This is a genomic window from Kitasatospora sp. NPDC002551, assembly GCF_040296005.1.
In the GTDB taxonomy this organism is placed as follows: Bacteria; Actinomycetota; Actinomycetes; order Streptomycetales; family Streptomycetaceae; genus Kitasatospora.
The window spans coordinates 1-54,951 of the sequence record NZ_JBEOWI010000022.1 but is presented as its reverse complement, the minus strand read 5'-3'; the positions used below and the strand labels follow the sequence as shown (position 1 = coordinate 54,951).

Sequence of the window (54,951 nt, the reverse complement as noted above, 5' to 3'; positions counted from 1 at the left end):
GACGAACTGTTCGGCGTAGCCGGTCGGAGGCGCGATCGCCAAGGGGACTGCGGGCGCGGCGGCCGGTGCGGCAGAGGTGGTCTGCACGCCGATGACGGCGAGGGCGAGGGCGAGCGGCCCGGCGGCGATCGAGGCGAGGATGCCGCCGCGAAGGAGGCCGGTCCGGGCACGGGCCCGGCGCAGTTCACCCCCGTCGGCGATCGGGGCGGGGGCCGGCGCTCGGTCGCGCCGGTTGAAGAGAGGACTCACGAAGGTCTCCTGGGAGGTCGTCAGCGGATCAGCAGGCGACCGAGGAAACCCCGCGACCGTTGGTGAAACCCTTGGTGGGAGAGCGCCCTGGGGTAACACCTCCACAACGGCCATCACCAATGCTTTGACCTGGTGATTTGCTGGCCTGCGCGGATTCCTTGGTGGACCGCCCGGATACCTTGGTGGCCGGGCGGGGGCCGGCGGCGGATACCTTGGTGGCCCTCCGGCCCGGCCGCCGGGAAACCTTGGTGGCCCTCTCCCTGCACCGGCCGATTCCTTGGTGGAGGCCCCTCCGGGTGCCCGCCAACCTTGGTGACGGCCCCTCGGGCGGGCCACGAACCTTGGTACGGGGGTGACCCCCGGTTCGCCAGCCTTGGTGGCCCGCCCCGGGGCCGGCGCGTCCGGGGACGGCCGCCCGTTGCGGGGTGACAGCCGGTACCCCTCCCGCGCAGAGGTGCCCTTGCGCAGCCCGTTCCCGGCAGCCGTTCCCCAGGAGCGGGGCGGCGCCGCTGGGCAGCGTGCCGCGCCCGCGGACGTCCCGGCGCCCGGCCTCACCCCGGGCGGTGGAGCGGACTCCTGCGCAAGATCATCCGACGGGAGGCGCGGGACGCCGCGCCGCGCATGCGCACAGGCGTTCGCTCTGCGCATGCGCAATCACCCCATTGCGCATGCGCAACACCGACCCGCCCTGCGCAGCGGCGCCCGCCGCTGGCACAAGCGCAGGGCCGACCGCCAAGACATCCCGGAATCCCTGGAACGCGGAGTTGTACAGCCGTTACCGGAAGGGGCCTCAGCACCAAGCTCCGCACCAACAGTCGCGGGGTTACCTCGGGCATCGAACCCGTACGAACCGAGGAGCCGTCCGCGATGCCGCCCCTTCCGATCCTGCTGTCCGCCCTCGGCGTCCCGACCGCCGCCGCGGTGCTGACCGCGGTGGCCTTCGTTCACCGCCAGCGGACGCGGACCGCCCCGGTCGCCCTGCCTCCGGCGCTCCCGGCCTGCCCGCCGTGCCCTCCCCTTCCCCCGCGCTGGTACTGCGGCGAGTACGAGGCCGTGCTCGTCGTCCTCAGCGAAGGGCGCCTGCACATCGCCCGCTTCTGGGCGAACGGCCTCATCGAGGACTGCCTCCTGGCGTTCGGCGAGCACCACCCCTACACCCGCCAGGCCTCCGAACTCCTCGTGACCGTCGTCCAGGCCGCGATCGCGGACATTGACCGCAACGCGCTGACGGTGACGCAGACTGACGACCCCTTCAACACGGTCATCCACCAGCCGAACGGCACCGCCCCCGTCGGCACCCCCGGCACCGGCAACCGAACGGGGCAGCGGTGACCGACTTCCTCGTCCAGCTGTCCACCGGAGCGGACGGGACCCTCGACGGCAACGGACTGGACTACATCGAGTTCGACGTCCGCATCGCCCGCGACCCCTCCTGCCCCGCCACCAGCAAGACCGCCTACATGGCCCTGGCCGCGTTCGCCGACATGGAGCACCACACCACGCTCACCGCCGAATCCGTGGCCGGCTGGTCCCCCGAACGCCGCCACGCCCTGCTGCCCTACCGCAGGACCGTCGCCGCCTGCATGGGCCGCAGCGCCAACACCTTCGACCGCGCCGTCGCCGACCTGGTCGGCCGTGAGGTCCTGATCGTCCAGCCCCAGCAGAACCCCGACCACCCCGGCGCCGCCGACGCCAACCTCTACCGGCTCACCGACCGCGAACGCTGGGCCCGTCAGGTCCTCGAACGCGCCGCCAACCCGCCCCAGACCCACCCCCTGCTCGGCGCCGACGGCCGGCCCGTACCCCGCGTCCTGCGGACCCCCGGCATCGACTTCATCAAGCTCGACGCCCGCATCGCGACCTGCGGCTGCCGCACCCCGAACTACAAGGCCGTCTACGCCGCCATCGCCTCTTTCGTGAATCTGATCAGCCGGGCCATCACCGAACGCCCGCCCACCATCCGCGAGCTCATGGCCTGCACCGGCCTCGGGCGCACCGCCGTCACCGACGCGCTCGCCCAGCTGCGCGCCGACGGCGTCCTCCTGATGAAGGAGCAGTACGCCCCCAAGGACGAAGGCGGCGGGCGCCTGCCCTCCAGCTACGCCCTCCTCGACGGCCGGCTGTGGCGCGCCCGCGCCGCCGTCCGCGAGGACCGGGAGATCGCCCAGTTCACCGGGGGGTCTACCCACCAGGCGGACAGGGGGGGTCTACCCACCACGCGGACGGGGGTCTACCCATCAGGCGGACGGGGGTCTACCCACCACGCGGATACCATTAATAGAAGTAGTGAGAACCGTGACGGCGAGCCCCTTCCGGACGCCCGTAGGGCTGGTACAGGTGGTAAGGCGCGCGAGCCGCGCGCGGCCCGCGCCCCCAAGCCCGCCGCCCGTGGCGGCTCCGCCGCCGACCGGACCAAGAAGCCCCGCACCACCATCCGCACCGCACCCTCCCGCCCCGTCCCCGGGGAGGAGACCGTCTTCGCGGCCATCGACGCCCTGGGCGTCAGCAAGCACCCCGCGCTGCGGGTGCCGCCGCTGCGCCGTGCGGTGCGGGACCTGCTGTCGGCGGGCCGTACCCCCGAGCACGCGCTGGCCAGGATCAACGCGGGCTGGTGGAGGGCCGGCGCGCCGGAGCGGGTTGCCAGCGGCGAGATCCGCGGAGCCGTCGGATTCCTGGCCACGGTCCTGAGCCGGCAGGAGTGCGAGCGGCCCGACTGCGAGCGCGGAGTCCTGCTCGCCTCCGGTGAGGAGTGCCGGGCCTGCGGGCTTCGGGAGACGGAGCGTCAGGCCGAGGCGGCCCGGCGCCGCCTGGAGGAGCAGACCGGGGACCAGGACGCCGCCGGCGCCGGGGCCGCGGCCGACGTGCCGGTGGCCGTCGGGCAGGCCGGCACTGCCGGGCCGGTGACCTGGCGGTGCCAGGCACCCGGGCCCGCAGGCCTCGGGACAGGGGTGTGCGGGCGGCCAGGCCGCGGCACGCCTCCTCCGCTGGCGATGTGCCCCGACTGCCTGGACGACCTCCAGCGGGCACTCGCCCGCTGAACGGTGGCCGCCAGGCGGCCGGGCGCAAACGCCGATGCCCTCGCCCCGTGAGTACGGGGCGAGGGCATCGGCTTGTCTCGGTGCTGCTGTCGTGCGGATCGGGGAGGGGGGGAGCAGATGGCGATGGCCCGGCCGGAGCCGGGCCCGGACGGCGGAACGGGGCCGGTCGGCGGCGCGAATCGCATCCGGCCGTCCGCTTCCGGCCCTGGCCGCCCGTGGCCCCGCTCAAGCGGACTTTTTGCGCCCGGCGCCCTCCCGGGCGGCACTGGCGGCTCTCAGCACTTCGCCCCAGGGAGCCGTACGTCCGTTGGCGAGCAGCAGGTGAACGGCCTCCGTCACCGCGAGGGCCTCGCCGACGAGGTCGGGCGGGAGGTCCGACGCGCCGTCGACCGAGGTGATGACGACCCGGCCCGGCAGGAAGTACGTGGCGTCGTTGGTGATGTCCAGGCCGCGCCAGACGCACGCCAGCGCGGTGGCGATCGGGTTGTCGGGCAGCCTGTTGTGCTGCCCGTTGTCATGGAGGTGCATCGTGGCCTGCCGGTGGTAGCAGCCGGGTGCGGCCGGCCCGGACAAGCGGGAGGTGATCGAGCGGTCGCGGGTGGCCCGGTCGTCGGGCAGGGCGATGACCTCGACCGTGCCGTCGGGGTCGATCGGCAGGGCCTGGGGCACGGGATTCTCCTCGGACGGTGGTTCGGACAGCTGGGCTACAGGTCCATCCAGCCGCAGGCCGGTCGGTCGGGATCGGTGAGGGACACCCACGCGGGAGACGACGGGCTGAGGTCCGGCCGCTCCTTGGTCGGGCTGATCTCCTCCAGCAGGGCGGCGCCGGCCTTGACCTCCTGGAGCATCTCGACGACCCGCCGGTGGCCGCCCGCGGCGGCTTGGAGGTCCTCGATACGGTTGAGCATGGTCCTCCGGGAGCCTCCGGCGAGAACGAACAGCAGCCGCGGGAACTTCGGGTAGTACTCCGTCCACAGCGGCGCGGCCTGGGAGCTCTCGATGGTGGGCCGCCGTCCCGCCCCCTGGAAGGGGCGCAACTGCCAGAAGCGGGCGTAGGCGGTGAGCTTGCCGGTCAGCTTCTCGCTTCCGTACGTCGCCCGGTCGACCTCGACGAAGGCCCGCAGGTGCACCCGGCCGTCCGGGCGGTTGGCCGTGTAGCGCATCAGCGCGTCCGCCCGCACCGCGTCCGCCTTGCTGCGGTCGGACAGGCGGTGCATGGTCTCCGGCGCCCAGTCGAGCGGGCCGTAGTCGTCACCCCGCCGGCGGGCATCCGCCAGGAACGCGAGGTGAGCGGCCAGTACCGCCTGGGAGTGCGGGAGCAGGATCCGCGCCGTCACGTCGGCCAGGTTCTGCAGCGGGCTGGTGCGGTCGCTCACCTCCGGCAGCTCCGCGGCCACCGACCGGCCCCGGTCGGTCAGGTAGTGCAGCAGGGCGGTACGCGGCTGGTGCAGCGTCACTGCCTCCACCAGTTCTTCCTTGCGCAGCATCCGCAACTGCTGGCGGACGTAGCTGATGTCCTTGTTGGGGCAGAGCATCTCGTGGAGCTGGGACGTTGTGGCGGAGCGGTGCTGGTAGAGCGCCGCCAGGGCCATGTAGGCCAGGGCGCTGGGCGCGAAGGTCGGGTTCACCAGGAACCTCCTTGAGATTCGGAGCGGAACACGCCACTCAATCCCGCGACCCTTGGTGGAGACCTTGGAGGCAGGGGCGTCCCGGAGCACGAGTCCGTAACGCCTGCCTCCAAGGTGTCCGTCCTTGGTGGCCGTACGGCCTCCAAGGTTGTCGCCGCCTACGTCGGGGGAGACGGCGACGGATTCAGGGAGCAGCGGCCAGCGGATTCTCGGTCCACTCGCCGCCGGGCTCGCTCCGGTGGAGAAGCGTCGGGCCGGCTTGCCTACGGCTGCTCCGGCCCCCGGGCCTCGCGCAGGTACTTCTCGGCCGTGACCGGCTTGAGCCCGAGGATCGCGGCCAGCTCGTCTGCCTCCAGGTCCGGGTTCTTCGCGAGCAGCTTCCGCGTGCGCGCCAGCCGCTGCTCCGCCTCCTCGCGCTTCGTCGGGCCGGTCGGCTCGCTGGGGTCACGGCGGTAAGCCGCTGCGGTGTCGGCGGTCACCCCGAGGCGTGCGGCCAGGTCCTCGTCCGTCAGGTCCGGGTTCTCCTGCAGGATCTTGGTGGCCTGGGCCCGGCGCTCGGCGGCCTTGTCCTGGGGGCGGGCGCTCTCCCGGCCGAGCTCGTTGAGGTACCGGTTGGCGGTGGTGCGGCCGATGCCCAGGCGCCGGGCGATCTCGGCGCCGGTGATGCCCGGCTCGGCCTCGGCGAGCTCGCGCACCGCGGAGCGCCGACGCTCTGTTTCGTCCTTGTCGGCGAAGCTCGGGCCGGAGCCGTCCTGGAGGTAGCGGAACGCCGTGCGAGGGTGGACCCCGACAGCGTCCGCGATCTCGGCGACCGTCATTTTTGGGTTCTCGTAGTACAGCGCCTTGACCATTGCGCGCCGCTCCAGCAGGGCCGGGCCGGGAGTCCAGGTGCTGCTCTTCTTGCCGACTGGACGGTGGGCGCCTGCGTTGAATCCCACCGCATTCCGCTCCTTCTCGTTCCATCGCTCGATCGTCGCCCGAAACCAGAAGTCCACCCCGTAGAAGGTGCGGTCCGGGTCCGGCAGCGAGGTCTTGCTGCCGCGGTAGTAGGACTCCCAGGTCGACTTCGTCGGCCGGCGGTCCAGCGGAACCGCCATCCGTGCCTCTTCCAGGGAGAGCAGCTCGTGGCCACTGACCCAGTCCCTCAGGTCCTGCTCGGTCATGACGTCAAGCTCGTCGGGCTCCAGGGCGACGATGGTGCCGTCCTCGGTTTCCTCGTCGAGCCAGCTGCGGATCATGCCCCGCAGCTCGTCATCGAAGTAGCTGTCGTAGTCCGGCAGGCTGGGGATTGCCTCCTGCCTCACGAACTCGTCCTTCTTCTTGTTCTTCTGCATCTGCAGGTTGCGGGCGAGGGCTTCAGCCTGCTCCAGGTCGTAGAGCTCCTTGGAGCCGCGGCCGCCGCCGGCGACAACGTCGAGATGCTTGTAGGCGCCCTTGTTGCTCAGTGAGCGGGCGTTCCAGCCGGCCATGTCGGCCAGGCTGTCGCGGTCGATGACCTTGCGGCCGATCATGATCACGATTTCCCCCTTTGAAGGTGGAGTGAGAGACGGGTGAGTCGCCCGGAGTGACGTATATATGTCTACCATGAATTTTACATCGAAGCTACTCGGGGTGCGCCGACCGCAGCCTCCGCGATGCCGCCGAAGCCGGAAGCGGCCAGGTCGGGCGGCGCGTCAGACCAAGCCGACGCCGGAAGAATTCACCCCTGCACCCCCACGGCCGCGGCGTGTCGGCGCCGCACACCTGCGCGACGGCACCGCCGTAGCTGCCGCCCTCGGGCCGAGCGGACGCAGCCCGTGCGGTGCCTGTCCGAGCCGGGGTACGGGCGCCCAGGCCGGCCGGGAGCCGGCCGCCGGCGGCGCGCCGACCCCCGGGGTCCCGGCCGGGCCGGCCGTGAGCGCCACCTCCAGCGACAGGGGATCGACCCGAGCGGTCAGGCGGCCGCCGGGCAGGTCCAGGACCAGGCACTGCCGTCCGACGTGCCGCACGAATCGGCCCGGCACGGCCGCCGCCAGGTCCCGCAGGAGGTCGCCGGCGGCCTTCGCCTGCTGCTCCTCGGACAGGGCTCGGACCAGACCGGCGTCGAGCCGGGGCAGGTGCGAGCGGACGGCGGCCTTCGTCAGGCGCTCGGGAAGGGCGCCGGCGCCGCCCGCGATGGCGAAGCCGCCGCCCGCGGCGGGCCAGGGCGCGAGGGCCACGCCCTCCGGCAGGGCCGCCAGCAGCAGGGACCGCTGTCCGTCGCCGACTGAGGCGGCCTCGTGGCCGCGGAAGGTGACGTCGGGTTCCCGCCGGCTGCGCCAGGTCCGGCCGGGCCTGGCCGGCAGGTGGGCACCGACTGCGCGCGCCAGGTCGAGGCAGTCGACTCCGCCGGGCATGCGGTGGGGCTGCGACATGATGGGGTTCCTTGCCGAGGGGTGGGCCGCCCTGGACGGGGCCGGCGGGGTGGGGCGGCGCCGTGGCGGGCGCCGCCCCGGTTCAGGAGAGGCCGGGGTCGACCAGGTCGGGGCCCAGCGCGTGGACGTCGAAGGTGATGAGGCTGCGCGGGATCTTCTGCTGCTTGGACACGTATACCTGCTGGGCGAGGCGACCGACCACGATCACGCGGCGGCCGGGCGGGAGGGAGGCCGCCGCTTTCGCGGCCGGGCCCCGCACCGTGCACCGCAGCCTGTCCGGCACCTCGTAGCCGCCCGTTCCGGTGCGGCCCTGCTCGTGGGCGATGGTGAACAGAACGGCGGTCTCGCCCGCGTCGTTGGTGCGGGAGTCGATCGCCGCGATTGCGCCGGTGAAGGTCTCCATGCGGTCCGGTGCCGGGTCGAGCTGGGCGAAGGACGAGGTGCCGGGCTCGTGGTCGAGCGCCTGGTGCAGCGCCGCCCGGGCCTTGCGTGCCCCTTCCGAGTTGCTCTTGCCCCGCGCGTGCCCGTGGATCTCCCGCACCTCGGCGAGCAGGGCCTTGGCCTCGTCCCGGCGCCGCACGGTCTCCTCCTCCTGGTCGCGGGACGCCTGCGAGCACAGATGGGAGTGCGCGCCGTCGATCTCCGTCAGTGCGACGCCCACGACCGCCGACGCGCCCTGGCGCAGCCGCTTGCGGGAGAACCCCCACTTGCCGTCCTCGGACTCCAGGATCACCAGCGAGATGGCGGGCCAGCCGCTCTCGTCCAGCGGGCCGAGCAGGACGTCGAGCTGGCAGGTTACCCGGGTGTCGTGCAGCGGCTGCCACGGAAACCAGCTCCAGGGCGTTCGGGCGCTCAAGAACGCGTATGCGTCCTCGCCGTTCGGGTCCAGGCCGGTCTTGCGCAGTTCGCCGATGTAGGCGGCCAGATGGGCGAGCTGCCATCCGATGGCGTCGAGGTGCGGGGCCGGAACCGACATCGTCAGCGTGGACACCGCGCCGGAGCGCTCGGAGATCCGCAGGCTCAGCACCAACAGGTCGTCCGAGGTGTCCCGCTGCCGCTGGGCCGGGTGCACCTTGGCGGCCGTGGCCGGACTGGTCGAGGACATGACGGTCTCCTTGCGTATGGTTCGATCGCCTTCCGGTAGCCAACCGGCATGACAAGAAAAAGGCTACCATGAATTAGTCATTGAGTCCCGGTGTGGGAGACCCAACCCATCCGGATTCCGGCACCTGCCTGCGTCAGAGATCGACCACTGGCAGCAAACGGCGCGGCGGGGCGGAAACCGACAGCTCCGGCAGCCGGCGCGGCTCCTGCTCCAGTGCCCAGACCAGCTTCTCCATCATGCGCGCGAACTCGGGCCCCTCGTCCTCGATCACTACCCCCGGCGCCGGCGCACCGGGCCGCCTCGACAGTGCGATCAGATCGGCCATGCTGACGTCCGGTCGGAAGGTGTCGCCCCGCACCTCCTCCACCAGGGCGATCGCCTCCGCGATCCGCGGCCGCCGCCGCGCCCCCAGCAGGCTGTCACGCCGGCTCGCCAGGAAGCAGCTGGAGCACGAACACCGGCTAGACCCCAGCCAGTCCAGCGCCCCGGGCTCCGAGTCGTAGCACCAGTGCCACTCGTATGCCTGCTCCGCATGGAGCGACCGCACCCGCTCCTTCGACCACTCCTTCACCGGCAGCCACTCGTCCACATGCCGCGCTGAGTTCGACTTGACGGTGCGGTAGGACAGCCGCCGAGATCGGTCCCTCGACTCCTCACCCCGCAGCCCCAGCACCTTCAGGACCCGCACCGGCCGGCCCAGCACCGGCCGCAGCCGCTGGATCTCCGGCGTGTGCGAGGACTCCTCCAGCTGCTCCTTGAAGCCCTTCGTGCAGTAGCGCGTCCCCAGACGCATGAACCGCCCGTACAGCGCCACGTAGGTCAGCAGGTCGTAGGGCTCCAGACCGCCGGCACCGTCGTCGCGCATCTTGGTGCGCTCCATGTGCCGCTCGCGCGGAACACCGGACTCGCTGCTCTGCTGCGCCGCCAGCTCGGCGACGCTGGCGTAGCGGCGGCCGCCGAAGGTGACCGACGGCCACTCCATCGGGCCGAGCGAGGCGTGGAACGTCCAGACCCGGTCGGCGACGCCGGCCGCTTCGGCGGCCTCCATCAGCGCGTGCTGCATGGCGCGCGAGTCAGCGCCGCCCGACAGGTTGCCGCAGATGATGTCGTAGTCGGCGAGATCCGGCACCAGGCCGGGGGTGATCGTGGTGATGCTGTTCATCAGCTTCCTCAGGGAGTGTGGAAGGGCGCACGGGCGGGCGCCGGAAGAGAAGGACTTGGGGTCGGTGAGGCGAGGACCCGGGAGCTGCCGCTCGGGACCCGGCCCGGGGACCGGTTGGGTGCGGGCCCGCGGCCGGGGCGGGACGGCCGCTCGGAAGGCGGCCCGAGCGGACCGGAGGGCTGCCGCTCCCGGCACGGACGCCGGCGGGGGCCCGGCCCGCTCACGGAGGCGCCGCCGCCGGCTCTCCGGATGCGCTATGGTTTAAGTGCCTCCGCGAGGGGTTGAGCTCAGCTCCCCCTCCTCGTGAAGGTTCGATTGGAACGGCGCTGGGCTAGCCCCCTCCCGCAAGGGACCCGAAAGGGCAGCGCCGTTCTGCGTTTGCTGCTGGCGCACGACGCCGCCGGGCAGGCGAGGGGCGGAGCGTTGCCGCCCCGCCCCGTACCCCTACGCCTGCGGTGCCGGGTCCTCCTGGCCGTCCGGCACCTCGTCACCTCCGACCGGGTCCGAGCCAGCCCGCTCCTCCGCCCCCGCGCTCGGCGCGCCGTCCGCCTCGGGCTCCTCCTGGACCCCGTCGCCCCGGTCGTGCCCGGCCTGCTCCAGCCCGGTCTCCTCCTCGTCCTCCCGGCCGGGCTGCTCCGGCAGCGCGGCCTCGGTACTCGGCCGGGACTTGGACTTGGCCGCCTCGGCCTTCTCCTTCTTCTCGACGGCGGCCACCATCTCCTTCTCGATCGCCGACAGGGTGTACCCCTCGGCCTTCAGGAAGCGCAGCCACTCGGCCGTCCAGCCGTCCGCCACGGCCCAGTGCTTCTTGCGGCTCATGTGAAGCTCGAAGCCCATCGCGACCTGGGCGAAGACCGCGTTGAAGGTCCGGCGCTGGCGCCGCAGACGGGCGTTCAGGCCGTTGAAGAAGCCCCGGGGCCGCTTGTACACCTCCGCCTTGAACGGCTCGTCGAAGAACGCGGCCAGCAGCTTGGCGTTGCCCGGAGAGACGGCATCCGCGTACCAGGACGGCATCTCGGTGACCACCTGCATGGCCAGGGCGACGGCACGGTCCGACAGCTTCTCCGTGACCAGCTTCTTGACGAACTTCCCGCGCACCCCCCGGGCGGAGGCCTCCTTCGCGTTCTTCTCGGCCACCTGAGCGTTGGTCAGCTGCCCCGGCTTGGGGGCGAGGTCGGCCCGCTTGTGCTTGTTGGCGCGCCAGTCGGCGCAGGCGAACACCACGTCCCCCGACCAATCCAGGGCGAAGGCCCGACCCGGACACTGGGCACTGTGCTGCTCGGCGTCGAGCGGCTTGCCCTCCCCGTCGAGCAGGTCGGCCAGCAGCCGGTCCGTGCTCCCCGGCTCGTACCAGGACCGCTTGTGGACCTCCACCAGCCCCCTGGCCGCCCACTCGGCCCGGATCGCGGCCTTCGCCGCCCGCTGCTCCTTCTCCTGGAGGAGTTCCTGCATGGCGTGCTGCCAGTGGCCCCTGTCCTTGGAGCCGGACCGGACGTCCTCCTTGCGGGCCCTGGCCAGGTCCTCGACCGCCCCCGGCACGTCCGCGACCTCGGCGAGAGCGATCTGCTCCTCCAGGTCGAACTCGTACTGGGCGGACCGCTGCTTCACCTCCTTGGGCAGGCCGGTTGCCTTGTGGGCGTTCCTGACCTGCTCCACCGTCAGACCGGCGGTCGTCGCCGCCTTCTGTCGCGCGGCGTCGTCCAGGTCGAGGAGGTTCAGCTGCTCGGCGGCCTGGACGACGTCGGTGAGGGTCATCGCCTGACGGAGCAGGTTCTCCTGGAGGGACTTCGCGACGGCGGCCGCGACGACCTCGTCGGACTGCCCGATCAGGTCGGCGCGCACCATGCAGGGGACGGCGAGGATGTCGTCCTCACGTCCTTCGTCGACGCACTTCTGGGCGGCGGCCTGGGCGCTGAGCATGCGGCGCTGGCCCGCCACGACACCGTAGGTGCCGTCCAGGAAGGGGCGGACGATCAGGGGGATCTCGACGCCGTCCGCCTCCACGGAGGCCAGCATCGCCTCGTCGGGGGCGACGTCCTCGGTGCGGACGTTGTACTCGTCCAGCACGAGCTTGCGCGGGTCCAGGTAGTGCAGCTCGCCCACGCTGCGGTAGCGCAGGCCGTCGGGGGTGCGGGGCTCGGTGTCGACGGTCTCGGGAACGGTGATGGTCATGCGGTGTGCTGTCCTTACGTGGTTCGATTGCCTTCCGGGAGCCACCCGGCCTGACAAGAGAAAGGCTACCATGGAAAATGCATCGAACCAAGCGGGTTCGGCGCCTCCCAGGGGCGGCGTGTCAGCCCGGCGAACCACCGGGCAGCGCCTCGGGAGCCGCCGTTTCCTCGTGGCCCCAGTCCGCCGTCATCACCCAGTGCCGCTCCCCGGCGTGCCGGCGCAGCAGCGGCCTGCCGCGACGCCGCGCGGCCTGCTCGGCGCCCTCCCAGTCGTCGGCGAACAGCTCCAGGCTGCCGTACCGGCCGGGGACCGCCCAGGCGCACGCACCGGCGCGCTCGGACGGCTCGTAGAACACGGTGTCGTCCTGGACGTCGACCCGCAGCGGAACGGTGCCGCGTTCCGCCGGCCGTTCCACCAGGGCCGGGTGGACGGTGTCCAGGTCGATACTGACCCGCAGCTGGCCCAGCTCGTCGACGTAGACGAAGACCATGACGCCGGCCACGGTGACGGCCGGTAGGGTCCCCGGCTCGGCCCGCCGTGCGGGCCAGAAGCGGGCGGTGCGGTTGAACTTGGCGCGGAGCCTGGCGGAGATGGGCATGGGCGGTCCCCCCGGTCGGTCAGTAGCGGTCGATGTGGAAGGCGGGCGACGGCAGCAGGGTGACCACCAGGGCGGCGTCCTGGGGCGGCTCCTGGTGCTCGCTGGCCTCGGACAGGAAGGCTCCGAAGTCGACGGTGCGCCGGCTGTGGTCGACCCCGAGGACCTCCACGCCGTTCGGCGACCACGACATCCTGCCGTCGCACTCGTCGTAGGTGCTGAGGCTGCGCATCTCGCGGGGTGCGGGCCAGCCGCGCTCACGGCACACCTCGGCCAGGTGCTCGGCGGCCGCCAGCACGGCGCGGCGGTGCAGCTCGGAGTGAGCCGCCGCGATCAGCGACTCCAGGGCGGTGTCCCGCATGAGATGGAGCCGCGTCGGACCGGGGCTGGTGGCGCGCCGGCCGAGAAGGCGGCGCCAGATCCGCGTCCAGGAGCGGAGTCCGCGCGTGCGGACGTTCCGGGCGCAGCCGGGCGCGTCCAGTTCGATGCCGCGCAGCTTCCCGTCCGGGGTGCGGAGCGAGGCCTCGGCGTCCTGGGCGTCGATGCCGACGTAGACAGTCCCGTCGTCCTGGACCTGGAAGCCGACACGGAATCCGGCGGCGGCCAGCACGGGGAAGCTCTCCGGGCAGGCCGGGTCGGCGGGCAGGAGGTAGGCGCCGGTGTGCAGTGCGGCGATCTGGCGCTCGGTGAGGGTGGGCATGGGCCTCCCCTGTGTTCGGTGGTGACGGGAGGCGGGAGGCCTCCGGTGGCGGGGGCGCAGCGGGTGCACTCGCCCGGTGGGCGGCGGCCGGGCCCACGCGCGGTGGGCCCGGCCGCCGGTCCCTCGGGGGGTGGCTGTCAGTCGGTGGCGACGGTGAGGCAGGTCAGGGGCACGCCGCGCAGCCGGAAGTTCTTGGTGCCGGGCGGCACCTTGAACTTGGTCTGGCGGGTCCACCGCAGCTGATCGGTGGAGTCCTCGTCGAGGTCCAGATCGGCACGGTCGCGGTTGATCGACGCCACGGTGCCGCTGAGGCCGATGAGGTACTTCGGGCTGAGGTTGCGGGTCGTGACGCGGGCCTCGACCACGACGGCGGCCGCGCGGACCTTGGCCATCATGTCGCGGCGGTCCCTGACAGCCGCGCTCACGCGGGCGAGGTCCGCCTCGGTGGCGTCGGTGAGGATGAAACGGGTTGCGTCGGCAAGCGACACGGGGCCTTCGGTGGTGCTGTTGCACGGTTCGATCGCCTTCCGGGAGTCACCCGGCCCGACAAGAAAAAGACTACCATGAATAATGCATTCAATCAAGAGGTAGAGCGGCCTTCGCCCAGGCTGGAACGTGAGGCGGCCGTTCCCGATCGCCAGGTGTCCGGCAGGGGCCAGCCGGATCGCGGCACGGGCCGCCTCCTCGCCCGGGGCCCAGCAGCACGTGCCACGCGCTGGGCGTCCGTACCCCGCACGCCGGCCGAGGGGTCCCGCCCGGGTGGATTGCGCCAGGCGCACGACGGCCTCCTGCTCGCCCGGCGATGGGCCTGATGGTGTTCGGAGCGTCCGGGTTGGGGTGGCCCCGGCTTTTCGGGCCGGGGCCACCGCCGCCTCACTCCTCCCAGCTCAAGGAGGGTAGGAGGCTGCGGACCTGCTCGGCCGCCCACTGGCGGGTCGGGCTGGAGTTGCTCGTTGCGAAGCGGCTCAGTGGAGCGCAGAAGCCGTGCACGCACGGCTGCGCGTGCGTGGCGAGGATGTCCAGCAGTTCGGGCAGGGTGATCTCCGGAAGGTCGTCACTCTCCTCCCACGGCACTTCGAAGTGGCACGCCAGGGTGGCCCGGATCTCCTCCGCCGTCAGGCGAAAGTTCGTGGCCACGGTCAGGGTGGTCCTGCCGGTGGCGTCACGGTGAAATCGGGCGAGGGTCTCGGTGGGCTGCGGTGGCGCGAGCCGTAGTCGCCGGTCCTCCTCCGCGAGGCCTCGCCGGGTCTGGCAGAGCTGACGGCACAGCTGGATCGCCTTGATGGCGGCCGAGGCCTCCCGCTCGAACAGGGTCGGGTCGCGCCGAATGCCGAGGTCGGGAGACTCGTACAGGCGGATGCCCTGGTGCTCGAAGAACGGGTAGTAGTAGACGGCCAATCCGCTGTAATCGGACAGCGGTCGGCTCACGTGGCCGTTGATGTCGGTCAGGCAGATCTCGGCGCGGCCGACCGGTACTTTCAGACAGGTGTAGCCGCCGCTGGTGTGCCAGAACTCGCTCCGGATCCCGGCCACTTCCAGGGCGGCGGTCAAGGCCTCGTGCAGCCGGGTCTCGTGCTCGGGGGTGGTGTTCATGGGTCTGCTTCGCTTTCGGTGGTGCGGAGGGCCAGGCTGGCGGGCGGGTGCCGCCAGCCCGGCTGGGGGTCAGCGGGTGCGGGCGAGGAAGATGCGGGCGGCGGTGACGAGGTCTCCGCCGAAACCGGCCTGGAGCCTGGTGAGCGCGCTCGGGCCGTACCGCTCGACCATGTCGCAGCCGATGGTGATGCGGTAGGCGGCGGAGGGGGCCGGGTGGTGGTCCTCGAAGACCTGGCCGTCGGCGAACGCCCGGAGGATGTCGATCCCCGTCTCCCATCCCTCGGGGCCGAGCAGGCCGTACTCCTCGGTGAAGTCGGGGTAGACCCGGGCCAGGTCCTGCGGCGTGACGTCGGGCGAGACCAGCCCGTTGACCAGCGCCTCGGCAACCTTGTGGGCGGTGGCGGTGAAGATCCACATCCAGCCGTTGGTCTCTTCGCCGATCAGCTTCTCCAACGGCGGGAAGGGCGGTGCCGTGGCGACGGCGTGCTCCTTCCGCAGCCAGTCGCGCAGTACGGCGGTGGTTCGGGTGTGCTGGCGGACGGCCTGCCGGGCGGTGCGCACCTCCCAGGCCCCGGAGTCCACGACCTCGTGGTGCGCGTCCGTCAGCATCCACAGCACCGCGTGGTCCGGGTAGTTCGGCCGGAGGTACAGGCGGAAGTACGCCGGATAATCCGGAACCTCCTGCGGGTGCAGGAGGAACACGCGGTGCGACGGGTGGCGCGGGCTGGTGATCCTCACGCCCAGTTCGATCTCCACGCTGTAGTCGTCGGAGAGGTGCACGGCCTTCGCGGGCACGCCGCTTCGGCGCAGCGCCCTTGCGAGGGGATGGGCGGGGGAGAGTGCAGTGGGCACGGGCAGTCCTTCGCTTCGGGGTGGTTCGATTGCCTTCCGGGAGCCACCCGGCCTGACAAGAGAAAGACTACCATGAAAAATGCATCCAATGGGGATTGGTCGACACTCTCGCATCAGCCAACCCCCAGGCGGGAGGCCTCGCCGTCCGGCTTGCCGCCCCGGGTGCGGCGACCGCTACACCGCCGCCCGCAGCCCCGCCTCGACCGGCTCCGCACCGGCACCGGGAGCGGGGCCGGCCGCGGCCCGCCAGGCCGCCTCGAAGCCTGCCCTGGCCTTGGGCAGCACCGTCGCAGGGGCGGTGACGAACTGGCGCTCCCGGGTCGGATAGCTGTCCGCGCGCCGGACGGTGACCACCCGGTCGAAGCCGAGGTCGTACCCGGGGACCGTGCTGGCCACGTGCTCCAGGGCGCGCCCCGGCCGGTCGGCGAAGCGTTCCAGGTCGGCGAGGGCCTGGCGGCGACTGAGGATGCCGATCCGGCGCACCGAGCGCCAGACGTTGCCCTTGACCTGCGGGTCCGAACAGAGCGGGTCCCGCCGCGGGCACCGCGCCCCGCTGACGGCCTGGCAGACCTTGCAGCGGGGCAACTCGGAAGGGGGCGCGCCGGATTCGACGGCCAGCTTGTGGCAGCGCGCGCACCGGGGGCCGTGCCAGGTCTTGCAGTGCTCGGAGCGTCCGGGTGCCAGCACGCGGCGGACCTCGTAGATGCTCCAGGGCTCGGAGTCGAGCCGCTCGGCCAGCAGGTCGAGCGCGGTGGAATTGCCGGCGCGGTGCAGTTCCTCCCGCAGCGAGGACTTCGCGTACAGGGTGAAGCGCGGATTGAGCGCCTGCGCGGTGTACTCCAGCAGCGCAGCCTCGGCGATCTGCCGCGGGAAGCGCCTGGAGCGGGCCATGTGGTCGGGCAGGGAGCCCGCGCTGACCGGGTAGGGGCAGGCCCAGCAGAAGCTCTTCGGGTACGAAACGCCAAGGCGGGACTTGAGGTAGGCGAGCAGCGCGGGGCGGTCCCAGCCCCAGTTGATCAGCGGGTACCAGGGCCTGCGGCCGGGCTTGGGGAAGGACATGTCGACCCGGGTGCGGGAAACCTCGCCGGCCTCGAAACCGACGACGTGCCGGTAGGGGCCGTGCAGGTTCTGCTTGAACCAGAGGTCCAGGGGCTCGCCCTTGGCGCGGACACTGCACAGCCGGCTGCCCCCGTACATCGGCACGGTGCCCGACTCGCTCAGGTCCAGCAGCAGGCTCCACCGGCCGGAGGTGTGGATGCGGGTGGGGGCGCGGGTGTCGGAGAGGATCTCGACGCCCGACCGGGCGATGGAGTGCCCGCCGCGGGCGATCTGCACGTAGCGGACGCGGTGTGCGCGCAGCAACGGCAGGACGTGCTGCTCGGCGAGGGAGACGCTGTCGGGCCACTCCATGCCGGTCATGGCCGTGATCACGATCAGGTCGGACAGGTCGGGCCGCAGACCGTAGGCGGGCGGGTTCTCCAGGAACCGCAGGAGGATCGCGGTGGAGTCGGCTCCGAGGCCCCAGCTGACGACCGTCGTGCCGCACGGCTCGGGCTCGGGGAAGGAATCGGCGTTGAACAGGACAAGCTGACTGGAGGTCATGACGGGTTGCGCTCCAACCGGCGCGGGCAGCCGGCGCCGGGTTCGAAGGAGGGGAAGGAGCCTGGTCGCAGGTCCCGGGTGAACGGGGCCGGCGGCCGGGAGGTCCTCTCCGCGGGCGGGTCCTGGCCCGGGCGGGAGGATGCGCGCCGGCCGTGCGGCGCGGGGAGCGGGTGCGCGATCGGCCCCGGCGGCCGCCGCCCCTGCCTCTCGGGGACGGCGGCCGCCGGTGAAGCGTCAGGCGGTGGTCGGGACTGCGGCCAGCCGGGCCAGCGACCGGACGGCGGCGGGGATCGTGAGCTGGGCCAGGTCGACGTCGGCCACGCCGTGCGCGTAGAGCTTGACGATGGGGCCGGGGCGGCCGTCGGTCAGGTGGGAGAGGGAGACGGCCAGGTGCTCGCCCGGCCCGAGGGCGCTGGTGTCCAGCGCCCCGAGACCGGTGACGCGGCCGGTGGGCGAGGGGTAGTCGATCGTCTCCATGTCGAGCGCGGCACGGACCAGGCGGTCGGCGCTCGCGGCGGACAGGCCGAGCGCCATGACGCTGACGTGCATCGGGCAGGTGACCAGGGCGACCACCTGGCCGCCGTCGAGCGTCCCGGCCACCGCGATGGAGGCGGAGGCGGACTCCTGACCCGCCTGCCAGCCGTCCTGCAGCCGCAGCGCGGGCGCCGCCGCGATGAGGGCGTCAGCGGCGCTCACGCGCCCTTCGTTGACGTTGACCTGCCAGAGGAAGAGGGTGTCGTCGAGGTTCACGGGGTCTCCAGTGTGGTGTGCGACGGTTCGATTGAGGCCGGTAGCCAACCAGCCTGACAAGAGAAAGACTACCATGAATCTTGCATTGAAATGGCCTCTGTGTGTCGCCTCGGCGGAGGGTAGGACGTCGGCGCCACGGTGACGCTCGTCCGGCGCGCTCCGATGGACCGCGCATAGAGGTGGTTGCCCCTGTGGTCCAGCCGTCCGGCCCCGATCGCCTCCAGCGCCTCCTCCAGCCACCTGTCGCCCGGCTCTCCCTCCCTCCGCAGCCGCGCCCCCAGCGCCCGCAGCCGCCGTTCGACCCCCTGGTGCCCGCTCTCGTCCCGGCGCACCTTCATCGCCGCGCGGTCCGTGAGCACCGTGCCGTCCGGCAGGACCACCAGCCGACGCGCCCGGCTCCGGCCCAGGTACGTGAAGTCCTGCGCCGCGTAGACGTGCCCCACGTGCCCGGGCGTGACCACCTCCCTGCCCTGCGGGGTGACCCTGACCCGCGGGTGCGGGTCCGAGTAGGCGACCACCCCCCGCACACCGCGCCCGGCCGCGAGCGCGAAGGAGGCAGCGCACATCCACGACTCGCCGTTGCTCGGCACCTCGTCCAGGAGCACCAACCGGCTCAGCTCCACCGACTCCCGGTACGGCTCCAAGGTCGGGAACACCCGCGTCAACACCGCCCGCGCCATCGGCACCCCGAGCGCCAGCACGCCGACCAGGCGGCCGCCGTCCGGCTCGCCCGGCCCGGGCGCCGCAGTGAGCAACTGCATCCCGAACGCCATCCGCACCGCCGGCCACGAACCGCTGTAGTGGTGCCGTTCCACGAACCGCCGCGCCGGCCCGGCCTCCAAGGAAATGCACCGGTACAGGGCCGGGTCGAATCCGCCCTCGCTCGTTCGCCTCCACCCGGGGCGCCGGTTGCTCCACCGCTGGCACCACACCGGCTCCAACAGATCCAGCTGTTCCCCGTCACGGGGCGATGCGCCGGTCACGGCCGACCACCACGACGGGACCCGTCCTGCCTGGACGGCCCCGGGCTCCCGGGAACGCGCAGCGCGAAGGCGACCGCGTCGTACTCGCTGAACGTCCAGACGGGTTCCTCACCGCGGACCGCCTCCAGGATGCCGTCCTCGCGCACCTGCCCGAACCGGGTGGACAGGGCCTGGCGCGCCTGAGCGCGAGGCACCGTCCTCCATCCGTGCGAGGCCAGGGCGCGGTCGACGTTGTCCGTCGTACGGGCCGACCAGGGACGGTCGCCTTCGTCTGGGACGGGCGTATCCGGCTGCAGGAGCCGGTGCCCGCTGCCGGCGGTCGGAGCGCCGCCGGGGAGGGCCCAGATGTCGGAGGCGCCCGCGGCGCCCGTCGGCAGGTGCAGGTGGACGTACAGGACGGGCGGCGACGGATCGCGGGTCGTCCGGGGAAAGCCGGTACTCGTACTGCTCATGATCACTTCCGATCTCGGGAGGGAGGGCGGGGTCAGCGGACGGTCAGGGCATCCGCAGCCAGTTCATGCTGTGAGAGATGTGCCGGCGCTCGGGCGGCGGCTCGGTTGCCATCAGCTCCAGCGGGTACGTGGTGCCGCCCGTGAACGGTTCGCCGGCCCACTGGACGGCGGCGTGGTCGCGGTTGCGGATGACGATGTGGCCCTTGCGCCCGTATGCGGTCCCTTGGGTCGCCCAGAACTGGGCGCCGGTGTCGAAGGCGTCGCAGGGGGCGCGGCCGAGGTCCCGGACTTCCGCCCACAGCTCGTCGAATCCGCTCCGCTTGTCCGGACTGGCGAGGATGCGCTCGCGGATCCGGTCGGCGACGGAGCGCTCAGCGATGCCCTCGACGACCAGTTCCATGCGGCGATCGCTGCTCCAGCCGCCGTAAGCGACGTAGTACCGGGGGAACTTCACCTCCCAGGCGTCCGCCGCAGGGGTGCCGCAGGTGAGTTTGACGTAGCCGAGTTCGGCGTCCGGCTCGTACGGGTCGTTCCACCAGAACTCGGTGGGGCTCATGCGGAGGACGCGGGTCACGGTGCTGCCTCTCGTTCGGGGGTCGGCCTGTTCGGCCAGGGCGGTCGGGCCGTGGGCGCGGAGTCCGGCGGCAGGTCAGGAGGTGGCGGCCAGTACGGCGGCGCCACGCAGGAACGCGGCGGCTCCTGCGGCGGTCCGGCCCGGGGCGCTCGCCCAGTTCCAGACCGTTGCCCGGTAGTAGTCCTCGGTGGAGGCGTTCCACCACGGCGGGACCACGACGGGGCGGCCGTGGACGCGGTCGGCCAGGCGTCCCAGGGCGGCGGCGCCGACCGGGGCCCGGTGGTTGTACCCGAGCTGGCGAACGGCCAGGGTCACGGCGTGGGTGATCGTGGCCGGCCCAGTCCGCGCGTCGCGCGCCCAGTCCCACGGGCCCGGGTGCAGCCCGACATGCTGCAGGTGGGCGGCGGCGAACTCCAGGACCGACGAGGCGGTCGGGCGGACGTGCCGGCGCGGGCGCGGGCCAGGTTCGGCCGGCTCGGGCGGTGCGGGCCGGATGCCGGCCTCCGTCATGTGGACCCACAACGACGGCAGGTCCAAGGGCGGGCCGTCAGGCCCGGTGGTCGTCTCGACCGCCCGGCCTTCGTGGTCGTTGACCCGGACGCAGACGGTTCCGCGCGCCTCGTCCGCGCAGACGGTGACGCTGTGGCCGCTCGCGGTGACGCCGTAGACATTGCCGTGCGGCAACGCCTCTGTGACGAAGCGCCTGACGTTCTGGGCGAAGGCGTCCCCGGTCGAGCGAGGGACGGCGGGGTCGGGGAAGGGCATGGTCATGGGTGATCTCTCCTTGGCTGAGACGGAGGGGGCGCCGGGGCCAGCCGCCGGGCGGGAACCCGACGGCGATGGCGGTCCGGGGCGCGGTGCTGCCAGCCGGGGATGCGGCGGGCAGCACCGGTCCCTGCTACCTGTCGTCGGTCGCGTCGGGGTCGAAGAGTCGGCCGAGCGGGCCGTCGAGGTGATCCGTGAGGTCCCAGGTGAGGGTGAGGCCTCCCCAGATCTCTGCGGTCACCTGCACCGACGAGACCGTCGCCGCCCCGGGGCGGAAGCCGTCGGAAAGCGACCACTCCGCCGAGATCCGGAACTCCGTCGAAGTGTTGTTCCGCAGCTCCCCCGTCAGCATCTGCGCGATCTGCTCGTCCGTCGCATCCCGCAAGGGCACGTAGTCGCGCAGGATGCACTCGGTGCAGCCGCAGTCGTAGGGGTCGATCGCGTAGGGCGTCTGATCCAGCCTGGACATGGTGAGCCTCTCGGGGGCGCTGATACGGTTCGATTGCCACCCGAGAGCCGCCCGGGCTGACAATATAAAGCCTACCATGAATAATGCATCGAAGCTACGTGTCGCCCCACCATCGCCTACGCTCCTCCTCCGGCCTCCGATCCGCCCACCGCAGGGCCCGGAAGCGGAACGATCAGCGTGTACACGTCGCGGGGACCCTCCGGCGGCATGTTCCCCGCGAGCTCCGTCAGCGGCTCGTGGAGCAGCTCCTCCAGGTCTTCCGTCACCCGCGACCCGTCACTGAACACGACGACCGCCCCCCTCGGATCCCACCACCAGCCGTCGTCCCAGGAGGCGGCCGGAACCTCGATCGACGCGATCCGGACGCCGGCGGCGTCGGGCTCGCCGTACAGCCAGCCCAGAGCCTCCCGAAGGTTCTCGTGCATGACCGACACGCTGCGCCGGTCCTCCTCATCGAGGACGAGGTTCCTCAGGGCGCACAGGGTGGTGCCCCCGGCGTCCCGGAGGGCGGCGCGGAAGGCCGGCGTGAGCAGGAAGGCGGAAAGGTCGAGGGTCATGGCAACTCCAACGGTGAGGATCTTGACGGTTGACCGGCCCGTCCGGCCCCGGAATCCCGAGCGCCGGACGGGCCGTCGGGCCGCTACAGCAGCCCGAGGACCAGGAGGACCAGGTCGAGGTCGCCCTCGACGTCGAGCGCGGCCTCGGTGGTGTCATCAGCCGCAGCCCCCTCGGCCAGGTGGACGTTCACGACCGTGCGGCCCACGCCGAGCCCCACGAGCGTGTCCGTGCCCGGTACGTTCGGGCGCGGGGTCAGCACCGGGAACGCCGCCGAAAGGCGGGTGTACGCGTTGGCCACGGAGAACGGAGGCCACACGTCCTGCGGCGGCAGGGCGGCGGCCAGGGCGCGCACGACCGACCCCAGCTGCGCCCGGGCCTCCAGCAGGACCCTCCCCGGGGCGGTGGAGCAGGCCGTGGCCTCGACGTGCGGCCCGTGCCGCCACGCGACCACATCCGCCCCGGGGAGCATGGCGGCCGACGACTGGGCCCGGTCCGGAAGGTGGGCGATCAGCGCCGTCATCGTCAGCAGCTGGCGCAGCCTCCGCCGCTCGGGCGTGGCGCCGGGCTCCTCGGGCGGGGTGAGGTGGTCGCGGGCGATCGCGGCGGCGACCGTGGCGGGGGCGACGTGCCTCCACGGGATCAGGGTGCGCGCGACGGGGGCGCCCGGTGCGTCGGCCGTCTGCAGGCCGTAGGGCCAGGCACGGACCGCGACGCCCTCGGTGGTGCCGGTGAGCAGGATGCGGCGGGCCCGGTCGTTGAGGACGGCCTGCGGGTTCCCTTCGGCGTCGTGTCCGGCGGGGTCGGCCTCCCAGCGGCCTTGGCGCGCGGGCAGCTCGTCCCCCGTGTAGGCGGCGAGCCAGGACATGTCCCAGGTGTGGTCAAGGGTGTTGGCGGCGGTCATGGGCATCCTTCCGGTGGGGGTGTACCGGGCTGTGGCGGGGTGCTGTGCGGGGCCGACGACCGCCGAAGCGGTCGTCGGCCGGGGCGGGCCTACAGGAGTGCGGGGGCCAGGGCCGTCCGGACGGCGGCGTCGCGGGCCTGGCGGCGGCGAAGGCGAGGCGGTACCGCCAGGCCGAGCAGCCCGTACTCCTCGATCACCAGCGCGTTGAACTCGGCACCGTGGGCCCGGACCAGGCGCTGGACCGCCTCCAGTTCGGCGCGCTGGCGCAGCTCCGCCAGACTCTCGCCAGCCGCCTTCCGCGTCTCGGCCTCCGCCGCCTCCGCCCGCCGGAGACCGGAGGCCAGCGCGGTGCTCTCCCTCAGCCGCGCGAGCAGCGCCGTGCGGAACGACGCGGTCCGCCCGCGCCACTCGTCGGCCTCCGGAGAGGTGTCGGCGGCCCGCTGCTGGAACTGGCCCTCCACCATGGCCCTGAAGTGGTTCAGTGCGTCGGTCCAGCGGTCCACGTTGGCGGCGTCCCGCAGCGCACCGGCCTGGACCGGGGTCACCTTCCCCCGCACGTCCTGGATCGCCAGCGCGGCGAACTCCACGTCGCCCAGTGCGGCGACCTGCTCGGTCACCGGCAGCGAACTGGCTGGGACGATGGCCTTGCTGGTGAGGTGATACCACCCGCAGTCGCACTCGTACGGCTCCAGGTGGTGCACGTAGTTGGCGGCGGTCCGGCGGGCGGCCGTTGGCGTGGCGAAATGGGCCTTGCCCGGGGTGGGGCAGCCTTCGGGGGCCGCCGTCTCGACTCGGTTCCTGGTCACGGTTCAGCTCCGACGGTTCGCGGCGGCGCGGATGGTGCGGGCGGCCGTGTCGGCGGTCAGGCCCTCGGTCTCGCCCCACGACGAGATGACGGTCCGCCGGTAGTCGGCCTCCGACACCCCGAGCGGCGCGTACAGGTCCGACGTGATCGCCACGTCCGACAGGTGGTCGGACAGGACCCGCAGCGCCTCGGAGAACTCCGCCGGGTGGTTGGCGCGCCGACGCACGGCGACCTGGCCCCGGCGGCGCGCACCGGTGCGGATGGTCCGCCCGGCCGCCCGGCGCTGCGCGCGCTCGAAGGCGTACAGGACGGTGCACGGCGCGTCCGGCGCGTAGGTGGCGGGCGGGTAGGTCGCCCACTGGTCGTCGCTGAGCCCGGCGCCCTGGTGCAGGCCGTTGGCCTCGATGCGGCGGGCGGTCAGTTCCATGACCAGCTCGGTGCGGGTGATGCGGTGACGGCTCACAGGGTCCTCCTGGTGAACGGGTTCGATTGCCTTCCGGGAGCCACCCGAGCTGACAAGAGAAAGAATACCATGAACTTTGCATTGGGTGAAGTCGGTTGACCCCTCTCACCCGCCGCTCCCACCGGCGCCGGCAAGCGCGGCCAGGATGCCGGCGAACCGCTCGGGGGTGCGGTCAGGCCAGGGCGCCGCGCCGTCCAAGGCGGCGCGCACGCAGGCCTCCCACTCGTGGAAGAACTCCATCAGCACGTCGCTCAGCTCCAGCGTGGCTGCCTGGTCGGTGAAGTCCACGCCGGTGCCCTCCAGCCAGGCCGCCGCCGTTCGGGCCCGCGCCCTGGTGCCGCAGCCCGAGGCGAGCCTGACCCGGTTCCGCCAGGGCAGGCACACGCTCCACGGGAGGGGCGCGTAGCGGCCGGCGGGCCGGTAGAGCGCCAGGACGGCCGGTTCACCGGCCACCGGGGATGGTCCGGGGGCGGGGGCCGGGTGACGCCTGAACAGCTCGTCGACGTCTGCCAGGCGGGCGAATCGCCCGCCCGCACCGTTGTCCCGGGCCTCGGCGAGCACCGGATGCGGATCGTAGCGGCCGGGAGCGGCGAGCAGGGCGACGGTGGGGTGGGCCAGCCCGCCGACCGCAACGGTGCGCCCGTCCGGCAGGGTGAAGGCCGTGGGGGTGCCGTCGGCCCGGACGGCGGCGACGATGACGGGCAGGTAGTCGGCTCGGTCGGACCGCGGGCCGGCGTCCGGTGCCGGACGCCAGGTCTCCAGGGCGGCGAGCTGGCCGCGGACGGCCCGCAGTGGCGGGCGATCGGTGGCGGTGCGGTTGCGGGGGCTGTTCATGAGGCTCCCTGAGGTGTGTGGGTCCGGGCGTTCGCACCGGTCCACGCCGCGATCGCGTCGGCGCAGGCCTGGGCGTCGCGGTAGGCGTCCAAGCCGTGACCGTCGTAGATGTCCGTGCGGTCGCCGGGGTCGTGGTCGGGGTGGAAGGCGGTGGTCCAGCGGTCGTGGTCGGCGGCCGGGTGGTCGGCGCGGGCGTCGTCGGTGCTGAGGATCTCCCCGCCCGGGACGGTGAGCGCCACCGCCGTGCAGCCGCCTCCGGTGGGCGCGACGGCGGCGGCCAGGCCGCGCTCGGCCAGCGCCAGGACGAGGAGCTCGCCGGCGTTCGCCTCGGGGTCCCCGGCTGCGGCGGCGCCTCCGGGTGGGGGTGCCACCGGCGGGCGGTGGAGCCAGAAGTCCTCGCCGGCGCCGTCCAGGACTCGGCGGCCCACCTCCCAGTCGGTGAGGCGCGAGACCTGGTCCCAGGTCCACGGCTCGCCGTCGTGGCGCGACACCTCGGGGCCACTGGTCAGCCACAGTCGGTCCACGGACGCGGCGGTGAACAACTCGCCGACGATCCGGCGTTCGACGCGGACGAACACGCGGTCACCGGCCACCTCCACGGCCCGTCCCGGGTTGTTGCGGGCCGCGAAGACCGGGCACGCGGTGCAGTCCGGGAACGCCCGGGCGGCGACGCACGCGCCGTAGGGCCCCCACTGGCTCAGCTGGGTGTTGCGCCGGCTCTCGTGCAGGGCGGCCCAGGACCGAGGCCGAAGGGCGCATTGGTTGTCGACGCTGCCGATGTGGGCGTTCAGGGACAGGCGGTTCCACCCGCCCGGGGGGCGGGTCGGCTCGGGGGCGGGCAGGTACAGCGGCATGGCGGGGTCTCCGATCGGGAGGCGGGGTGGATGCGGGTCGGGGCGGTGGTCGAACCGGCGCGGGTCCGGGCGGTGGGACCTCTCGCTGCGCAAGCCGCAGGCGGCGTGCGCAGCGAAGGACGGTGCGACCGGATCAGTGGGCAGGGCCGGAGCGATCCGGCCCGGGGAAGTCCGTGTGGGGCGGAGGGCGTGGTGGGGGCTACGGCGGGTCGGTCCCGAACGCGGCGACCAGGCGGGCGGACCGGCAGGCGGCGTCGTCCAGGTAGTCGAAGATCACTTCCGGGACGCGGTCCAGGATCAGGCGGACGATCTCCTGCCCGGCCTCGCAGCCCCGGTTGTAGTCCTTGCTGTCGTAGTCGGGGCCGCCGGCCAGCCACGCCCGCAGGGCCGTCTCGACAATCCGGAGGTCGTCGTCCGGGCCTTTCCAGAGCCGGTGATCGGCGAAGGCGCGGTGGACGGCGGACGCCGCCCACTCGACGCCCTGTTCGTAGCGGCAGGTGACCGGCTCGGGTCGGGCGAACTCGGCCAGTGCGGCCAGAACCATCTCAGCCGTGACCGGCATGCGACCTCCATGGGAGCGTGTCGGCCCGCCGGAGGCCGGGGGCGGTGGAAGGGGGCAGCTCGCGGTCCGCGAGCCGCCCCGGAGGGTTCACAGGGAGGCGATCCAGGCCTGCCCGTAAGCCGTCAGGACGTCGCTGTGGACGGGGGTGGTCCAGCCCTGGGTCTCGGCCTTCTCGCAGGCCAGTTGCCACATGGCGGTGGCGATGCCGTTGCGGCGGAACGTCGCGCGCACGCCGACCCACCAGACCATGCCATCCTCGCGGTCCCACAGCAGCGAACCCACCCGCACCCCTCCGGCCGTCATGGCACTCACGCCGTGGCAGCCTTCCACCGCGTAGCCACGGGTGAGCCGGTCGGGCGCGTATTCGAAGCTCTCGTAGACGATCTCCTCGGCGGGCCCGGTCGCCTGGGTGCTGGGGTGACCTGCGGTCATGACAATGCTCACGTGCTCTCTCCTGTGGTCCGATTGCCTTCCGGGAGCCACCCGGACTGACAAGAGAAAGACTACCATGAATAATGCATCGAACATAGCCTTCCGGTCCCCCTGCGCCCAGGCTTCGCCCGGCTATCCCGCGCGGCGGGCCCAGCGTTCGGCCTGCCGATTCAGCTCGTGCCGGATCCCGTCGGCCCGGTGGAGGTGACCAGCGGCCTCGCCAGCATTCTCGCCGACCTGCGCCACCAGAGCCAGGCAGTGGTCGGCAGCCCAGCCCTCCCGGATCACATCGAGTTCGATCCCCTTCCGGCGGGCCTCGTCGGCGGCGTCGCAGGCCGCGAAGAACAAGGCCTCCGCGGATCCGGCCGCCTCCTGGGCGAGCCGGGCGTGGTCCCGCAGAGCCGTCATGGGCTCACCGGCCTCCGTTCCGCCGAGCACCTTCCCGGCCCGCTCCAGGGCCAGGCCGCCGCTGCGCACCGCCCGCTCGGCGGCCTCGCCCACCGGCCGGCACGTCTCGTACCCCTTGCGGGCCTCGCCGAGCGCGGCGTGGGCGCGCCCCGCGGGCCTCTTGACCGTCGGCACCGGCGCCTCGGCGGCGGTGACCGTCACTGCCCGCTCGGCGGCGTTCGCGTCGTTCCGGACGAACCGATCGATGCCCCTGGCGATCCACCAGGTGATCGGGGCGTACGGCGGCAGGCCGGTCTCGTCGCTAAACTTTGACAGCTCGTACGCCGTGAAGGTGCTGCCGCGGCCGAATCGCCGAGCACAGTGGGCCACGTTCAGCGCCCGCTTGGCGTTGGCCATGGTGATCGGGTAGTCCCTGTCGTTCACGCGGTAGCCGACGATTCGGCCATCGGCCAGGTGCAGCACGCCCATGTGATCCTCTCCTCGATGTGTGGTGCCGTGGGCCGGTGCCGGGTCCCGCCCTTCCGGCGGGCGGGACCCGGCACCGGCGGTGCGGCTAGTTCTTGTCGGGCCCGGCGAACGGGTCCAGCCCCGGGTGCACGTCCAGCGGGTACAGGCAGACCACCTTGCGCGCGTTCGTCGGCGGGAAGTGCCCCAGCTTCCGCTCCTCCTTGCTTTCCTCGGTGTCGGGCAGGCTGTAGGTCTCGCCGTTGGCGTACAGCGCGTCGGTCCAGCCCTCCATCGGGGCGAAGTGGTTGCCCTCCGGGTCGGAGGACAGGACTACCGGCGTGTCGCCGGGGAGCCTCTCCTTGATCATCAGGTTGGCCAGGGCGACCCGCAGGTCATTGATGGTGAACGGGCGGTCAGGGGTGCTCACAGGTGCCTCCAAGGCGGTTCGATTGCTGTCCGGGAGCCACCCGAACTGACAAAAGAAAGACTACCATGAAAAAGGCATCGAATTTGGCTGTGGTTCCCGCCTTCCCGTTTCGTTCGCCCCGGGGAACTTCAGTTGCTCGAACCCGCCCTCTGCTGCGCGTTGCGTGGGAAGGGGCCGGTCGGCTTTGTCGGTGACGGGCCCGTCGAGACCAGGGCGCGGCCCCTCCAGCCGGTAGAGGGCTGCCTGGTAGCGCGCCGTCGGCTCGTACCAGTCCGCGCCCTGGACGGCGGCGGAGACCGCCGCGCCCATGAACGGGCTCACCGCGTCGGCCTCCATCTGGGCGATGTTCCGAATGCCTTCGGCGCCCCTGCGGGCGGGGATGTAGGTCCACGGGTAGTCCCGGCGGAAGCCGACCAGCATGCCGAGCTCGGGCAGGCTGATCTTCACCGTGCCCTCGCCCTGGGGGACGTCGGCCGGGCGGAACCTGATTCCGTACCAGGGGGCGGTGACGCACTGCCCGACGGTGTTGAGCGGGAACGAGCCGCCACCCATCGGCCTGCCCGTCCTGGGGTTCACCCCGCGCTTGCCCCGGGTGTCGGCCCACCAGTCGGACGGGAGGTCCAGCGCGGCCGCCACGGTCACCGTCGGCAGGGCGGGACGTCCCTGGTAGGGCTCGATCCGCCGGCCGAGCTCCGGCGCCCAGTCCGGCAGCCTGCCGGTGCGCTTGAGGGTGTGGGCCCACATCTCGCGGGCCGCCTCGTCGCCGTCCACGTGGTCCGCGTACCGGGGCTCCTCGTAGCGGGTGGCGACCATCCACGCCCGCTCCCGGTGGGTGGCCGCGCCGAAGTCGGCGGCGTCCGCGACCTGCCACGAGCACCATGCCCAGCCGAACCCTTCCGTGCTGGTGATCTCGGACTGGATGGCCTCCGCCAGGGCCGGGCTCTGCCGCAGCAGGTTCGCCGACTGCTCCACGGTGATCGACACCAGCGGGGCCCCGATCTGCACCAGGCACATCGGCCAGATCAGCACCTCGGCCATGAGCGCGGTGCGCTCGTCGGAAACCGCACCCGCCGCCCACGCCCGGAACTCGGCGGGCGTCATGCACGGGGGGAGAAGGCCGCCGCCGCACAGATCGTCGTCCCACTCGTCCTCGTCGGCGCCGTCCAGGACGTCACCGTAGTAAGAGTGCGGGCCGCCGTAGAGGCTGCACAGGTCGTCCACCTCCAGGAAGCCGAACATCTCCGACGCCTGCCACATGATCGACTGGAGCTCGTAGATCTCCTCGGCGTTCCATCCGGCTCGCTTGCCCGCGCTGGAAAGGGTCTGGCACGGCGGGGAGCCGTGGAAGCGCCGCACCCACCGAAGGACGGGCTGGCGGGGGTCGAGCGTGCGGATGTCCGCCTCGACCACCCAGTGGCCGGCCGCCCGGGCGGTCGCCGCGGCGTCGCGGTTGGACTCGATCAGCACCCAGTCGCCGGTCTTGTCCACCAGTCCGCGCCCGGCGGACATCCCGCCCGGCCCGCCGAAGGCCTCGATGCCCCGCTCCGGCTCGCCCTCGACCCACGGCCGGGCCCAGTGCGGCGGATAGGGGAACGCAAAGTCGGTACAGGCTCGGCACTCGGCGCACTCGGCGCCCGCGTTGCAGACATCGCAGACGTCGCAGCACCAGCCGTCCCACTCCAGCACCGCCGGACGGAAGCCGTTCGCATACGCGCGGCCTTCCTCGTCCGTCGCCGCATCGAGTGCGGGGGTGCCCGCTCGCAACTCGTCCCGACCGGCGGTGAATGTCGACATGGTGAGGCCCTCCTGCGGGGTTCGGTTGCAACGCGGGAGCCACCCGCGATGACAAGAGAAAGGCTACCATGAATAATGCATTGAACTTGCTCTGTGCGCCCTCCCACGCCCGGTGGCCCACCGCCGCAGCCCCGGTCACCGGGCGCAGGTCGGGCCGGTCAGCCCTGCGTCCCCCGGCCGACCTGGCGGAGGTCCCCGGTGGAGTAGAACTCCCCGAGCAGCCGTGCACAATCGCCCTCCGGCGCACCGTAGGCCCCGAACTCCGCCGCGGCCGCGCGCACCTTCGCCGCCGCCCGGGCGGCCTCCGCCCGAGCCTGGTGGAGCCTCTCCCACGCCTTCATCGCCTCCAGGCGCAGCGTCCGGGCGTGCAGCTCGGCCAGCGGGGCGCCCATCTCCTCGGCGGCCAGGAGCTCGGCCAGCAGGGGCCCCAGAGCGCTCCGCGCGTGCCGGCCCGACGCGGACCCGACGGGACTCAGCGTCGCGTCCCACTCCAGCTCCCACGTGCCGACCGGACCCCTGGTGAAGAGGAACCTCAGCTTCAAGGGCACGCGGTACTGCACGCGCACCACCACCTCGGCGCTCATCCGCTCCCGCTGCTCCAGCGAGAGCGGCAGACAGATCGTCGCGGTGGCATCGCGCCACGGCAGAGACCTGGTGATCGTGTCGGTCATCGTGCTGCTCCTTTCAGGCCGCGCCGGACGCGGAGAGGGCCGGGGCGCCCCCGCGGGGCCTGCGGGGGATTACCTTGGCCGGCAGCGGGAGGCCGTAGGCCCGGAGCAGGGCGTTGAGCGCCTCCGGCCGCTCGGCACCCGACTCCGGGGTGACGGGGCGGTCCAGATGGTCCGTGACCGCGTAGAGGACTGCGGGGTAGTTGCCCAGGTACCGCAGCAGGCCGCCGAGGCCGGCGTGCTCGGGAAACTCGACCGAACTCGTGCAGGCGGCCGCAGGTCCGACGCGGCGGACCACGACCCAGGTCCCCCGCGGTTCGGTCCCGGTCCCGCCGGGCGCACCCTCCTCGTCGGCCGCGTCGAGGTCGGCCCTTCCCTCGGGCCCGGACAGCGGCTCGGCGTGCCACGGTGCGGGAGGGGCCGTGGCAGGGCCGGCCGCGAGGGCGGAGGTGCTCCGCCCCGGCGGCAGCGGGCGTACGGGGAGGTTGGTCATGATCTTCTCTCCAGGGTTCGGGTCGCGGACGTGCGGTGAGGTGGGATGCGGCCGGAGGGCCGTGCCCCGGGGCCCGCGCTCGGCGGGCCCCGAAGGCGGGGTCAGAACAGCGTCGGAGCCGCCTCGGTGACGACGGGCGCGGGCGCGACCGTCCGCGCCGGGACGGGGACAGGCTCCGGCGCGGGGGCGGAGGCCACGCGCGGCACCCGCGCGCCGAAGTCGCAGAACACCAGCTCCGTCGCCGGTGCCACCCCCCTCCACTGGTCCCGCTCCCCGGAGGTGTCGACGGACGTGCTCATCTGGAGCCGCAGCCCGGTGTCACGCTCGAACCGCTCGTACTCCGCGCTGCGCACCTCCCGGTAGGACGGCACGCCGCTGAAGCGGAAGGGGGCCGACTCCTGGGGGATGAGGAACACCCCGCACTCCGCCAGCTCGGCGGCGACGGCCAGGGCGTGGTACTCGAAGCGGCGGCTGCGCACGCCCGGCCCGTCCCCGCTGCGCTCGACGAAGCCGTACGGGGGGTTGCTGATGACCATGTCGAACCGGCCCAGGTCGCTCGGCAGGTCGAAGATGTCCGCGCAGATCCACCGGGCCTCGGGCAGGACCTTGCGGCCGACCTCGACGTACAGGGGGTTGCGTTCCACGCAGACCATCTCGCGGCCCGGCGCGGCCAGGTCGTTCATGCAGGACCAGGCGAGTCGGCCGATGCCCGCGCAGAGGTCCAGCACCCGCTGGACCTCCGGCCCGGTGGTCTCGATGGTGAAGGCTGCGGCCAGGCCGGGCGGGGTGAAGAACGCCCCGTCAAGGCTGTTGGATGCGGTGGACGACTCCTGCCAGTAGTCCAGCACGAACTCCCGCTCCCTGTGGGTGAGCGGCCGGTCGAGGTTGACCAGGGCCTGGGCCTGCCGGTGCAGCTTGGCGATGTCCTTGGGGAGCTTCGACACGGTGAGGGCCTTCCTCGCGGGGATGGGGTTCGATTGCCTTCCGGGAGCCACCCGGCCTGACAAGAGAAAGACTACCATGAAAAGTGCATTGAATGAACCGGACTTGCAGGTCCTCCGATGTCGGGGCGGCGGCCGGGCCGCCGCCCCTGCCTATCGGCTGTCATCGTCCGGGTCGTCGGCCGGCTCGGTCGCCGGCGCCGTCGGAGGACGGTGCAGGATGGCGAGGATCGCCCGGGCCCGGTTGAGCGGAACCCCGGTCAGCTTGAGATCGGCCGACTCGGCCCCGTGGTTGACGCGCACCGTCCCGTAGCCGTAGGCGCGTTCGGCGTGGTGGCGGCTCTCGGAGTAGAAGGCGCCGGCGCTCTGCTCGCGGTCCCAGTCATAGGTGTGCAGGGCGGGGAGGGCCTCCGTCAGTGTCCGCATGGCCTCGGTCCTGGCGAGACGCAGCCGTTCGGTATCGGCGACTTCGGCCAGGGCGCCGGGCAGCGCCGCCATGTAGTCCGGCAGCAGCCGCCGGTGGATGTCCCGCGCGATGTCCTGCGGCGTGCGTCCGGTGGACACCCCGATCGTGAACTGCGTGTTCCCGCTCCAGCCCAGCGGCATGACGCCGTGGACGGTCAGCCGGCCCCGGGCCTCGTCGTTGTAGCGGGCGTGCTCCAGTCGCAGCGCCAGCCCGGTCGGGTGGTACAGCGTGACGGCGCCGTAGACCCAGCGCTCCGCCTGGTGCCACCAGCCGGGTTCCATCGTCGGGATGGTGTCGAGGGCCGCGGCGACGCCGCGGCCCACCTCGTCGAAGCGGCGGGCGAGCTCCGCCTTCTCCGCATCGGTCATCAGTTCTCGCTCTCGTGGACGGCGGCCGGGACGGGTGGGCCCGGCCGCCGGAGGTCATGCCCCAGGCAGGGGCGCGGTCGGAGACGATGCCGCCCGTCGGCCGGGCTCCGGCGGCTCGGACGCCATCGGCGGCGTGGCACGGTCGGGCCGCCCGGCGGCGCGCTTTGCCGGCCGGACGTTGGGCGGTGGTTGGCGGTGCGGGCGGCAGCCTCGGGGGTCAGGAGGATGCGTACCCGAAGAACAGCCATCCACGGTGCTCTGCCGGGCCGCCCTGGAGGGTGACATCCAGCTCGGCGGACCGGATCAGGCCGGAGCGCCGGGAGCGCTCGATGACGTCGCCGGTGTAGTGCTCGACCGTCTCGCCCGGCAGCAGCTGGTCGCCCTCGGCGAGGATGGCGGCCGCGGCCTCCTTCAGCGTCTTGTAGCCGGGTGTGCTGGGTGGGACGGTCACCGTGATCTGTCGGCGGTCACTCAGGACGGGGATGGCGCCGGCGGGCCCCCACTTGTCCTGGAGCGGGTGTTCGTAGTCGCTCATGATGCGGTCGGCCAGGGCCACGGCGTCGCGCACGGACAAGGGGGTGCTGGTGACGGTCTGCCAGCTGTCCTTCTCCGCGATCGTGCCGGTGTAGCCCCGGTGGCCGTACTCGTACTGGGCGTTCTCGACGGCGTCCCGGAACGCCTGAGCGACGTCAATGCCGTCCTGGTAAGTGGTGAAGCGCTCGGCTCCCATGGTGCTCCTTGCGGGGTGCTGGTCGTGTTTAAGGGGGTTCAGGGAGCGGTCCGGGCCGCCGCCGGGTGGTCCGGCGGCGGCCCGCACCGGGATCAGGGCCGGGTGCCCGCAGGGCCCGGCTCGCTGCGGGCGTAGGTGAAGGGGCCGGACGGCCAGATGGCCGTGACGTGCTGGCTCAGCAGCAGGTCCATGAGGTCGGGATCCGGCTGGCCGGGGAGCAGCAGCGCGCGGCGCGGGGCCGGTGTGAAGAACCGGGCCTGGTCGTTGAGCCTGCCCAGGGCCTCCCAGACGCCGGGCCGGGCGCGGCTGGCCAGCGGGACGACCAGCTCCTCGCGGGTGTGGTCGAACAGCTCGACGTGGATCTCGGAGAGGCTGTGGCCGGTGGTGATCCGGTATCCGGCGGTCTCGCTGCGCTCGGACAGGCGCAGGAAGCCCTCGTAGCGCGCCAGCATGTCGGCGGCGGCCTGCTGGGCGGGGGCGAGGATCTGCCCGGGCAGGGTGAGGCGGACGCCGGGGCCGGTCTTCTCCACCCGGCGCTGCGTCACGGCCGCCGCGCGGTGCGGCAGTCCGCGCGGCGGGCCGGTGAGGGGCCGCAGCCGGAAGACGAAGGCCTGGCGCACCTCCAGCGGGCGGCGCGGGTCCCCGGGGGCCTCGACCTGCGCGAAGGGCATGTGGCTGTCGAGCCGGTAGGCGCCGATGTACTCGGCCGGACCGCTCTCCGGTTGGAGGAACAGCCGCAGGGTGCGTCCCTCGTCCTCGTGCCGCAGCAGGGCGCCGTTGCCCTGGGTGAGCTTCTGGTCGGTGCCGTCGCCTCCGCCCTCGCCTCCGAAGTGCACGTGCTCGCCGGTCCAGCCGTCGAACCGGCTCGCGGCGGTCCGGGTGCTGAACAGCATGATGTTCGGACTCGCCTTGGAAGGGCTGATGCGCGGGTGGATGCGGCCGCCGAAGCGGTCGTGGAGTTCGGCACGCTCGATGCGGTCGCCGGGGGTGAGGTGCCAGTCCATGTGGACGTCTCCTTGGGGGTGTTGGGGTGATGTCGGAACGGGGGTGCGCCTGGGCGGTCCTCGGAGCCTTCGCCCCGACTGCCCAGCAGACACCCGACGTGACAAGAGAAAGACTACCATGAACAATGCATTCAATCTAGGTCGTGGACCCCGAACGCGAGCTGCTTCGGGGCCGCGAGGGCTGCGAGGACCCGCTCTCGCCAGTGCAGCGCGTACCGTCGGCAGTTGCGGCAGTCCGCCGCCCGGTGGTCGCACTCGGCCAGCCGTACCTGGCGCTTGCGTGCTCCGGCCGACCATGCGTAGCTGTCCGCGCTGGCCAGGTGGTGCCCGTAGGCCCGGAGTCCTTGGAGCTTCAGCCCGAAGCCGTGCAGGGCGAGGCCGCGGGCGGCCAGCTCCGCCAGGATGCGTCCGGCCTCCCGGGTACCCTGGCGCCGGCACACCGACCCGACGCCGACCAGAGGCAGCGTCCCCAGGTCCACGCCTGCGGCCTCGTACATCGCGCAGTGCTCCAGGTACTCCTCCACCCGCTGGCCCTGCAGGACCGGCATCCACGGCGCGGCCGGGAAATGCTCCACCAGGTACAGGTACGAGTCGACGGTGAACTCCTGGTGCTGCGCGACGCTGAATCCCGTCCGTGCGGTGATCTGCGGCTCGCACATGAAGTCCTGGCAGCTGGCGAACTCGGGCGGGGCGCCGAAGCGGTCCATGAGCCGGTAGACCATGCCGCCCCACTCGTCGGGGCTGAGCAGATAGTCGCCGTACTTGCCCACCTGGCTGAACCCGGCGCTGTCCAGCGCGAACCGGCACCGGGCGACGGGGGAGCGCGGGCCGCCCAGCCGGTAGTCCATCAAGGCGTTCGCGGACAGCATCAGCGGCACGTGCGAGTCCTGGGCCCAGTGGGGCGGCCCGCCGAGGTAGAACACGGTCTCCCGGCGTGCGGGAACGCGGTTCGGCTGGCCGGTGACGGTCGGGCGGGGGAGAGCGGCCGGGGCGCTCGGCGCCGGGACGGTGATCATCGCGAAGACTCCTCGGGGAACTGGTGGTGACGGCCCAGGGCGGGGGCGGAGGCCCGGCGGGGGCGCTTGCTGGCATCCCCCGCCGGGCGGTCATGCGGCCGCGAGCGCGGCCCGCTTACGGGCCCGGGCGTTCTTCGCCCGCCTCCGCTCGTCGCGCTCGCGCTGGAGGTCGCCGAACGAAGCAGCGCCCACCAGCTTCGTTCCCCGGTTGGCGGGGATCCCGACTCTCGGATCCCCGAGCACCGCCAGGCGGTCGGACGCGCTCTGGTCGCTGTAGCCAGCCGCCTCCAGCGCCTCGATGGTGGGGAAGACGTCGGCGTGCCGCATGTGCTCGCGGTCCACCAAGTGGTCCTCCGTACCGCCCAGACTCGCGCACCACAGGAAGTTCGCCGGCCGGTCCGGCTCCACCAGTTGCAGGAACCGGGAGATGGCCTTGGTGTAGCAGTAGAACCGCACGTGCGGGGCGGACCTGGCGATGCGCAGCCACGCGAGCACGTAGCTGTCGCTGAAGAAGTCGCCGGCGTCGTGGATGCGGACCCAGGCGTTGGGACTGCGGTAGCGGCGCCCGCGCAGCTCCGCCTTCATCCGGCGCTCCCACTCCAGCGGCTCGTCCAGGACGAGTTCCAGGTTGCGCACGTGCGCGGCCAGGACGTTGGGGAACCGGCGGTAGGAGCTTCCGGGGGCGACCGCGTAGCAGAGGGGACCGCCGCAGATCCCGGCCTGGGGGCAGGCGTTGAAGAACTTGCCGCTGGTCAGCTTCACGACCCATGCCGGAATGGTCCACGTGAAGACCTGGAGATCGTCGGGTTCGCCGGTGGTCCGGCAGACGTCGGTGTTGTTCTTCGACAGCAGCTTGTCGGGCCAGACCAGTCGGGACGGCGGGTCCACGGCCAGGCCGGGGATGGTCAGGGGTGTGTCCACAGGGGGCTCCGGTCGGGTCCGGGTCGGGGTGTTGGACTGGGCGGCCGCACCGTCGGGGGCCTGCCCGGTGGCGTGCTCCGGGTGGAGCGGGCCGCTGGGACCGGGCCGCCGGTGTGCGGCGGCCCGGTGCGCGGGTCAGTAGACGCGGAAGCCGCCGCGCTCCTTGGCCTTGCCCAGCCAGTCGATCCACTCGGGGAACCAGTCGTGCTCCCCGACTGCCGTCCGGCGATCGGATTCGTCGGCGGCCTCCCACGAGGTCAGCGCGGCCTTGATCTCGGCCGGGGTCACCAGCCAGCCGTCGTTGCTGCACAGCTTGTACAGGGGGATGCCGGTGACGGGCTGCGGCTCAGCCTCCACGACCCCCTTCTGGGCCTGCTCGAACCGCTCGCGCGCCTCGGCGAGCGCGTCCCCGCCCTCCGCCTCGTTCTCGCCGTCACCCCACGGGTCGTCCTTCGGCAGACCGAAGTCCACGGGGTCAGGCCAAGCCGGGTGGTCCTGCTCAGTGAGCATCCCCAGCTTCGCCATGGCCTTCCGGCAGGACCCCATCCCCCAGATGTTCAGGCGGAAGTAGTGGCCCATCGCCTCGTCACGGGCCTCCCACATGGCGTCCCACACCAGCCAGGCGGCCTCACGCTCCGGCCCCTCCGGCAGGTGGGACGGGTGGACGGCCGCGCTGATCGCGGCTTCGGCGGCCTCCAGCGCGACCTCCTCGGCCTTGGTCAGCGGGTCGGTGAAGTACATGTCGTAGCCCACGGCGGTGCTCATTTCTCGCGTAGTCGGTTCGATTGCCTTCCGGGAGCCACCCGGTGTGACAGAGAAAAGACTACCATGAATAATGCATTGAGTCTACCCGTGTGGGCGCCCCCGGTACTCCTCCGTCAATGCCCCGGCCCCCTCCTCGAAGCGCTCCGCCGCCCGCGTCGCCCACCGGACGGCGTGCTCCGCGTTACCCCGGTCGTAGCGCCGCGACTCCCAGTTCGACCCCTGCGGGTCCGTCACGATACGCAGCAGCTCCTTCGCCAGGCCGGTGATCTCCCGCATGGCCGCGGCCGGGTCTCCGCTGTGCCCGGCCTCGACCTCGGCCAGCAGCTCCAGAGCGCGGCCGGAGGCCTCCGCGCACCCGGCCACCCGCGACAGCGACGACAGCTCGTCCGAGACGTTCAAGAGCCGACGCTCCGAGTACTCCTCCGGGTACAGGACCCGGAACGGCACCGCCGGCAGGGCGGCCAGCACGGCCGCCGAGGGCCGGACGAACCTCCGCAGACGCTCCGCGAACAGCACGTAGCCCTCGTGAGGCCGGTCCGCATCCGCCGGCTCCAAGCGGTACGACACGCGCCCGCCCTGGTGCTCCTCCCGGCCGCACATCCGCCACGGCCGGCTCCACGCCGGGCCGTGCCCCGTCCCGGCCAGGCGCACCACGTCCAGCCGCTGAAGCTCCTCGCCCTCGGCCGCGGCCACCCACCCTTCCGGGGGCTCCTCGCGGCGCCGCTGCGCAGCGACCGCTGCCGCCCGGGCGTCGACCGTCACCACGATGGCGTCCGCGGCCTCCCACCGGGTGTCCGACGGCCCGGACATCTTCCCGCCGTCGACCTCGTGCCACCAGTCGCGGGCCCCGCGCCAGACCTTGCCGCGTTCGCGGCCGTCGACCGCCACCGGGTAGCGACCGTCCTTGTCGCGCCGGCCGATAGAAGTGCGGTCCTGGCGGGCGCGCAGCCGCTCGCGCTCGGCGGCGGCCTTCGCCGCATCGCGCCGCGCGAGCTCGCGCCGGGTCTGTTCCCGGGTCAGCGCCCCGCGGCGCGGCCCGATCCTGCCCAGGGTCACCAGACCGATGCCGGGCCGGCCGGCATGGCCTCGCTGGTAGTCGTCCAGGGCCTGGAGCTCGGCGGCGAGCGCCGCGTCGTCCAGGTCGGCCGGCGGGGCCGTGCCGACCGGCGGCTCCGGCAGGGCCGGGGCCGCCGTGTTCTCGTCGGCTTCACTCATCGCTCGTCCTCCTTGGCGGGGTAGGCGTTCGCCGTGGCGCTGACGGACGCCTGGTAGCCACGGCCGTTCAGCGCGGCCTCGACCAGGGCGACGACGTCGTCGGCCTCGTCGGCGCTCTCCAGGTTGGATACGAACACCTCGACGTTCGCGAAGTGGCTGCTCACGCGTCCTCCTTGACGCTCGTGCAGCCGCGCCCCTGCTCGCAGGACTGCGCGGCGGCGTTCATCTGGGCCAGGTTCTTCTCGGCCCAGTCGTAGGCGCGCTCCTGGTGGCTGGTGCGGCAGTCCATGATGTGGCCTCCGCCCCACTCCCTCGGCTTGCGCCAGTCGTAGGTGTTGTCGTGCCAGGCCGTCCACAGAACCCGGTGCTTGGGGCACACCGCGACGTGCTCGGGCATGGGCGTCGATGGGCGGCCCGCGATGTGCGCGATCGGGTAGAGGCCTGCGCTCTTGAGCTGCTGGAAGTCCAGTGGTCCTCCTGTCGGGATGGCGCGGGGCAGGCCCGGGCCTGGTCGGTGCGGATCGGGCGGGGTCGGTCGACGGCGGCCCGCCCCGAGGGGGGCTACGGGCGGTCGGTGATGATCCAGCAGAGGCGGAGGATCTCCTTGAGGCGCTCGGTCGCGTCGGCCCACTTGTGCTCGCCTGCCGCGCGTACGGCAGCAACCGTGAGGCCGAGCAGGCGCGGAGGGATAGAGGCCACCAGCGAAGGTCCGACACCGATGTGCGGCAGACCTTCCCGCAGTGCCACCAGCTTCCCGGCCGGGGACGACGGGTCCGGTTCACCGTCCGCAGGCCACATCTCGGCAGTGGGCTCCAGCCCGGCCTCCCGCAGCTGTGCGCCGATCCCACCCCGGGCCACGTCAAGGATCTCCGCGACGCTTTCGAGAGCGGCCGGGAAAAGGGTCCGGTACTCGCGCTCGCCGTTGGACCAGGGCCAGGGGTCCGGGATCACGGGCCAGGAACTCGGGGACACGGGGGTTCTCCGTCCGGTAGGTTCGACTTCCTCGTCGTGCGGTGTCGGGGACGGGCCGCCGCCGGTGCGGCGGCGGCCCCGGGGCTCAGCGCGGGATGCCGGTGAACTGCCAGCTGTCCAGCAGCGCCCGCTTGGTGCGGTGCACCGCCGAGTCCCAATCGCCCTGGCTTCCGGCCCACACGGCCTGGCTTAGCGTGCTGACCAGGCGTTCGGCGGAACGAAGCTCCGGGTCCGGGGCCTGGGTGCAGGTGTCCAGGAGGGTGCGCAGGTCGCGGTACAGGGCGATCCACTGACCGGCGGGGGTCTGCGGGTCGGGCCCCACGCCGAGCGGCCACCGGGCCGGGGCGGCCTCGATCTCGGGGCCGGTCAGTCGCTCGCCCCAGCCGGGCCGGGCGGCCTCCACGAGAACCGCCACGGCCTGCACCGCTGCGGGGAGCAGCACGCGGTACTCGGCTTCGCGGTTGAGGTGCGGCCAGCGGTCGGCCGGGTTCTGGTACGCCATGATCGGGGTCCTCTCGGTGCGGTTCGATTGTCTTCCGGGAGCCACCCGGCCTGACAAGAGAAAGACTACCATGAATATTGCATCGAAGATAACCGTCCGGACCCCTGTCGAGTGGGGCGGGTGGCGGCGGCCCCTCTCGGCGGGGGGGGGGCCCCGCCCCCCCCCCCGCCGGGGGTTACGCGCGGGTGAAGACCTTCCCCTCGGCGTCGATCCCGTGGGAGTCGCCCTCGTCGTCGTGGCCCGCGTGGTCCTCCAGCAGCGCCGCGGCGGTGCCGCTCCGTCCGTAGGCGCGCAGGAAGGTGGAGAAGGTCTCCGCCTCCCCGCAGGTCAGTCCGGCGGAGCTGTTGCTCACGTCGAGGAGCAGGTAGCCGTCGCCGATCGCCTCGGCGAGCTCCTGGGCGGCGCCGATCTGCTCGGCGGTGATGACGGTGTGCTCGGCGCTCCCGCAGTGGGGGCAGTGGAAGGACTCGGTCGGGCCGTCGTCGGCGACGACGGCGCAGCACTGGCCGCAGTACGCGGCGTTGGTGGTGGCCACGGGTGCCCACCTTTCATGGTGTACGGAAATGCGTCGGCGCGGGCGCCTGCGGGCCGATGACTCCCGAAGGCATTCCGACTGACAAGACAAAGTTTACCATGAAGAATGCATCCAAGAGGGTGGGGCGCCTTACACGCGCCCCACCCCGCCCGGTCAACGGCCGGTCAGTCCCGGGCCACCGGCGCCGCCGGTTCCGGCCGCCCCGGCCCACCGACCAGCTCACCCGGCCGCGCCTCGGCCCCCTCCCGGGTCTCCTGCATGATGATGAGCAGGACGTCGCGGACCGTCGGCCTGATCCGCCCGCCGCGCGGACCGGACCGGCCGTCGGCCCACCGCGCCGCCCCAAGCTGCTTCCTGACGGAGTACTGGCCGCGTTCGGGCAGCCAGATCAGTTCGAACACCCAGAGGCCGGCGTCCGTCGTTCCCGTGATGCGCACCACCAGCATCTGACCGTCCGTGCCGGTACGGCAGGTCATCCGCCAACCGCCCTCGGCCGCCGCCGCCCAGAGCTCCCCGACCGACCGCGGGACGCTGTGAACCGGATTCCACTGGCCGTGCTCGCCGACCGGCGCGACCGTGCCGGCGGCGGCCCGCCTGCGGGCAAGCCGCCGTGCCAGCGCGGCCGCCGCCACGGCCCGCGCCTCCTCCTGGCGCCGCTGCTCCTCGGCATCCCGCGCCGCCCGCTCCTCGCGGAGCCGGGCCACCTCGGCCTCCTGCCGCGCCCGGTCCTGCCGCGCCTCGTCGGGCCCGGCCGGGGACAGCCGGTCCACCGGCACCTCCCGCGGGACGGTCCCCGCCGGGCCCGTCACCCGGAACCGGAACCGGCCGCGGTAGGCCACGATCCGCCCCGCGTACGGGACCGCACCCGGCCCGTCGTCCGCCGGCTGCACCCACACGTCGGCGCCCCGGGCGAACCGGCCGCGCCCGTCCTCCTCCCGGCCGGCCTCCTCGGCGTCCCGCCGCGCCAGGAAGTCCCATCGCGCCCAGTCCGCCGACTCCTCGTCCTCCCCGGCCGTCCGCGCCGCCTTGTAGACCTCTTCGCCGGCGTCGTGCCGTGCGATGCGCTCGGCCTCGATCCGCTCGCGTACGGCGTCGTGCCGGTCGCGCCGGCGGCGAAGCCCGTGGTCGACCAGCAGCAGCCGCCGCAGCGCCGTCGCCTCCCCGACCGCTCCGGCCCGCTCCCACATCTCCAGCGTCACGAAGTCCTGGAGCACGTCCAGCGACAGCCACACGTTCCACCCGCGGTCGACCAGTGAGGACCACACCCTCACCGCCGCCTGGTGGCCCTCGCCGATGCGACGCCGCGCGCCCGGCGCGTACAGCTCCTCACCGCGCCGCGACTCCTCCTCCAGCTTCCCCGCCCGCTCCTGCTGCGCCTGGTCGCCGCTGGCCCGCAGCAGGGCGGCGGCCGCCGCCCCGAGCGCGAACACGGCCCGGTTGGTGTCCCGGTCCAGGGTCAAGCTCGCGCCGAGCTCGGCGCGCGGGTCCGCGCCGGGGTGGAAGGCGTCGTAGCCCTGGAGGTACGTCATGCCGGGCCGGTGGTTCTCGGCCCACCACTGGCCGAACTGGCGGGCGGGCGCCTCGTAGGCCTGGATGACCGTGCGGGCGAAGTCCTCGGCGGTGCCGTCCGGGTTGGCCGCCCGCCATGCGGTCTCCTCCGCCTCGTCGGCCTGCAGCTGCGCGGCGACGTACGGCGCGCACAGCTCCTCGGCCTCCGCGTCGAGCGCGGCGTTGCGCGCCAGACGGGCGGCGTCCTCGCAGGCCTCGGCCAGCGTCCGAGCCTCCTCGGCCATCTCGAACGCGCTGCGGGCCCCGGCCTCCCCCGACTTCGCGGCGAGCACGCCGGCGGCCTCCTCGGCGTCGCGCGCGCGCTCGGCCTGCGCCGTGACGACGTCCAGGGCGGCCGCCGCCCATGCCGCGCCCGCGTCCCGCTCCTCCTGGAGCCGGCGCTGGACGCTGCGGACCTCGCTCGCGTGCCCGGCCGCGGCCCGGTGCTGCTCGGCGGCGTCGGCGCTCCACTGCCCGGCGCTGAGACCGTGGTGGGTACGGCCGGCCTTCTCCGCGGCCGCGTCGATCATCACCGGGGCGAAGCGCTCCAGAAGGCTGCCGACCTCCCGCCAGCCGAACGGGTCGGCGATCGGCCGGCCGTCCTTGCGCAGGATCGCGCTCCGCCAGCGCAGCGCGTGCGCCTGGTCCTCCTCCCAGCAGCAGACCACCTCGACGGCCACGGACGCGCGGTTGTGGCGCGCCTGGGCGGTGAGGCGGACGGTGACGCTCCCGGCCTCGCGCTCGGTGCTGACCGTCCAGCCGGCGGCGCGGGCGCGCTCGGCCAGCCGGACGGAGTTGCGGGGAAGGCCGGCCGTGCCGGCGGTGGTGCTGTTCTGGGTGTTCACGGGGGCGCCCTTCCGGCGGTGATGGTCGGTCGTTCAGCGGCCGGGCGGGCGGGGGTGCCCGCCCGGCTTCCGTACTGCGGGAGTGTGGGGGCGTCAGCCGTCGGCCGGGGCCGGGCCGCGCTCCCGGGGAGCGGTGTCCAGTTCCCCGTACAGGGCCTCTTGCAGCTCGGCGGCCGGAACGCTGTCTCGCCCCGGCGTCTCCAGCGCGATCCGCACCCGCCGCAGCCGCGCGTTCAACTCCCGGGCGGCCTCCAGCGACGGGCGGCCCAGAGCCTGCTCCCAGGCCCGAACGGCGCCGACCTCGGCCCGCTCGGCCCGCTGCTCCGCGCGCGCCAGCCGACGCAGCAGCTCGGACAGCGGCAGGTCCAGGAACGCGGCCGGGTACGGGGCCCCGGCCGCGTCCCGGACCTCGGCGGACCCGGTACGGGAGGGGTGGATGCTGTCGGGCTTGGCCTGCATGTGCCTCCTGGCAGTGGGATGCGGGTGGTGGATGGACCGGCCGGGGCGCGGAAGCGAGTCGGTGGGCGAACGCCCGGGTCGCGTGTCCGGCCCGGCCGGTCCGGAGCCCCGCAGCTGTTCCCGGGTGCCTCGACCTCCAGGGGAGGAAGGGACCGGTTGCCCGGTCCTGGCGGGATCCGGCGATGCTGCAGGGCGGTCTGGGGGAGCGCCCCGGGACGGCGGGTACGACCGCCGCCCCCGGGGGCGTCAGATGCCGATCGGGAAGATCGTCAGCCCAGGAGCACCAGGCCCTGCACGCGCCGGGTGCTCTCGGCGATCACGACCAGAGGCGCGCCCCCGTCGTGGCCGAACCTGACGGTCAACTGCACGGTGCGACGCCAGGCCGTCGTCCGGGACAGGTACTCGAAGGCGAACGGCACCGGTGCGCCGCCGTCCCGCTGCGCGGACACCACGGCCTGGTGCGCCTCCCGCAGCAGGGCGGCCAAGCGATCGGCCTCGACGGTCGCAGCGCCTCGCCAGGCCACGCAGTCCGCGACGGACAGGTCCAGCGCCACCGGCCACTGGAACCGGGCCTGACGCTGCGCCTCCTCGGACACCCGGACCAGGGTGCGGCCGGTGAAGTCCTCGGCCACGGGCGAGGACCTGACCGGGTCGCCGTGGTGCTCGGTCAGCCGGGTGTAGGTGATGGGGTTCATGGGCGGGCCTTCTTCCGATCGTGATTCGATTGCCTTCCGGGAGCCACCCGGCCTGACAAGAGAAAGACTACCATGAATAAGGCATCGAAGGTAGTCGCTGGTCCGGCGATTGAGGCGGTGGCGTCCGGCGCCCGCGCGGCTAGGCGGGGGTGCCCGCCGGCGGCGTCCGGTCGGGGTAGACGCCGTACGCGTTGCCGGCCTTGTCGTGCTCCACCCTGTGGAAGAGGTGGTTGCCGTAGGGGGCGGCCTCCGCGATGTGCTGCAGCAGCGCGGCGGGCACCGCCTGCCTCGTTTCGGGGTCCAGGTGCTCCAGGGCCTGGGGGTCGTGGACGCCGACCCACCACGCCCGGCCCGCCGCCTCGGCGTCCAGCCCCCGGGCCGCCAGCGGCGGATACCCGTCGACGAAGCCCATGACGACGGCGAGCAGATGGTTCGCGTGGTCGGGCGGCAGGCTCTCGGGTGTCAGCCCGGGTGTGCCCGCGGGGCGGCGGCCGGCGGCTCCGGGCCTTCCGAGCGGGGCCGGCGGTCGGGACGCCTGGTCAAGGGCCCCCGCGCAGAACGCCCCGACGAACGGGAGGTGCTGGGAGATCAGGACCTCCGATGTGCCGTTACATCCCACCTTGACCCACGGCTGGGCGAACCACCGCCGGGTCTCGCCGCAGTGCGCGCCGCACAGCAGATAGTGCTCGGTGCGGTCGTCGAACGTGCACGTGAGCCGCCGGGTGGGAGGGCTGCCGCAGCGGCGGCGCCCCGGGCCGGTGATCGTCTGGCATGTGTACCGTCTCGCGGACATGCGCGCTACCTGTTCCTTGTCCGAAAGGGCCGGCGTCGCCGCCGGCGGAAGTCGTGCGGCTGCGCCCGGTGGCCGCCCCGCAGGGCGCGGGGCGGCCACCGGGCGGGCGGTCAGCCCAGGGTTGCGGCCCCATAGAGATGCCGCTCCACGGCGGTGGCGGCCTCGCCGAACCCGTAGCAGTTCACCTCGTGCCCGCAGCTGGCGCAGCGCTGACCGGTGTAGCGGCACCGGCACGGGTCGACGTCCTCGACGGGGAAGATCCTGCGGCGCAGGTCGAATCCGTGCACGTCGTCGTACGCGGTGCGGGCGATGGTCTCCACGACCGTGTTCCGCCACGCATGACCGGCGTAGTACTCGCGCGGGTCGTCCCCGAAGGTGACGTACAGGTCGTGCCACGTCCCCTCGCTGATGGGGTCCCACGCGGCGGTGTCCGCACGCCACCGGGCGCCGATGGCCACCAGTCGCCCGTCCGGCGCCAGCGCGAGCAGGGCCGCGTCGGACCCGCCGGGAGTGACGGCGAAGTTGGCGCCCAGCGGGGCGGTGACGTAGTGGTCGGGGGCTTCGGCGGTCACGGTCTGCGGCATGGTCGTTCTCCTGGTAGTCGTGAGGGGCGGGGCGGCGGAATCCTGGTCCGCCCGGCATCCGGGCCGGGGCGGCCCCGTCTCGGGCCGCCCCGGCGGGCGCGTCAGTCCTCGTGGGGGAACATCACCGTCATCACCGGCTCGCCGTCGTCGCCGGGCCCCGCCGCCACGGTCAGCCACACCTCCTGGTCGTCGGCGGGGTTGTCCATCTCCATGTAGACGAAGGCGAAGGAAACCGATCGGCCCCCCTGGTTGCCGGACCTCCGGATGGCGGCGTGCGCCATCCCCAGAAGTTCGGCCAGGCGCCGGCCCTCCATCTCCGGGTCCCCGCCCCAGGCGACGCACCGGCCGTGCACGTCCGCCGTCAGCGCCACCGGCCACCGGAACCGGGCCACGCGCCACGCCACCTCGGGCACCTGGACCAGGACTCCGTCCGCGATCGCCTCGGCGCGGCTGTAGGTGGCGATGGGCCCGCCCTCGTCCATCGGGTCGGTGGCGGTCTTGTCGCTCATGGGAATGTCCCCTCTCGGTGCGGTTCGATTGCCTTCCGGGAGCCACCCGGTCTGACATGAGAAAGACTACCATGATAAATGCATTGATGGTAGTCGTTGCGGCACGCCGCCGACGGTCTCAGCTCTGCGCGCGCCAGTCCTGGTGGAGCATGACGCCCAGTTGCCGCGCGTGCTCGTCCGCCTCGGCGCCGAAAAGTCGCTCGTAGCCCTCGATGTCCAGCACCTCGACGTCGACGGGCAGGGTGTCTCCGGGCGGCAATCGGGCCACCAGCCGGGCCGCAAGGCACACTGCGGACGGCGACAAGGGGACCTGCACGCTCCCCGCCGACAGGGCGGCCAGCAGCTCGGCACTGGTGGCCGGCCTGGTGTCCTCCCGGGCGGCCACCCGCTCCAGCAGCTCCCGAACGTGCGCGCGGTACAGCAGCGGCGCCGACTCCAGCACGTCGGAGGGCTGCAGCAGCAGGAAGGCGTTCCAGAGCGGTCCCCGCTCCGTCTCGCCGTGGCGCTCGCGGGCGGCGCTGATCTCTTCTTCGGCAAGTTCCCACCCCTCGGCGGCGGGCGCCGCCTGGCGCGCCAACGCCCCCACGGCGTCTGTGAACCAAGCGCTGTCAGCGGTACGGTCGGTCAAGGTGTCTCCCAGGGGCGGTGCGGGTAGTCAGCCGGGAAGTTCCCGGCAGGGGGCGAGGCCCTCCGGGGCGCTGGTTGCGACTCCTCCCGGCCAAGGTCGACCGATGGGTCGAGGACCCGGGGCGCAGTCGCGACCGCGCCCCGGAGGGCCCGTCAGTCCTTGTGGAGGAACAGCACGGTCATCACCCGCTCGCCGTCGTCGCCGGCACCCCCGGCCGCGTCTCCCGATCGATGCCGGGGCTGTCGACCTCTGCGAAAGCGAAGGTGAAGGGCACGTAGGGAAGGGTCCTCCCCCGCCCCACGGACGACCGGACGGCCCAATTCGCCCTCCACAGCAGTGCGCGCAGGCGCGACGCCTCCATCTCCTCGTCGCCGTTCCATGCGACACACCGCGCGTGAACCATCTCCGACAGCGCCATCGGCCACCCGAACCCGGCCTGACGCTGCGCCTCCTCGGACACCGCGACCAGGACGCCGTCCGCGATCGCCTCGGCATGGCTGTAGGTGGCGATGGGCCCGCCCTCGTCCATCGGGTCGGTGGTCTTGTCGCTCATGGAATGCCCTCTCTCGGTTCGGTTCGCCTGTCGCCTGGGAGCCACCCGACCTGACAGGAGAAAGACTACCATGAACAATGCATCTAGGCTAGCCGTGTCCGCAGCCTGACGGTCGCGCACTCCAGGATCCGCCACACGGTGAACGGGTCCCCGACCTGGCCATATGGCCGGACCGCGGCCCGGCCTCCGAACTCCCGGACCACCAGCGCGGCGGCATCGATCACCTCGCGCTCGTTCGGCCCGTCCGGGTGCGCGGGCAGGCACGGCAGCAGCAGCGACCACCGGCCGTCGGGCTTGCGCGCCGGCCGGAACCCCCACCGCGCGGCGAACGCCTCCCAGTACTCCGCGGCTGCGGCCGCGGGGTGGCCGGAGAGCGGCTCCCGGCCGACGCGGATACCGGGGGCCCGGCGCAGTTCGGTGACCCGGGCCGGCTGTCCCCACAGGAACGCGGGCCGCTCCGCGTCCGCCGGGCCGGTGACGGTCCACACCTCCGGGCCGTCCGGCACGCCCGCGACGCGCAGCGGCAGCTGCGCACCGGCCACGACCATGGTGGTGGCCTCGGGGGTGCGGCGTATCCAGGACTGCCCGGCCCGGCAGACCTCGAAGCGGTCGCCCGGGCTCCATGCCGGCGCCCGCGGGAAGGCGCCTTCGGGGAAGGTGACGCGGACCGCGGCGGCGCCGGCGTTCTCACCGCGGCGGGCAGGGTCCCAGGTGGCCAGGACGGCGGCCATGACGGCTCTCTCAAGGGTGCGCTTCATCGCGGCTTCTCCTCGGAACGATCGGTGATGGGTGGCTGCCGAGCGCTGCCCGGGTGCCCGTGCGGGACGGGCACCCGGGCAGCGCTCAGGCGCCCTTGTGGATGCGGCGGCCGGGCGGCTGGGCGCAGGTCCGGCAGCGCTTCACCATGCGGGAGGTCCAGGGCGACCGCACGGTGACGGGGTCGGCGGGGTGCGGGGTCTCCTCGGCGGCGTCGCAGCCGGAACAGCTGTCCCGCATGAACGCGCGGCCGTGGGCACACAGCACGCGCCCGGCACCGGCCTCCGCCGCCGAGGCGTCCGGGAAGTCGACGACCATGCACGTGGCGTTGTCCCGGTGCTCTCCGCCCAGGGCGAGCGCCAGGCTCACCAGGTGCTTCGCGCACCCGGCGGGGTCCAGGGCGGCAAGCTCCGCGCTCAGGTCGCGCGCGGCGTCCTCGATCGGCTCGTAGCAGCCATCGGAGGCGAGCAGCAGCCGCGCGCCGGAGCGGTCGTGCACGGCCGTCCGCTCCGGCTCCATCGCGGTCCCGGGGTCGGGGTGGCCGAGACAGCGGGTGACCTGGTTGCGGGACCACCTAGGCGCCTGGCCCCCGGCGGCCTCGATCTCGGCCCGCAGGTTGTGATCCGTGGTCAGCCGCTGAAGGTGACCGTCCGGGAACAGGAGGTAGGCGCGGCAGTCGCCGATCCACGCGACGCGCAGCAGCTGATCCGGCCCCGTCACGGCGACGACGGCGCACGCTCCCGGCGCCCAGCCGGCCTGAGCGGTGAGCTCGTTCTGCACCTGGGTGACGGCCTCGTCCGGCTCCAGGGAGCGGGCGGTCAGATCGGCCAGACGCCGGGCCCGGGTGCGGGTCCACTCCCGGACCTGGTCACTGGAGCCGATCCCGTCCAGCAGGACGAAGGCGCGGCCGCCGTCGACGGTGGACCGGGTGGCGGTGGCGTCGCACTGGTGCGAACGGGTGCCGATGTGCTGAGCGGTGGCGTGGGTGGGCACGGGGGTCTCCAAACGGGGGATGTTCGGTGGGTGACTGCCGGGCCTGCCGGGCGCCCCTGCCGGGCGGCGGGGGCGCCCGGCAGGGGCGGGGCCGTCGACGGCGGCCGGAAGATGTTGGGGAGTGGGGCCGCTGGGCCCCACCCCCCACGGGCCGCTAGAGGGCGGCCAGGGCAAGCTCGGGTGCGCCCGGGACCGGCGTCTGGGCGGGTTCCAGGGCGGCGGCTGCCTCGGGGCTCTCGCGGAACTCCAGGAAGGCGCGGAAGGCCTGGCGGACAGTCTCAGCGGTCGCGGTGAGCATTTCGCGGACCTCCTTCGGTTCGCGGCCCGCCCACCCGGCGATGTAGTCGGCGGACTCCACCGTGGCATCCACCCCGTAAAACGCGGCGACCATGTGGGCCACCGATTCCGCCTCGGTCTCCATCCGGCCCCGGTGGCGGAAGTACCCGTTCATGTCCGCGACGTGACCGCACCCGATGTGCCCGGCGACTTCGTGAGCGAGCGTCAGGGACGCCTGGGCGGCCTTCTCCTTGTCGCTGACCCGTACCGTCTTCGTGGACGGCCGCGTCCAGCCCTGCGCGGTCCCGGTCTCTCCGGTCTCGACGCTGTAGCCGTGGTGCACGGCGTAGGCGGTCAGCATCCGCCACATCTCGGCGGGGGCCTCGCCGGGGGTGCCCGCACCGAACCGCTTCACGGGGGCCGGGAGGGCGGGCGTAATGAAGTAGAGCCCGTCCTTCGGCTTGTGCTGCCACATGGGCTCGGTCTGGCTGGCGTCGAAACGGGGAACGAGCATGTACCCCTTCGGCCGACCCTCGCCGCCCTCCTCCTCGCTGGGGACGTCGTCCGCCTCCTGGCCCTTCTTCTTGGCCGTGATCGGGGCGAAGATCCGGAGGGACTTCTGGTTCAGCATCACCTGTCGGCCGCGCTCCTGCCACTGCTTGTACGTGCACACGGCGGTCGCGTGCGGGCACTGCGTGAGGATCAGGAAGATGTTGTTCGCGGAGAAGCGGCCGATCTCGGTCCCAGCGGCCCGGGCCATCTGGGTCAGCATGGCCATCCATCCCTCGGAAGTGACCAGGCCCATCACGGCGTCGTCCAGGCCTTGGCGCAGCCTCTCCGTCATCTCCTTGTGCTCGGCGGCCTTGACGGCCTTCTCGGCCTCGGTGAGGGTGCGGCGGCGGGTGCGCTTGGCCATGATCGTTCTCCTTTGGTCGCGGTCCGATTGCCTTCCGGGAGCCACCCGGCCTGACAAGAGAAAGACTACCATGGATAATGCATTGAAGATAGGTGATCCACGCCACACGCGGCGAGCGGGAATACATCCGGCCCTGCACCCGCGGGCCGGCCCCGGGCGCAACCCGCGGCACTGGCCGGGCCACCAGCCGCGGCCCGGCCCGCCCTTCCTGGACCCGACCGGCCCCCGGCGGACACTCGGTCCGCCGGGGATCCCCCAGAGACCTCCTCCTACCGCTGCGCCCCCTCGGAGCGCTCCGGCAGGGTCGGGCCAACGGGGGTGGCGGCAGCGCGTTCCGGGTCCCACCCCTGCCGCAGCCGGCGGGCCATCACAGCGGGGCTGACCGCGCGAGCCGGGACCGGGACCGGAGCGGGGGCCGGGGCGGCCCTGACGGCCTCGATGATCTGCCTGGCGACGGAGTGCCCGGCAGGGGTGAGGTAGAAGCGGAAGCGCTTGCGGGGGGCGCCGTGGCGGTCGACCTCTTCGGTGGTCTCCAGCCGGGCCTCAGCGAGCTTGCGGCGCTCCAGGGCGCTCCGCGTCAGACCGCCGTCCGTGATCTCTCCCTTGGGGGCGCGGTGGGCCTTGAGAAGCATGCTGCTCATCGGGGCGGACAGGGGAAGGGTGTGCATGGGGGGCGTCTCCTGACGTGCGAAGGGGTGTGTCCCTGCGGCGGGCGCCGCCCCCGCTCCTAGCGGCGGGCGGCGCCTCCTGGCGGGTGGTCAGCTGTGCTGGGCCCCGCGCTGCGGTCCGGCGGCCCGGTAGTCGGACGCCTTGTCGGCGAGATCGAACAGCACGTCCATCTCGGCCGGGCTGACGGGCTCCCACTCGTACCCCTCAAGGGCGGCGTTCGCGCGGTCCAACTGCGCGGCGATGAACTCCGGGATGTTGACGCCCCGCACGCCGGGGTTGAACCCGTAGAACACCGCCGCCTTGTCCTGGATCGACGCGCCCGCAACGGCCTCGTACATGGCCTTGGCCTGGCGGGCGCGTCGGCGCTGCTCGGCCCGCTCGGCGGCAACCAGGGCGGCGCGCGCCGCCAGCGCGCGCTCCTGGGCCTTCTTCGCCCCGGCCATCTCGGCCCGCGTCGCGGACCCGTCCTCGACGCAGAACATGTCCAGGAACGTGTCCGCGTACTCGGTGAGGACGCTCATGGTCAGCTTGCCGCCCTCGACCACCAGGCTCCGCGACCGGCCGCGCTGGACCCACCGGCCGCCCTGGACGGCCAGACGCAGAGCCAGCGACCGGGGGTCGTGGTCGTCGTCCCCTGTCATCGCGTTGGTGCCCTCCAGCCACTCGGCGAACGCACCGGGCACGTTCACCGTGGCCACCGGGAGCGGGGCCGGGGCGGTGGCCGGAGCCGGCTGGGCCGCCGCCTGGGCCTCCGGCCGCGCCGCCTGCTCGGCAATCACCTGCTGCGCCCACAGGTTCACGTCGGTGACGTCGGCGGGCAGCTCGTAGGGCTCCCCGCAGATGCCGCCGATGAACAGGTACGCGGTGCGCCCGGCGGGGCCCTCGACGGTGACCGTGACGCGCTTGCCGTCCACGGTCAGCGGTCGGGTGTCGCGGTAGGTGCGGGCACCGGGGGCGTTCGGGGCGTAGTTCCCGGTGAGGTTGGCGGGGGTCTGGGTGCCGGTCATGGTCTCTGTCCTCTCGTCGTGGTCCGATTGCCTTCCGGGAGCCACCCGGCCTGACAAGAGAAAGACTACCATGGATAAGACATTGAATGTGTGTGATCCGCGCCTCACGACACCGGATACGCCGTGATCAACTCCCGAATCCGCTGCACCGACGGCGCGTCATGAGTCCTCGGCACCTCGGGCGTCTGCGCCGTTCCCGACCCGAACAACCGCACCCGGCCGGGCGCGGCACCCCGCGAATGCCACGTGCGGCGGAACTCCCAACCAAGCCCAATCCGCCGCCCCTCCTCGTCCTCGGCCGCCCGGCCGACCTGGACCGTGTAGAACGGCGCCCCGTCGCTCGCCTGCCCCCACTGCTCCAACGCCAGCCACCCATGGGCCCGGGCGTGCTCCACCAGCCTCCGGCCGGCCTCGGGGGCCTCGTACCCGGCGGGCGGCACGGCCAGCAACTCCACCAACCGGCCCCGCACCGCCTTCAACCGCGCTTCCTCCTCCGGGCTGCGCTCCCTGACCCGTCGCAGCGTCTGGAACTCCGCGCTCAGCGCCTCACGCTCTTCGTTGCCCATCGGGCATCCCCTTCCTGAAAGGGGCCGGGCGCAGCGCGCGCCCGCCCTCGTTCCCCGCCGCCCCGTCAGGCTGCGGGCTGCTCGCGGATGACACCCACGGCGGCCTCCAACGTGCCGACCACCCGCACGAACCCCTGAGGGCCGTTCACAGCCACGTCGTCGCCGTTCCGGCTCACAGTCCACGGGAGGAGCTCGTTCGTGCGGGCGTCGACCACGTCGAACCACTCGACAACCGAGAGATCACGCTTCGCCTGGCGGTGGTTCGGGGTGAGCATGACGTTCATCGGCACTTCCTTCGCTGTCGGGGCGCAGCACTGCTGCGCCTTCGTTTTGTGGGGGCGGGGGCTACGCCCTCGCGCTCGGCCTGGCGGCCGAGCGGGGCCGCGCCGGGGTGTGGTCCCCGGGCAGGGTGGGCGGCTGGCGCCGCCACCGTGGCCCGGCGCTGCGCGCCTCCCTGCGGCCTCTGGGGGCCCGGGGGCGGGGGGCTTTGGCCCCCGCCCCCGGTGGCTGAGATCAGCCGCTGAAGGCCAGGACAGGGGCCTCCTGGGCCGGGAACAGCGTGTCGGCGTCGCCGGTCGGCTCGGCGGGGGCCGGGGCGGCGGCCTTCTTCTTGGTCGTCTTGCGGTACACCGCGTCGGGGGCGGTGAGGGCGACGCCCGCGCCGGGCTCGAACGTCCACCCGGCGGCCTTGAACGCGTTCATCACGTGGGCGAGGGCCTGAGTCCGGCGGGGGGTGCTGAGGTTGTCGCGGGTGACGACGCTGACCCCGTTCACGGTGTAGGAGAATTCGACGTCGGCCGCGTGGGCCTTCGGGATGCCGTTCTCGATGATGTCGGCGGCGGCGGTGAAAACGGCGGTGATGGTCTTCTTCATGGGAATTCTCCGATTCTCGGATCTGGTTTTTGGTGGTTTTGGGGAATGTCGGGGGGCGGCTTCGCCCGCCCCCCGGTGGGGGTCTGTCAGGCGGCGGTCAGGGCCAGCAGCGCGGCGCGGGCGGCGCGGTACTCGGGCTTGCGCGGCTTGTACGCGGTGGCGATCTCGTGAACCTCGGCCTTGGTGTAGCGGGTGGTGGGGCGCTCACCCTCGGCCGGGCCCTCGATCGTCCGGGTCGTGATGCCGGGGATGCCGACGATCTCCAGCTTCTTGGCCACGGTGCGAAGGCCGTTCGCGCAACCCTCGGCGGTCCGGCGGTTCATGCCGCACGCGGCCAGCGTGTAGGTGGCCAGGGATCGCGGGCGGTGGCTGAAGGTCTTGGCCAGCTGGCCGACGCGGCGGCGGCTGCGGATGATCGCGGCGGCCTTGCGGGTGTTGCGCTTCATGCTGTTCCTCCGTGCTTAGTGGTCCGATTGCCTTCCGGGAGCCACCCGGCCTGACAAGAGAAAGACTACCATGAAGAATGCATCAAAGGGACCCGGTCGGCCCCGGAGTGTCGGCCGGGCTCGCTCGGGACTCCTGACGCAACTCCTGACGTGACTCCCGACCCAACTCCTGACGTGGCTCCTGACGCCAACACCCCCGCCCCGGGCACTCGGTGGCATCGGTGCAGCTCAGAGGGCCAACCAAGGTGGCCGGAAATTCTGACAACCCTCTCTCTGCGCCCCTCTTCTTCTCCTGTGTGGGTGGGTGGCGGTTGGTGGCGTCGTGCGGGTTGTGGTGGGCCTGCGGCGCTTGGTTGGTGGCGGCCTGGCGGCCGGGCCCTGCGGGCTGTGTGGGGGTGTGGCGGGGCTGTCGTGTGTGGGGGGGGGTGTTCGGTCTGCGCCGGGGCGTCCCCGGGGTTCCTGGGTGGGTTGTGGCCGGCTTGGGTGTGGTGGGGGTGTGGTGGTGGGTTCTGTGGCTGGTGCTGGGTGGCTGGTGGGTCGGGGGCGGCGGGGTGGTGGTGGGCCGGTGGCCGGTGGCCGGTCGCGGGTCGGGGTGGCCCGGCCTCCGGCGGTCCGTCGGCCGGGTGGCCGGTGCGGGCGGTCGGTCCGGGGGTGTGGGTGGGTGTTGGGGGGTGTTTCCTGGGGGGTTCGTCGGGGTGGTTCCGGGCCGTAGGCCCGGGCTGTCGGTCCGGGGTTTTCCAGGGAGTCGCCCGGCGGTTATTCGGCGGGTCGGTTACCGCTATTCCTGGGTAATGCGTGCTTGTATTCACCGTAAAGTGGTCTAGTCCACAATTTCCGTGTTTCTGTTTTCGCCTTTCCTGGGTTTGCGCGGGGTTTCCGGGGTTTCCTGAGTGTGTGTCGGGGGGTTGGTCGGGGTGTTCGTGCTGCGCCCGGTCCGCCGCTCGCGCCGCCTGTCCCCGGGCCCGCCGTCACTGCCGTCTCCGCCGCCGCCGTCGGCGGCGTGCCCGGGGGTGGGAGGGTGTTCCCGTTCCCCGGGGGTGGTGGTGACGTCCTGTCCGTTCCCCGCCCCACCGGGGCGGGCCCCCCACCCCCGGGAAGGGGTGCGGACGGCCCGTCAGCCACCCCCGCCCGGGGCCTGCGGCCCCGGTGCCCGTCCCTGCCCCCGGGGCCGCCGCAGGCGGCGCTCCTGACGCCCCGCCGTCCGGGCCCGGATCCCTTCCGGCCCTTGTCCCTTCCACCGAGGAAACGCGAGAGAACGGGTACGGGCCCGGCCACCGGCCGGTGCCCGAACCGCCGCCACCCACCCCGGCCCCAACCCCCGCGCCAACCCCCGCGCCAACCCCCGCGCTGCCCTCACTTCCCGGGCCACCGGCCCGGCACACCCCCATCCCGCCCCCGCCGTCCCGCACCCCGCTCCCGGACCGGCCACCGGCCGGGCCCCCCGGTCCCCACCGGCCCTCACCGGCCCTCACCCCTGACACCCCCACACCCGAGGCGCCGTCAGGCGCCACTCATTCCCGCGAATTGGCCACCGGCCAATTCCCGCAACAATGCACCGCCTATTCCCCGAGCCCAAACAAAGGCGCCGTAGGCGCCGAGGGGCGCGCCTGACGGCCCGCCAGGGCCGCCCTGGCCGCCAGGCCAGGGGCAAGGCCGCAGGCCTTCCGCCCCC

General features: G+C 73.0%; 65 protein-coding genes (1 of these 65 only partly in view). 2 read left to right on the top strand and 63 right to left on the bottom strand.

Features of this window, described 5'->3' with window-relative positions; translation table 11 throughout:
- Nucleotides 1-249, bottom strand: the 5' end (the start) of a protein-coding gene (locus ABT093_RS19910; RefSeq protein WP_350565972.1) for a hypothetical protein. 843 nt of this gene lie to the left of the window's left edge; only the first 249 of its 1,092 coding nucleotides appear in the window; the start codon lies at nt 247-249; its stop codon lies off the left edge, out of view.
- 867 nt (nt 250-1,116) lie between these two features.
- Here ABT093_RS19910 and ABT093_RS19905 point away from each other — a divergent pair.
- Nucleotides 1,117-1,581 (top strand): hypothetical protein, encoded by a 465-nt coding sequence (locus ABT093_RS19905; RefSeq protein ID WP_350565971.1) that lies wholly within the window; start codon nt 1,117-1,119, stop codon nt 1,579-1,581.
- A complete protein-coding gene (locus tag ABT093_RS19900) occupies nt 1,578-3,287 on the top strand; it encodes a hypothetical protein (RefSeq protein ID WP_350565969.1) in 1,710 nt (569 codons plus the stop codon). Before ABT093_RS19905 ends, ABT093_RS19900 begins: the two co-directional genes overlap by 4 nt.
- A 225-nt stretch (nt 3,288-3,512) precedes the next feature.
- On the opposite strand, the gene ABT093_RS19895 is transcribed toward ABT093_RS19900, so the two are convergent.
- The 62 genes from ABT093_RS19895 to ABT093_RS19590 form a co-directional block, all read right to left on the bottom strand.
- Nucleotides 3,513-3,956 (bottom strand): hypothetical protein, encoded by a 444-nt coding sequence (locus tag ABT093_RS19895; RefSeq protein ID WP_350565967.1) that lies wholly within the window; start codon nt 3,954-3,956, stop codon nt 3,513-3,515.
- Nucleotides 3,957-3,991: 35 nt separating this feature from the next.
- Nucleotides 3,992-4,915 carry a replication-relaxation family protein gene (locus tag ABT093_RS19890; RefSeq protein ID WP_350565965.1) on the bottom strand — a complete coding sequence of 308 codons (924 nt, stop codon included), beginning with the start codon at nt 4,913-4,915 and terminating at the stop codon, nt 3,992-3,994.
- A 263-nt stretch (nt 4,916-5,178) separates the two neighbouring features.
- On the bottom strand, nt 5,179-6,426 hold the full coding sequence (locus ABT093_RS19885; protein ID WP_350566083.1) for a winged helix-turn-helix transcriptional regulator: 1,248 nt from the start codon (nt 6,424-6,426) through the stop codon (nt 5,179-5,181).
- Nucleotides 6,427-6,588: 162 nt separating this feature from the next.
- A complete protein-coding gene (locus ABT093_RS19880; RefSeq protein WP_350565963.1) occupies nt 6,589-7,308 on the bottom strand; it encodes a hypothetical protein in 720 nt (239 codons plus the stop codon).
- 82 nt (nt 7,309-7,390) lie between these two features.
- Nucleotides 7,391-8,413, bottom strand: coding sequence for a single stranded DNA-binding domain-containing protein (locus ABT093_RS19875; protein WP_350565962.1), 1,023 nt, complete (start codon nt 8,411-8,413; stop codon nt 7,391-7,393).
- Nucleotides 8,414-8,546: 133 nt separating this feature from the next.
- A complete protein-coding gene (locus ABT093_RS19870; RefSeq protein ID WP_350565960.1) occupies nt 8,547-9,575 on the bottom strand; it encodes a phosphoadenosine phosphosulfate reductase in 1,029 nt (342 codons plus the stop codon).
- A 444-nt stretch (nt 9,576-10,019) separates the two neighbouring features.
- Nucleotides 10,020-11,747: a ParB/RepB/Spo0J family partition protein gene (locus ABT093_RS19865; protein ID WP_350565958.1), complete on the bottom strand. Its 1,728-nt coding sequence runs from the start codon at nt 11,745-11,747 to the stop codon at nt 10,020-10,022.
- Nucleotides 11,748-11,868: 121 nt separating this feature from the next.
- Entirely contained in the window at nt 11,869-12,345 is a 477-nt protein-coding gene (locus ABT093_RS19860) for a hypothetical protein (protein ID WP_350565956.1), read from the bottom strand.
- Between the two features lie 19 nt (nt 12,346-12,364).
- Nucleotides 12,365-13,042, bottom strand: coding sequence for a hypothetical protein (locus ABT093_RS19855; RefSeq protein WP_350565954.1), 678 nt, complete (start codon nt 13,040-13,042; stop codon nt 12,365-12,367).
- 137 nt (nt 13,043-13,179) lie between these two features.
- Entirely contained in the window at nt 13,180-13,530 is a 351-nt protein-coding gene (locus tag ABT093_RS19850) for a hypothetical protein (RefSeq protein WP_350565952.1), read from the bottom strand.
- A 385-nt stretch (nt 13,531-13,915) separates the two neighbouring features.
- Nucleotides 13,916-14,635 (bottom strand): hypothetical protein, encoded by a 720-nt coding sequence (locus tag ABT093_RS19845; RefSeq protein ID WP_350565950.1) that lies wholly within the window; start codon nt 14,633-14,635, stop codon nt 13,916-13,918.
- A gap of 69 nt (nt 14,636-14,704) precedes the next feature.
- Nucleotides 14,705-15,487: a hypothetical protein gene (locus tag ABT093_RS19840; protein WP_350565948.1), complete on the bottom strand. Its 783-nt coding sequence runs from the start codon at nt 15,485-15,487 to the stop codon at nt 14,705-14,707.
- A gap of 174 nt (nt 15,488-15,661) precedes the next feature.
- Nucleotides 15,662-17,089: a hypothetical protein gene (locus tag ABT093_RS19835; RefSeq protein ID WP_350565947.1), complete on the bottom strand. Its 1,428-nt coding sequence runs from the start codon at nt 17,087-17,089 to the stop codon at nt 15,662-15,664.
- A gap of 234 nt (nt 17,090-17,323) precedes the next feature.
- Complete coding sequence (locus ABT093_RS19830; protein ID WP_350565945.1) at nt 17,324-17,839, bottom strand: hypothetical protein; 516 nt, start codon at nt 17,837-17,839, stop codon at nt 17,324-17,326.
- 68 nt (nt 17,840-17,907) lie between these two features.
- Nucleotides 17,908-18,771: a Mom family adenine methylcarbamoylation protein gene (locus tag ABT093_RS19825; protein WP_502884264.1), complete on the bottom strand. Its 864-nt coding sequence runs from the start codon at nt 18,769-18,771 to the stop codon at nt 17,908-17,910.
- A gap of 47 nt (nt 18,772-18,818) precedes the next feature.
- Nucleotides 18,819-19,274, bottom strand: a complete 456-nt coding sequence (locus tag ABT093_RS19820; RefSeq protein ID WP_350565941.1) for a hypothetical protein — start codon at nt 19,272-19,274, stop codon at nt 18,819-18,821.
- A gap of 43 nt (nt 19,275-19,317) precedes the next feature.
- Complete coding sequence (locus ABT093_RS19815) at nt 19,318-19,830, bottom strand: hypothetical protein (protein WP_350565939.1); 513 nt, start codon at nt 19,828-19,830, stop codon at nt 19,318-19,320.
- A gap of 93 nt (nt 19,831-19,923) precedes the next feature.
- Complete coding sequence (locus tag ABT093_RS19810) at nt 19,924-20,619, bottom strand: DUF6197 family protein (RefSeq protein ID WP_350565937.1); 696 nt, start codon at nt 20,617-20,619, stop codon at nt 19,924-19,926.
- A 127-nt stretch (nt 20,620-20,746) separates the two neighbouring features.
- Nucleotides 20,747-21,082 (bottom strand): hypothetical protein, encoded by a 336-nt coding sequence (locus ABT093_RS19805; protein WP_350565935.1) that lies wholly within the window; start codon nt 21,080-21,082, stop codon nt 20,747-20,749.
- A gap of 116 nt (nt 21,083-21,198) precedes the next feature.
- Nucleotides 21,199-21,639: a hypothetical protein gene (locus ABT093_RS19800; protein ID WP_350565933.1), complete on the bottom strand. Its 441-nt coding sequence runs from the start codon at nt 21,637-21,639 to the stop codon at nt 21,199-21,201.
- 83 nt (nt 21,640-21,722) lie between these two features.
- Complete coding sequence (locus ABT093_RS19795) at nt 21,723-22,541, bottom strand: hypothetical protein (protein WP_350565931.1); 819 nt, start codon at nt 22,539-22,541, stop codon at nt 21,723-21,725.
- Nucleotides 22,542-22,630: 89 nt separating this feature from the next.
- On the bottom strand, nt 22,631-23,347 hold the full coding sequence (locus ABT093_RS19790; RefSeq protein ID WP_350565929.1) for a hypothetical protein: 717 nt from the start codon (nt 23,345-23,347) through the stop codon (nt 22,631-22,633).
- 3 nt (nt 23,348-23,350) lie between these two features.
- A complete protein-coding gene (locus ABT093_RS19785; protein WP_350565928.1) occupies nt 23,351-23,809 on the bottom strand; it encodes a DUF6197 family protein in 459 nt (152 codons plus the stop codon).
- A gap of 105 nt (nt 23,810-23,914) precedes the next feature.
- Nucleotides 23,915-24,643: a hypothetical protein gene (locus tag ABT093_RS19780; protein ID WP_350565926.1), complete on the bottom strand. Its 729-nt coding sequence runs from the start codon at nt 24,641-24,643 to the stop codon at nt 23,915-23,917.
- Nucleotides 24,640-25,497 (bottom strand): hypothetical protein, encoded by an 858-nt coding sequence (locus tag ABT093_RS19775; protein WP_350565924.1) that lies wholly within the window; start codon nt 25,495-25,497, stop codon nt 24,640-24,642. Before ABT093_RS19775 ends, ABT093_RS19780 begins: the two co-directional genes overlap by 4 nt.
- A gap of 199 nt (nt 25,498-25,696) precedes the next feature.
- On the bottom strand, nt 25,697-26,059 hold the full coding sequence (locus ABT093_RS19770; protein WP_350565923.1) for a hypothetical protein: 363 nt from the start codon (nt 26,057-26,059) through the stop codon (nt 25,697-25,699).
- A gap of 87 nt (nt 26,060-26,146) precedes the next feature.
- A complete protein-coding gene (locus tag ABT093_RS19765) occupies nt 26,147-26,503 on the bottom strand; it encodes a GNAT family N-acetyltransferase (protein ID WP_350565921.1) in 357 nt (118 codons plus the stop codon).
- 120 nt (nt 26,504-26,623) lie between these two features.
- Nucleotides 26,624-27,367, bottom strand: coding sequence for a hypothetical protein (locus tag ABT093_RS19760; RefSeq protein WP_350565919.1), 744 nt, complete (start codon nt 27,365-27,367; stop codon nt 26,624-26,626).
- Between the two features lie 85 nt (nt 27,368-27,452).
- The gene (locus tag ABT093_RS19755; RefSeq protein ID WP_350565917.1) at nt 27,453-27,773 is read right to left on the bottom strand and encodes a hypothetical protein; all 321 of its coding nucleotides are present in this window, start codon (nt 27,771-27,773) and stop codon (nt 27,453-27,455) included.
- A gap of 60 nt (nt 27,774-27,833) precedes the next feature.
- Nucleotides 27,834-29,567, bottom strand: coding sequence for a class I SAM-dependent methyltransferase (locus ABT093_RS19750; protein ID WP_350565916.1), 1,734 nt, complete (start codon nt 29,565-29,567; stop codon nt 27,834-27,836).
- Between the two features lie 158 nt (nt 29,568-29,725).
- Nucleotides 29,726-30,238: a hypothetical protein gene (locus tag ABT093_RS19745; protein WP_350565914.1), complete on the bottom strand. Its 513-nt coding sequence runs from the start codon at nt 30,236-30,238 to the stop codon at nt 29,726-29,728.
- A 13-nt stretch (nt 30,239-30,251) separates the two neighbouring features.
- Nucleotides 30,252-30,728: a hypothetical protein gene (locus tag ABT093_RS19740; RefSeq protein WP_350565912.1), complete on the bottom strand. Its 477-nt coding sequence runs from the start codon at nt 30,726-30,728 to the stop codon at nt 30,252-30,254.
- Nucleotides 30,729-30,829: 101 nt separating this feature from the next.
- Nucleotides 30,830-31,672, bottom strand: coding sequence for a methyltransferase domain-containing protein (locus tag ABT093_RS19735; protein ID WP_350565910.1), 843 nt, complete (start codon nt 31,670-31,672; stop codon nt 30,830-30,832).
- A 150-nt stretch (nt 31,673-31,822) separates the two neighbouring features.
- Nucleotides 31,823-32,503, bottom strand: a complete 681-nt coding sequence (locus ABT093_RS19730) for a hypothetical protein (protein ID WP_350565908.1) — start codon at nt 32,501-32,503, stop codon at nt 31,823-31,825.
- Between the two features lie 217 nt (nt 32,504-32,720).
- The gene (locus tag ABT093_RS19725) at nt 32,721-33,233 is read right to left on the bottom strand and encodes a hypothetical protein (RefSeq protein ID WP_350565906.1); all 513 of its coding nucleotides are present in this window, start codon (nt 33,231-33,233) and stop codon (nt 32,721-32,723) included.
- Nucleotides 33,234-33,325: 92 nt separating this feature from the next.
- Entirely contained in the window at nt 33,326-34,237 is a 912-nt protein-coding gene (locus ABT093_RS19720; protein WP_350565904.1) for an SRA domain-containing endonuclease, read from the bottom strand.
- Nucleotides 34,238-34,368: 131 nt separating this feature from the next.
- Entirely contained in the window at nt 34,369-35,253 is an 885-nt protein-coding gene (locus ABT093_RS19715) for a deazapurine DNA modification protein DpdA family protein (protein WP_350565902.1), read from the bottom strand.
- A gap of 90 nt (nt 35,254-35,343) precedes the next feature.
- Nucleotides 35,344-36,174 carry a GP88 family protein gene (locus ABT093_RS19710; protein ID WP_350565900.1) on the bottom strand — a complete coding sequence of 277 codons (831 nt, stop codon included), beginning with the start codon at nt 36,172-36,174 and terminating at the stop codon, nt 35,344-35,346.
- Nucleotides 36,175-36,309: 135 nt separating this feature from the next.
- Complete coding sequence (locus tag ABT093_RS19705) at nt 36,310-36,939, bottom strand: hypothetical protein (RefSeq protein ID WP_350565898.1); 630 nt, start codon at nt 36,937-36,939, stop codon at nt 36,310-36,312.
- An 81-nt stretch (nt 36,940-37,020) separates the two neighbouring features.
- Complete coding sequence (locus ABT093_RS19700) at nt 37,021-38,154, bottom strand: hypothetical protein (RefSeq protein ID WP_350565896.1); 1,134 nt, start codon at nt 38,152-38,154, stop codon at nt 37,021-37,023.
- Entirely contained in the window at nt 38,151-38,318 is a 168-nt protein-coding gene (locus ABT093_RS19695) for a hypothetical protein (RefSeq protein WP_350565894.1), read from the bottom strand. Before ABT093_RS19695 ends, ABT093_RS19700 begins: the two co-directional genes overlap by 4 nt.
- Nucleotides 38,315-38,551: a hypothetical protein gene (locus tag ABT093_RS19690; RefSeq protein WP_350565893.1), complete on the bottom strand. Its 237-nt coding sequence runs from the start codon at nt 38,549-38,551 to the stop codon at nt 38,315-38,317. The genes ABT093_RS19695 and ABT093_RS19690 overlap by 4 nt, the downstream gene beginning before the upstream one ends.
- 164 nt (nt 38,552-38,715) lie before the next feature.
- Nucleotides 38,716-39,126 (bottom strand): hypothetical protein, encoded by a 411-nt coding sequence (locus ABT093_RS19685; RefSeq protein ID WP_350565891.1) that lies wholly within the window; start codon nt 39,124-39,126, stop codon nt 38,716-38,718.
- An 85-nt stretch (nt 39,127-39,211) separates the two neighbouring features.
- Nucleotides 39,212-39,628 carry a hypothetical protein gene (locus ABT093_RS19680; protein ID WP_350565889.1) on the bottom strand — a complete coding sequence of 139 codons (417 nt, stop codon included), beginning with the start codon at nt 39,626-39,628 and terminating at the stop codon, nt 39,212-39,214.
- Between the two features lie 175 nt (nt 39,629-39,803).
- Complete coding sequence (locus tag ABT093_RS19675) at nt 39,804-40,163, bottom strand: hypothetical protein (protein WP_350565887.1); 360 nt, start codon at nt 40,161-40,163, stop codon at nt 39,804-39,806.
- 164 nt (nt 40,164-40,327) lie between these two features.
- Nucleotides 40,328-42,556, bottom strand: coding sequence for a hypothetical protein (locus ABT093_RS19670; RefSeq protein ID WP_350565885.1), 2,229 nt, complete (start codon nt 42,554-42,556; stop codon nt 40,328-40,330).
- Nucleotides 42,557-42,649: 93 nt separating this feature from the next.
- On the bottom strand, nt 42,650-43,015 hold the full coding sequence (locus tag ABT093_RS19665) for a hypothetical protein (RefSeq protein WP_350565883.1): 366 nt from the start codon (nt 43,013-43,015) through the stop codon (nt 42,650-42,652).
- A 269-nt stretch (nt 43,016-43,284) separates the two neighbouring features.
- Nucleotides 43,285-43,710, bottom strand: a complete 426-nt coding sequence (locus ABT093_RS19660; protein WP_350565881.1) for a hypothetical protein — start codon at nt 43,708-43,710, stop codon at nt 43,285-43,287.
- 139 nt (nt 43,711-43,849) lie between these two features.
- A complete protein-coding gene (locus tag ABT093_RS19655; RefSeq protein ID WP_350565879.1) occupies nt 43,850-44,503 on the bottom strand; it encodes a hypothetical protein in 654 nt (217 codons plus the stop codon).
- 110 nt (nt 44,504-44,613) lie between these two features.
- Nucleotides 44,614-45,087 (bottom strand): hypothetical protein, encoded by a 474-nt coding sequence (locus ABT093_RS19650; protein ID WP_350565877.1) that lies wholly within the window; start codon nt 45,085-45,087, stop codon nt 44,614-44,616.
- Nucleotides 45,088-45,188: 101 nt separating this feature from the next.
- A complete protein-coding gene (locus tag ABT093_RS19645; protein ID WP_350565875.1) occupies nt 45,189-45,596 on the bottom strand; it encodes a DUF6573 family protein in 408 nt (135 codons plus the stop codon).
- Between the two features lie 118 nt (nt 45,597-45,714).
- Nucleotides 45,715-46,182 carry a hypothetical protein gene (locus ABT093_RS19640; RefSeq protein ID WP_350565873.1) on the bottom strand — a complete coding sequence of 156 codons (468 nt, stop codon included), beginning with the start codon at nt 46,180-46,182 and terminating at the stop codon, nt 45,715-45,717.
- A gap of 223 nt (nt 46,183-46,405) precedes the next feature.
- Nucleotides 46,406-46,777: a DUF6573 family protein gene (locus ABT093_RS19635; protein ID WP_350565871.1), complete on the bottom strand. Its 372-nt coding sequence runs from the start codon at nt 46,775-46,777 to the stop codon at nt 46,406-46,408.
- Nucleotides 46,778-46,860: 83 nt separating this feature from the next.
- Nucleotides 46,861-47,535 (bottom strand): hypothetical protein, encoded by a 675-nt coding sequence (locus ABT093_RS19630; RefSeq protein ID WP_350565869.1) that lies wholly within the window; start codon nt 47,533-47,535, stop codon nt 46,861-46,863.
- Nucleotides 47,536-47,620: 85 nt separating this feature from the next.
- Nucleotides 47,621-48,526, bottom strand: coding sequence for a PP2C family protein-serine/threonine phosphatase (locus ABT093_RS19625; protein WP_350565868.1), 906 nt, complete (start codon nt 48,524-48,526; stop codon nt 47,621-47,623).
- A gap of 154 nt (nt 48,527-48,680) precedes the next feature.
- Nucleotides 48,681-49,718 (bottom strand): ArdC-like ssDNA-binding domain-containing protein, encoded by a 1,038-nt coding sequence (locus ABT093_RS19620; protein ID WP_350565866.1) that lies wholly within the window; start codon nt 49,716-49,718, stop codon nt 48,681-48,683.
- Nucleotides 49,719-49,987: 269 nt separating this feature from the next.
- Entirely contained in the window at nt 49,988-50,386 is a 399-nt protein-coding gene (locus ABT093_RS19615; RefSeq protein WP_350565864.1) for a hypothetical protein, read from the bottom strand.
- Between the two features lie 90 nt (nt 50,387-50,476).
- Nucleotides 50,477-51,394, bottom strand: a complete 918-nt coding sequence (locus ABT093_RS19610; protein WP_350565862.1) for a hypothetical protein — start codon at nt 51,392-51,394, stop codon at nt 50,477-50,479.
- 104 nt (nt 51,395-51,498) lie between these two features.
- Complete coding sequence (locus ABT093_RS19605) at nt 51,499-51,960, bottom strand: hypothetical protein (RefSeq protein WP_350565860.1); 462 nt, start codon at nt 51,958-51,960, stop codon at nt 51,499-51,501.
- A gap of 65 nt (nt 51,961-52,025) precedes the next feature.
- A complete protein-coding gene (locus tag ABT093_RS19600) occupies nt 52,026-52,244 on the bottom strand; it encodes a hypothetical protein (protein ID WP_350565858.1) in 219 nt (72 codons plus the stop codon).
- Nucleotides 52,245-52,473: 229 nt separating this feature from the next.
- Nucleotides 52,474-52,833 carry a hypothetical protein gene (locus ABT093_RS19595; RefSeq protein ID WP_350565856.1) on the bottom strand — a complete coding sequence of 120 codons (360 nt, stop codon included), beginning with the start codon at nt 52,831-52,833 and terminating at the stop codon, nt 52,474-52,476.
- Nucleotides 52,834-52,919: 86 nt separating this feature from the next.
- Nucleotides 52,920-53,279 carry a hypothetical protein gene (locus ABT093_RS19590; RefSeq protein ID WP_350565854.1) on the bottom strand — a complete coding sequence of 120 codons (360 nt, stop codon included), beginning with the start codon at nt 53,277-53,279 and terminating at the stop codon, nt 52,920-52,922.
- Between the last annotated feature and the right edge of the window lie 1,672 nt (nt 53,280-54,951).

Coding starts and splice junctions, on each gene's coding strand:
- ABT093_RS19870 (WP_350565960.1), bottom strand. CDS start 9,575: ATGAACAGCATCACCACGATCACCCCCGGCCTGGTGCCGGATCTCGCC.
- ABT093_RS19660 (WP_350565881.1), bottom strand. CDS start 43,710: ATGAACCCCATCACCTACACCCGGCTGACCGAGCACCACGGCGACCCG.
- ABT093_RS19770 (WP_350565923.1), bottom strand. CDS start 26,059: ATGCCGGTCACGGCTGAGATGGTTCTGGCCGCACTGGCCGAGTTCGCC.
- ABT093_RS19855 (WP_350565954.1), bottom strand. CDS start 13,042: ATGCCCACCCTCACCGAGCGCCAGATCGCCGCACTGCACACCGGCGCC.
- ABT093_RS19645 (WP_350565875.1), bottom strand. CDS start 45,596: ATGAGCGACAAGACCGCCACCGACCCGATGGACGAGGGCGGGCCCATC.
- ABT093_RS19615 (WP_350565864.1), bottom strand. CDS start 50,386: ATGCACACCCTTCCCCTGTCCGCCCCGATGAGCAGCATGCTTCTCAAG.
- ABT093_RS19725 (WP_350565906.1), bottom strand. CDS start 33,233: ATGGGAGCCGAGCGCTTCACCACTTACCAGGACGGCATTGACGTCGCT.
- ABT093_RS19610 (WP_350565862.1), bottom strand. CDS start 51,394: ATGACCGGCACCCAGACCCCCGCCAACCTCACCGGGAACTACGCCCCG.
- ABT093_RS19750 (WP_350565916.1), bottom strand. CDS start 29,567: ATGTCGACATTCACCGCCGGTCGGGACGAGTTGCGAGCGGGCACCCCC.
- ABT093_RS19845 (WP_350565950.1), bottom strand. CDS start 14,635: ATGAACACCACCCCCGAGCACGAGACCCGGCTGCACGAGGCCTTGACC.
- ABT093_RS19630 (WP_350565869.1), bottom strand. CDS start 47,535: ATGAAGCGCACCCTTGAGAGAGCCGTCATGGCCGCCGTCCTGGCCACC.
- ABT093_RS19680 (WP_350565889.1), bottom strand. CDS start 39,628: ATGGCGTACCAGAACCCGGCCGACCGCTGGCCGCACCTCAACCGCGAA.
- ABT093_RS19595 (WP_350565856.1), bottom strand. CDS start 52,833: ATGAAGAAGACCATCACCGCCGTTTTCACCGCCGCCGCCGACATCATC.
- ABT093_RS19720 (WP_350565904.1), bottom strand. CDS start 34,237: ATGGACTGGCACCTCACCCCCGGCGACCGCATCGAGCGTGCCGAACTC.
- ABT093_RS19715 (WP_350565902.1), bottom strand. CDS start 35,253: ATGATCACCGTCCCGGCGCCGAGCGCCCCGGCCGCTCTCCCCCGCCCG.
- ABT093_RS19860 (WP_350565956.1), bottom strand. CDS start 12,345: ATGCCCATCTCCGCCAGGCTCCGCGCCAAGTTCAACCGCACCGCCCGC.
- ABT093_RS19835 (WP_350565947.1), bottom strand. CDS start 17,089: ATGACCTCCAGTCAGCTTGTCCTGTTCAACGCCGATTCCTTCCCCGAG.
- ABT093_RS19795 (WP_350565931.1), bottom strand. CDS start 22,541: ATGACCGCCGCCAACACCCTTGACCACACCTGGGACATGTCCTGGCTC.
- ABT093_RS19600 (WP_350565858.1), bottom strand. CDS start 52,244: ATGAACGTCATGCTCACCCCGAACCACCGCCAGGCGAAGCGTGATCTC.
- ABT093_RS19820 (WP_350565941.1), bottom strand. CDS start 19,274: ATGAGCAGTACGAGTACCGGCTTTCCCCGGACGACCCGCGATCCGTCG.
- ABT093_RS19705 (WP_350565898.1), bottom strand. CDS start 36,939: ATGAGCACCGCCGTGGGCTACGACATGTACTTCACCGACCCGCTGACC.
- ABT093_RS19815 (WP_350565939.1), bottom strand. CDS start 19,830: ATGAGCCCCACCGAGTTCTGGTGGAACGACCCGTACGAGCCGGACGCC.
- ABT093_RS19690 (WP_350565893.1), bottom strand. CDS start 38,551: ATGCCCGAGCACGTCGCGGTGTGCCCCAAGCACCGGGTTCTGTGGACG.
- ABT093_RS19805 (WP_350565935.1), bottom strand. CDS start 21,082: ATGTCCAGGCTGGATCAGACGCCCTACGCGATCGACCCCTACGACTGC.
- ABT093_RS19865 (WP_350565958.1), bottom strand. CDS start 11,747: ATGACCATCACCGTTCCCGAGACCGTCGACACCGAGCCCCGCACCCCC.
- ABT093_RS19730 (WP_350565908.1), bottom strand. CDS start 32,503: ATGACCGATGCGGAGAAGGCGGAGCTCGCCCGCCGCTTCGACGAGGTG.
- ABT093_RS19800 (WP_350565933.1), bottom strand. CDS start 21,639: ATGACCCTCGACCTTTCCGCCTTCCTGCTCACGCCGGCCTTCCGCGCC.
- ABT093_RS19875 (WP_350565962.1), bottom strand. CDS start 8,413: ATGTCCTCGACCAGTCCGGCCACGGCCGCCAAGGTGCACCCGGCCCAG.
- ABT093_RS19740 (WP_350565912.1), bottom strand. CDS start 30,728: ATGACCAACCTCCCCGTACGCCCGCTGCCGCCGGGGCGGAGCACCTCC.
- ABT093_RS19665 (WP_350565883.1), bottom strand. CDS start 43,015: ATGCAGGCCAAGCCCGACAGCATCCACCCCTCCCGTACCGGGTCCGCC.
- ABT093_RS19590 (WP_350565854.1), bottom strand. CDS start 53,279: ATGAAGCGCAACACCCGCAAGGCCGCCGCGATCATCCGCAGCCGCCGC.
- ABT093_RS19905 (WP_350565971.1), top strand. CDS start 1,117: ATGCCGCCCCTTCCGATCCTGCTGTCCGCCCTCGGCGTCCCGACCGCC.
- ABT093_RS19620 (WP_350565866.1), bottom strand. CDS start 49,718: ATGGCCAAGCGCACCCGCCGCCGCACCCTCACCGAGGCCGAGAAGGCC.
- ABT093_RS19760 (WP_350565919.1), bottom strand. CDS start 27,367: ATGGGCGTGCTGCACCTGGCCGATGGCCGAATCGTCGGCTACCGCGTG.
- ABT093_RS19655 (WP_350565879.1), bottom strand. CDS start 44,503: ATGTCCGCGAGACGGTACACATGCCAGACGATCACCGGCCCGGGGCGC.
- ABT093_RS19885 (WP_350566083.1), bottom strand. CDS start 6,426: ATGATCGGCCGCAAGGTCATCGACCGCGACAGCCTGGCCGACATGGCC.
- ABT093_RS19810 (WP_350565937.1), bottom strand. CDS start 20,619: ATGACCATGCCCTTCCCCGACCCCGCCGTCCCTCGCTCGACCGGGGAC.
- ABT093_RS19650 (WP_350565877.1), bottom strand. CDS start 45,087: ATGCCGCAGACCGTGACCGCCGAAGCCCCCGACCACTACGTCACCGCC.
- ABT093_RS19775 (WP_350565924.1), bottom strand. CDS start 25,497: ATGCCGCTGTACCTGCCCGCCCCCGAGCCGACCCGCCCCCCGGGCGGG.
- ABT093_RS19635 (WP_350565871.1), bottom strand. CDS start 46,777: ATGAGCGACAAGACCACCGACCCGATGGACGAGGGCGGGCCCATCGCC.
- ABT093_RS19780 (WP_350565926.1), bottom strand. CDS start 24,643: ATGAACAGCCCCCGCAACCGCACCGCCACCGATCGCCCGCCACTGCGG.
- ABT093_RS19605 (WP_350565860.1), bottom strand. CDS start 51,960: ATGGGCAACGAAGAGCGTGAGGCGCTGAGCGCGGAGTTCCAGACGCTG.
- ABT093_RS19880 (WP_350565963.1), bottom strand. CDS start 7,308: ATGTCGCAGCCCCACCGCATGCCCGGCGGAGTCGACTGCCTCGACCTG.
- ABT093_RS19700 (WP_350565896.1), bottom strand. CDS start 38,154: ATGAGTGAAGCCGACGAGAACACGGCGGCCCCGGCCCTGCCGGAGCCG.
- ABT093_RS19745 (WP_350565914.1), bottom strand. CDS start 30,238: ATGACCGACACGATCACCAGGTCTCTGCCGTGGCGCGATGCCACCGCG.